The organism is Xanthobacter sp. SG618 (assembly GCF_012932745.1).
In the GTDB taxonomy this organism is placed as follows: domain Bacteria; phylum Pseudomonadota; class Alphaproteobacteria; order Rhizobiales; family Xanthobacteraceae; genus Xanthobacter; species Xanthobacter flavus.
In genome coordinates this window covers 1-57,671 of sequence record NZ_JABBHL010000003.1, presented here as the reverse complement: position 1 = coordinate 57,671, position 57,671 = coordinate 1, and the positions used below count along the sequence as shown (strand labels likewise).

Below are 57,671 nucleotides of genomic sequence, written 5' to 3'. Positions count from 1 at the left end.
AGTCGAGGCTCCAGCGGATACAGGCGTGGGCCACGGCTTACGCCTCGTATCGGGCGTCACCATTTTTTGCGGCAACGTCCTTCAGGATGGCGTTGTCCAGCATCCGCTCGGCGAGCAGCTTCTTCAGGCGGGCGTTCTCATCTTCGAGCGCCTTCAGCTGGCGGGCACCGGACATGTCCATGCCGCCATACTTTGCCTTGAACGTGTAAAAGGTCGCCGAGGAGATGCCATGCTTAGGTTCAGGAGCATACGTCAGCACCTGACGATGCCATCAATCATGCCAACAGATGTCCAAAGACGGCCACCGACCGGGTGGGGTGTCTAATTTGTTGATTTTGTTTGATTTATCGACGTCAGTCGACGTTAGCATATGATGAAATGGTGCCGGGTGAGGGCACTTAATTATTCCATCAAGATACTGAGAATATTGAGAGAGTTTTCCCGCATTGCCATTCGGTGCCAGCAGAAGTGCCAACAAGCCTGATCGCTGCCCCAAGGCGCTCTATCTGGGATTTGTCAGGACCAGGTGGGATTGGGCGGCACGCGTCCGCTCAGGCCGCCTCCCATACTCGGTTCAAGATCTGAGCGGCGAGCGCGGCCTTGTCCTGCGGTAGAAATCGGCCGTAGTGGCTCGCGACCATCTCCGGCGTGTCCTGAATGGCGTAGCTCGCCTGTTCGTAGGAGCCCGTCACCTTCAGGATGTGCGTCGCCAGCACGTCGCGCACATTGTGAGGCCCATGAGGCAGCAGCCCCTTGATGGCGCCCCGCTCGGTATAGGGGTTGAAGATACCGTAGCGCTGTATCGTCTGCCGCCATGCCTCATAAAACGTGTTCTGGCAATATGCCGGATCCGTCGTCTTCGCCTTCACCGACTTGACGAAGAAGGTACGGGGATCGGAGGCTCCTCGCAGGAGCACCTTCCGGTGTCGGTCGATATAGGCGTCGATGTAGTGGTAGAGGCTGCCGAGGTCGGGCAGCACCAAGCGGAAAGGCTTCGAGCCGAAATAGGACGAGGTGGCGTTCTTGAAGGCACACGCCGGAATGAACACCTCCCACCCCTGATCCCGCTCGCTCCAGCGTAGCTCTCCTCGCTTTGCATCCTCAAGCTGGCGCTCTGTCGCCGGCGTTTGGCCGCGTGGGCAGACGAGAAGCTGCCTGAGGTTCTTCTGCCGTAGGCCGAGGTGCAACCCGAGGCGGATCATCAGGAAGGACCGGACAGCCTCGGCCGCCGCCATGGGATAGCGCTTGGCGTCGGGCATGAGGCGGAGGATTTCCGCGGGGATCTTAAGATACTCCCGCACTGGGCTTTCGGCCTCGAGCACCGCCAGGATTGGTTCGAACGGGTCGCGATGAACGCGCACGACGCGGTTAATCTCCCGCACGCGAGCGTGCGCGTGCTTCTGGAGAGCATCGCAGGCGCCCTCCCAGTCTGCTCGCGCCGTCGCAATGTCCACTTTGGTGATGAGGTTGGGGATCGGGCGCAGACGGTCAGCAAGGGCCGGATGTTGCCGGATCCATCCTGTGTCCTTTCTCGTGAAGGATAGCCCGAGCGCCAGCATCTCCGACTCCCACCGAGTGAAGAAGCCGCGCCGGCGCTCGCGCCATTGCACGTACCAATCCCACACAATGGGGAAGACCAGCAGACCAAACGTCAAGTCCTCAAGCGGGACGCCGAACCCGCGGACCGCCCCGCTCGGTGCCGCGGCCAGCGCGCCGAACATCAGGCCGAAATGCTCGATCCGCTGGGATGCCGTTTCTTCGCCCCAGACGCCGCTACGTTGCAGGCCGAAGCTTGTGAGCGTTGATGTTTTGAACCGGACGAGCTGAGCCATCTCGGCAGCGAGCGCTGCGGGCGCGTCGGTGATGGTGCCGGAAAGGTCGGGATCAAGGTCTGCTCCAACCGCTTCCTCATCGACGGCGGCGCGGGCCCGGCGCAGTTTCTTCGACTGAAACTCCGGGAAGCGGATCGCGTAGGGGTGCTTCATGGCTGCCGCCTGGAACTGCCGATATTCGGTCGTTCCGGTGATGACCACCCGCTGGACCCATTCGAGAATCGCTTCCCGTTCATGAAGCGGTCGGCGATCGAAGTCATGGGGGAGGTGCCAAGCCAGGCGCCGACGCTCCGCGGCCGTGATGCCAGGAAGTTTCTTCGCGGATGGGCTGCGGTCAGACATTGGTAGCTTGGATCTGAAGTAGCCCAGCGGAAGACGATAGCGCCGATCTAGGAAATCCAATGCGGCGAGGCTATCAGCCGATCGAGGGCATTTTTCGCCGTGCACCCACGAGCGTATTGTCGTCCAGTTCGTGGGAAAACCACCAACAGTAATTGCTTTAGCGAGGTGTTTTGTCGAATCGTCATGCCGCTCCATGTGCAGCGTCAATGCGTCAGAGAACTCGCAGAGATCTAGCCAGTGTTTGGTCTTTGCCGGCGGGAACTCCACGACCGGCTTCGCAGGTCGCCCAGCTCCGCGTCGCGCACCACCACGTCCCAGCGATCTCAGAGCGGTTTCTTGCTCAGAGGCACTCCCAAGCAATCTCGCGCTAGGCTCTCTGGCGGCGGCCGTGGTCGACAGCGCGTCGGAGATGTTGATCCGCGTGCTGACTTTTTTGGACATTCGGCGGCTGCGTGAGATCTCACGGGAGAGTGCTTCCACCACGGGAGACAGCGTCTGAGCCGCTTGCTCCATGATCTGGGGGTCTATCTCACAAGCAGCAGCGATTGCGTTCCAGTCGATCGAGCGATGTTGCGCCGACGGCGATCTCCCTTCGGTCAAAAGCTCTAGCAGGTATCGTTGAAAGTTCGCCACCTCGCGAGGGGATAGTACCGTAGCAGCTCGTGTGCGGCAGAATAGTACCATCATCCGGGCGAACTTCGTCTTTGGTCTGCCGATCATTATTTATGATGCTCCGGCGCCGCGGGTAGCGGCGGCAAGGGCGCGCTGTTTCCATGATTCACCAGCCGGCGAAAAGCCCCTGGCAGCGGTATTATGTGGATGACTGAGAACATCGCCGGATTGCAGCTTCTTTCTCAATCAGCCACACGCCTGGCGGCGTACCCGGGCGACGAACTCAGCCCAATGCCGAGAGCACCACTCCCACCACCCCGCATGCGGCGAGCGTCGGGAGCATCCCGAGCCTCAGCCGGAACATGGCGAGCATGGCCATCGCGGAGAGCGCAGCCGCCCGCCAGTCGATGGAGGCGAGCACGGGCAGGTCCGGCCCGATGCCGTGCCAGTCCACGCTCACCACCTGCCGGAAGACGACATGGATGGCGAACCACAAGGCGAGGTTCAGGATCACGCCGACTACCGCCGCCGTGATCGCGGACAGGGCTGCCCCGAGCGCGCGGTTGCCGCGCAGCGCCTCCACGTAGGGCGCCCCGAGGAAGATCCAGAAAAAGCAGGGCGCGAAGGTCACCCAGAGCGTCAGCAGGGCGCCGAGGCACCCCTCCAGCATCGGATTGAGAACGCCGGGCGCACGATAGGCCGCGAGGAAGCCGACGAACTGCAGCACCATGACGAGGGGGCCGGGCGTGGTTTCGGCGAGGCCGAGGCCATCCAGCATCTCGCCGGGCACGAGCCAGCCGAAGCCGTCCACCGCGGCCTGCGCCACATAGGCGAGTACCGCATAGGCCCCGCCGAAAGTGACGACCGCCATCAGGCTGAAGAAGGAGCCGATCTGCGTCCACACGCTGTCGCTGCCGAAGGTCGCCCACAGCACAACGACCGGGCCGAGCCACAGGGGCAGCCAGACCGCGATGATGCCGCCCGCCCGCCGCAGCGATGGCTCGGCATGGGCCAGCTCTCCTCGCTCGAACATCTGGTCCACGACACCATCGGCGTCGGCCTTGCCGCCCGCGTGGCCCGCGCTCTGGAACAGATCCGGCGCGGCTCGGCTGCCCGCCCATCCGGCGAGGCCGGCGGAGAGGATGATGAGCGGGAACGGGACATGCAGGACATAGATGGCCAGGAAGGCGAGGCCGGCGATCGCCACCATGAGGCGGTTCTTCAGTGCGCGACGGCTGATCCGCAGCAGTGCCTCCACCACCACCGCCAGCACGGCCGCCTTCACGCCGAGGAAAGCGGCATCGATGAGCGGCACGTGGCGGTACAGCGCATAGAGGATGCTGAGCGCCAGCATCACGACGGCGCCGGGCAGCACGAACAGCAGGCCGGCCACCAGCCCGCCCGCGGTGCGGTGCATGAGCCAGCCGATATAGGTGGCGAGCTGCTGCGCCTCGGGGCCGGGCAGGAGCATGCAGTAGTTCAGGGCGTGCAGGAACCGCTGCTCGCCGATCCAGCGGCGCTCCTCCACCAGTTCCCGGTGCATGAGCGCGATCTGCCCGGCCGGGCCGCCGAAGCTCAGGCAACCGATCTTGGCCCAAACTTTCACCGCCTCGCGGAACGTCGGGCGCGCGGGTGCTGCGGCCGGGCCGCTCGTTTCCAAGGTGATGGCCATGGCGCGCCCCTCAGCCCTGCTTCTGCTGGCCGGCGGGCCAGTTGTGGGTTTCCTCCACGGCGTCCCGACACCAGCGATAGAAGGCGTCGTAGAGCAGCATGCCGGCGTCGAGCTGCTGCAGGTCGTCCCGATACATGCGGGAGAGGCCGAGGGAGGCCGCGAGGAAGCCTGCCGCCTGGGGCGACAGGTCGAGGCGTGCCGTATCCGCGGCGCGAACGATGACCGCGAGGTGGTCGAGGACGGGGGACCGCAGCCCGAACTCCGCGATCATGGTGTCGAAGGTGCAGCCGTCGCCGCGGTGGCTCCAGAACGCGCCGTCGATGTCGAAGGGCGCGGCGCCGAAGGTCGATGCCACGCTTTCGACCTCGGAGGCACCGACATAGAGGAAGGCCGCGTCGGGATCGATGAAGCGGCGGATCAGCCAGGGGCAGGCGATGCGGTCCACCTTCGGGCGGGCGCGCGTGACCCAAACCGTGCGCCCGGCCGCATCGCGCGGCGGCAGGGCGGCCTCGGAGAAGAGCACGCCGCCGCCGTCCCGCCACGCCGCGAAGCCGCCTTCCAGCGTTTCCGCCGCAACGCCCTGGATCCGAAGCCACGCGGCCACGCCCTGGCTGATCTTGTGGCCCCTCTGGCAGACCACGACGACGGTTCGTCCCGCCAAGGCGGGGCCCCAGTCCGCGACGTTCGCATGGGACCGCCGCCGGGCCGCCGGGAGCATTCGCCTGTCGGCGGCGAAATCGTCGTCGGTGCGCACGTCGATGATGACGGGCGCGGTCGGCAGGCCGACGAGGCGACCGAGCTGCGCCACGGTGATTTCAGTGTTTGAAGGCACGAGCGTCCATCCCTGGGCAGAGGGGAGAAAGGACGCGATTTCAGGCTGGCGCCTCACGGGGCAATCGCGGGAGCCCCTTGCGGACAGATTAGCCAGACCGCTGATCCACGCGCAACCCCGCAGAACGCTTATGCGCCGTGTCCGTGCCTGTGATGGATGTCCGGGTAGTGCGGGTGCCGGTGCATCATCGGCGCATGCCGGTGCCAATGGCTGTGCGGCTCACCGGACGGCGTGTCCGCATCGTGGGCGTGCTGGTGGTGCGCGTCGTGGCGGTGGCGGTGCTCGTGCTCCAGCGCCTCGTGGGCATGCTCGTGCTCATGCTGTTCGGAGAGGTGCAGCCAGAGGCCGAGCGCCATCAGGAGGCCCGCAATCACGAGCTGGAGCGTCACCGCCTCGCCGAGCAGCGCGATGGCGAGGACCGCGCCCGCGAACGGCGCGAGCGAGAAATAGGCGCCGGTGCGCGCGGCGCCCAGGTGGCGCAGTGCGAGCACGAACAGGGCGAGGCTGACGCCATAGCCGAAGAAGCCGACCACCGCGGCCGCCCCCAAGATCCCCAACGCGGGAAAGGCGGCTCCGTGGCCGAGGGCGATCACGAGATTGATGGTTCCGGCTATCAGTCCCTTGAGCATGGCGATCTGCACCGGATCGGCGGAGGAGAGCTTCCGGGTGAGGTTGTTGTCGATGCCCCAGCACAGGCACGCGCCCGCGATCAGCGCTGCTCCGAGGTCGAGCGTCGCCCGGCCCTGCCATGACAGCAGCGCGGCGCCGGCGAGAATGGCGAGCGCGCCCAGAAGGAGGCGTCTGTCCACATTCTCACGGAAAGCGATCCAGGCGATGGCCATGGTCGCCACGCCTTCCAGATTGAGCAGAAGGGATGCGCTGGCGGCATCGGTCCGGGCGAGGCCGAACATGAGCAGCAAGGGGCCGAGGATGCCGCCCGCGAGAATCACCAGCGCGAGCCATGGCACGTCGCTCCTTCGCAGCGGCGCTTCCACCGCTGGCAGCCGGAGCGCGGCCCGGGACAGGTGGACAGCGGCGAGGCCCACGCCTGCCCCGAGATAGAGAAGGCCGGCCATCATCCACGTGTCGACGGCGCCGAGAAGCAGCTTGGCGAGCGGCGTGCTCGCGCCGAACAGCAGGGCGGACAGCAGACCAAAGATGATCCCGATGTTCATGGTTATCTCCCCTTGGGAGCACGTCTATCCGCTGGCGGTGCGGGGGGTGAAACGGTTGGTTCCGATCCTCCCATTATGCGCACAGATAGATTCTCGGCGGCCTGGTCAACGCGAAGGAACGCCTCCCAGCAGCCGTCCGGGTTCAGCACCGCTATTCCGCCGCATGGGATTCGACATGCCGGCGCACCTCAGGCACCACGGCAGCGTCGCACCATTGGGTGATGCGGGCGGTTTCCACGCCACGATCGGCGTCATAATGGCTGCGCACCGCCATCAGCGCGATGGCGCGTGCCGCGTCGGCGGACCGCCGAACGAGGCGCTCAGCGTCCTCCTCCGGAAGCTGGGCGGCGGCCCCTGTCTTGACGTGATGAGCCAGTCCGTTGACCCCGCCGTCCTTGCCGACCGTCTGAGACAGGGCCGAAGGCGTGAACTGGCCGCAATAGACGGCGAGGTTTTGGAGGGTGAAGGCCTGGACCAGATCGCGCTCGCTGTGGCTCTCGCTCGCCTCCGCCGGCGCGAGCACAAGAAGGGCTGCGAGCGCCCCGAAGGAACGCAGAATCCACACTGAGGGTGGGACGGCCCTCATTTGGCCGTGCCCCACACCCGCATGCACTGGTCGTAGCGCATGGTGCAATGGGTGATCTCGTGCGGCCGGAATGCGCGGTTGCTGCTGATGCATTCGGACTTGGTCTTCGCGCAAAAGAGGTTGTGCGCGCCGGCGCTGCCGTGCTCGCAGCCGGCGTCCGAGGCGCTTGCCGGCCGCGCGGGTTGGATGCCGTCTGCGAGGGCCGGGCCCAGGGCAAGACTGCCGAGAGCGAGGCAGATGAGGCTTGTGTAGCGCAGGCCTTTCATGGCGTGCCTTTCGTGATGGGTGTGGCGTGGGTGCTGGGGGCGGCGGCCGGCCAGCGGGACCGTCCCTCCGTGGCCTGAGGGACGACAGGTCTGCTCCGCCCCTCGGGTGCGGGATGCGCAAGGCCGAGTTGCACATCACGGAAGTCGTGCTTCGCCCTTTCGCGATAGGTGCTCGGCCGCGGGTCCAGGCCGAGTGCCGGCGACCCGAGGCCGAGCAAGGCGGCGACGGCCGCAGCCGCGCGGCCGATCCTTCGATGCCGTGCCATCGGTGGGTCCTAAGGCGCCGTGAACTTCGCTTGGCCGGACTTCCCGGCCGGCGTCTTGATGAGCAGGGTCACGGCGGCGCCCCTGGGGACGGGCGCGGGCGCCTTCCCGGAGAGGGCCTCGCCAGCGGCAGCGAGCGGCAGCGTCTTGCGTTCGGTCCCGGCCGCAACCATGGCGGAGCCCGTGAAGCCGGCGGCGCTGAGGGGTTTGCCCGCCTCGTCGAGGAGATTGAAGATCACGGCCTCTCCGGCGACGACCAACTCCACATGAACGCCCGCCACGTCCTCCATGGGGCCGCCGTTCGGCCCCTTCTGGGCGCCGTGGGCGTGCTGGGCGAAGGCCGGGCCGGCGGCGACGAGGCTGAGGGCGACGATCAGGCTTTTGAGCATGGGGTTTCTCCTTGTGGTCAATGGGATGCGGCCGCCGCGGGTTCGGGCGGGGCGGCGCGTTTGGGCTCGCGCCGGAACAGCACGTAGAGCGCCGGCAGCACGAGCAGGGTGAGGATGGTGGAGGAGACGATGCCGCCGATGACCACGGTGGCGAGCGGCCTCTGCACCTCCGCGCCGGGGCCGGTGGCGATGGCCATGGGCACGAAGCCGAGGGACGCCACCAGCGCCGTCATCAGGACCGGGCGCAAGCGCGTCAGCGCCCCCTCCCGGACGGCGGTGACGATGTCGCGACCCTCCGCCCGCAACTTCTGGATGAAGGCGATGATGACGAGGCCGTTCAGCACCGCCACGCCGGACAGGGCGATGAAGCCGATGCCGGCGCTGATGGAGAGCGGCAGCCCGCGCAGGATCAGGGCCGCGATCCCGCCGGTGAGCGCCAGCGGCACCCCGGAGAATACCAGCGCCGCATCGGCCATGGACCCGAAGCTCATGAACAGCAGCAGGAAGATGAGCAGCAGCGCGATGGGCACCACGATGGCGAGGCGCTGCGTCGCCGACACGAGCTGCTCGAACTGTCCGCCCCAGCCGATCCAGTAGCCGGCGGGCATCCGGACCTTCTCGGCCACCTGCCGCTGGGCTTCGGAGACGAAGGAGCCGAGGTCCCGCTCGCGCACGTTGGCGCTCACCACGATGCGCCGCTTGCCGTCCTCCCGGCTGATCTGGTTGGGGCCGGGCGACACCGAGAGGCTGGCGATGGCCGAGAGCGGCACATAGCGAATCTGCCCCGTGGCTGCCGGCGTCCAGGCGGCGCGCACCGCCCGTTCCGGCGCGGCCGGCGGCAGGGGAATCGGCAGGTCGCGCAGCGCCTCCACGTCCGTGCGCAGGTTCTCCGGCAGACGGACGATGATGTCGAAGCGCCGGTCGCCCTCGAACAGGACACCGGCCTCGCGCCCGCCGACCGCGATCTCGATCAGCTCCTGCACCTCCGCCACGCTCACGCCGTAGCGCGCCATGGCCGGCCGGTTCAGCGCCACCGTGAGCATGGGCAGGCCCGAGACCTGCTCGCTCTTCACGTCGGCGGCGCCGGGGACGGTGCGCAGGACCGACTCCACCTGCCCCGCCACCTGGAGCAGCGTGTCGAGATCGTCGCCGAAGATCTTCACGCCCACGTCGGAACGGATGCCGGAGATCAGCTCGTTGAAACGCAGCTGGATAGGCTGCGACAGCTCGTAATTGCTGCCGGCGACCTGCTCCGCCGCCTTCTCGATGTCCTCCATCACGGCGCTCTTGGCCTTGCCGGGGTCCGGCCATTCGGTGCGCGGTTTCAGCATCACGTAGCCGTCGGAGATGGAGGGCGGCATGGGGTCCGTCGCGACCTCCGCCGTGCCGGTGCGGGCGAACACCTCCCGCACCTCCGGCACCCCGAGCAGGGCCTTCTCCAGCGCCTGCTGCATCTCCAGCGACTGGGTGAGACTGGTGCCCGGCACCCGGAGCGCCTGGATGGCGGCATCACCCTCGTCGAGGCTCGGGATGAACTCGCCGCCCATGCGGGAGGCGGCGACGCCCGACGCGATCACCAGCGCCGCCGCACCGACGGCCACGAGGGCGCGCAGGTTGATGGCGGCGTCCAGCAGCGGCGTGTACAGGCGCCGCGCCGCGCGCATGATGAAGTTCTCGTGCTCCGAGACCTTGCCCGTGACGAGCAGCGCCACCGCCGCCGGCACGAAGGTCATGGAGAACAGCGCCGCCGCCCCCAGCGCCATCAGCACCGTGAAGGCCATGGGCGTGAACATCTTGCCCTCGACCCCGGTGAGGGTGAGCACGGGCAGATAGACGACGGCGATGATGAGCGTGCCGAACAGGCTCGGCCGGATCACCTCCTTCGCGCCGGCGAGGATGGTCTCGAAGCGCTCCGCGCGCGTCAGCAGGCGGCCGCGCCGGTGCTGCTCCTCGGCGAGGAGGCGCAGGCAGTTCTCGACGATGATGACCGCGCCGTCGATGATGATGCCGAAGTCGATGGCGCCGAGGCTCATGAGATTGGCGCTGACCTTGTTCTCCACCATGCCCGTGATGGTGAGCATCATGGAGAGCGGGATGACGCAGGCCGTCACCAGCGCCGCGCGGAAATTCCCGAGCAGCACGAACAGCACCACGACAACGAAGAGCGCGCCTTCGACGAGGTTCTTCTCCACCGTGGCGATGGTGGCTTCCACAAGGTGCGCCCGATCATAGACGGCTCGCGCGACGACGCCCTCCGGCAGGGAACGGGAGATCTGCTCCAGCCGCGCCGCCACGCGCTGAGCGACGGTGCGGCTGTTCTCTCCGATCAGCAGCATGGTGGTGCCGAGCACCACCTCCTCCCCGTTCAAGGTCGCGGCGCCGGTGCGCAGCTCCCGGCCTTCGCGCACCTCGGAGACGTCGCCGATGCGGATGGGCGTGCCGCCCTTCGAGCCGATGACGATGTCGCGGATGTCCTCGGCGCCGGCCACCTGACCGGGCGTGCGCACCAGATACTGCTCGCCGTTGCGCTCGATATAGCCCGCCCCGACATTGGCATTGTTGGCGGCGAGCGCGGTCATCACGTCCCGGAACGAGATGGAATAGGCCATCAGACGCGCGGGATCCGGCAGCACGTGGAACTGCCGCTCGTAGCCGCCGATGGTGTTGACCTCCACCACCCCCGGCACGGTGCGCAGCTGGGGCTTGATGATCCAGTCCTGGATCGTGCGCAGCTCGGTCGGGGTGAAGGGCGTGCCGTCCGGCTTCTTCGCCCCCGGCTTCGCCTCCACCGTGTACATGTAGATTTCGCCGAGGCCGGTGGAGATCGGGCCCGGAGCAGTCTCGACGCCCTGCGGGAGCTGGTCCTTCGCCTGCTGGATGCGCTCGTTGACGAGCTGGCGCGCGAAGTAGATGTCCGTCCCGTCGCGGAACACCACGGTGACCTGCGAGAGCCCGTAGCGCGAGAGCGAGCGCGTGTACTGGAGCCCCGGCAGGCCGCCCATGGCGGTCTCGATCGGGAAGGTGATGCGCTGCTCCACCTCCAGCGGCGAGAAGCCCGGCGCCTGGGTGTTGATCTGCACCTGGACGTTGGTGATGTCCGGCACCGCATCGATGGGCAGGCGGGTGAAGTTCCACGCGCCGAACGCGCCAACCATCAGGCAGGCGAGAACCACCAGCCAGCGTTGGCGGATGGAGAAGGCGAGGATGGCGTCGATCATCGCGCGCCCTCCCGCCGGACGAACGGATCAGTGCTCATGGCTGGCGCTCCCCTTGGCGAGTTCCGCCTTGACCACGAAGCTGTTCTTCGCCGCGTAGACGTCGCCCGGCATGAGGCCGAACACGACCTCCGCAAGGTCGCCATCGCGCGCCCCCGTCTCCACGTCGCGCGGCTCGAAGGCGTCGCCGTTGCGCACGAAGACCACCGTGCGCCCCTCGATGGATTGCAGGGCCGAGAGGCGCACCGCGAGGTCCACGGGCTGCTCGGCGAGGGTGATGGTGCCGCTGGCGAAGAGCCCCGGGCGCAGCCGCAGGCCGTCGTTGGGAATGACCACCCGTGCCAGAGCCGACTGGGTGTCCGCCAAGCCGATGGGCGAGACGTAGGAGACCTTGCCGACGATGGGCGGCGCCCCGTCGTCGGGGTCGATGGCCACCGCGTCGCCCACCCGAACGCGGGCGAAGTCGCGCCGGTAGACGGAGAGATCCACCCACAGCGTCGAGAGATCGGCGACGACGAAGGACGGCTTCTGCTCGGAGGCGTATTCGCCGAGCGCCACCTGACGGTCGACCACGGTGCCGGCGATGGGCGCTTTCAGGTCGTAGCTGGTGAGGCTCTGGTTGCTCTCGATCACCGCGAGCACGTCGCCCTTCTGCACGGTGTCGCCGATGCGCTTGCGGATCTCGCGGACGATGCCGGGAAATCGCGGCGTCACCTGCACGACAGCTTCCTGGTTCGTCTGCACCAGCCCGTTGAGCCGGAGCGTCTGCCGCAGGGTGCCGGGAGCCGCCGTCTCCAAGCCGATGCCGGCGGCAGCGAGCTTGGCGTCGTCCAGCTCCACCGCACCTTCGCCATGGCTGTCGCCGTGGCCGCCTTCCGCCTTTTCGGCGTGGCTGTCTTCCGCCGCATGGCTGCCGCCCACCGGCGCGGCGCGGTCCGAGAATGTGTAGGCGGCACCCGCTCCGGCCATCAGGCCGACGAGCAGCATCGCGAGGTCCCGTCGGGCCGAGCGGCTCATTTGGATTTTCCCTTGGCGAAGGCGACGGGGCGGCCGGTGAGGCCTTCGATGGTCGCAAGCGCGGTGTGATAGGTGACGAGCGCGTCGAGTTCGCGCAGGGATGCGTCGGTGAGGGCGGATTGCGCGTCGAGCAGTTCCAGCAGCGTGTAGCGGCCCTGGGCGTAGCCGGTCTCCACCCCTTCATGGGCGCTGCGCGCGCCGGGAATGGTGCTGCCGCGCAGCAGCGCCACCTCGTCGAAGGCGGCCTTCAATTGGTCGTGGGCGCGCCCGAGCTGGGACACCAGCGCGCTGCGGGCGATCTGTTCCTCCGCCTCGGCCCTGAGGAGCGATTCCCGCGCCTCGCTGATGCCGCCCTCGTTGCGGTCGAACAGCGGGATGGGCACCGACAGGGTGAAGATCATCCCGCTGTCGGCGGTCTCGTTATAGTGCCGGTAGCCGACGCCGAGTGTGACGTCCGGCACCGCCTTCGCCTGGGCGGAGCGCAGCTCGGCGCGGCGCTGGGCCTGAAGGGCTGTGAAGCGGGTGAGCTGCGGGTTGCCCTGTGCGGACTTCAGTAGCTGCGGCAACGGCGGCGGCGGCGCCACCCGCACCAAGTTGCCCGTGGCGCGGGAGAAGTTCGCGGCGCCGAGGCCCATGAGGAGCGCCAGCTCCCGCCGGGCCGTGCCGAGGGCCGCCTTTGCGCGGTCCAGCTCCACCCGCGCGAAATCGGCTGCCACCCGGGCGCGGGAGATTTCGGACGGCGAGGATGCGCCCGCTTCCACCCGTTGCTGGAGAAGGGGCGAAAGCCGGCCGATGGCTTCGGCCTGGGCCTGGAGGATGTTGACCCGCTGCTGCGCGCCGAGGACGCCTGCGAAGGCCGCCGTCGTCTCCGCCAGCACTTGCAGGCGGATGGCCTCGCGCTCCCAGCGGGCGATGCCGACGCCGGCGCCGGAGGCCGCCATGCGGGCCTCCCGCTTGCCGCCCAGCTCGACCAGCTGGCTGATCTGAAGCGTCTGCTCGGCAAGGTCCAGCCCCTGGTAGGGCCCTGAGCCGAACGCGTTGTCCACCTCCAGCGAGAGGTTTGGATTCGGCAGCGCCGCGGCTTGCCGGTCGCGGCCGGCAGCCATGCCGATGTCACGCTCGGCGGCGGTGAGCCGTGGATTGGCTGCGAGCGCGCTCGCGAGGGCACTGGTAAGGGTCAGCGGGCGTTGGGTCTCCGCGCGGCCGGGCAGAGCGGAAAGCAGCGCGAATGCTGCCCCGAGCGCGAGCGCGAGAGCCTGCCCGTTTGCACGGGGCGGCATGATCTGATCCGGAGTCTGATTGCGATGGGCCGATGCAGGGCATCGGCGCGCGAACAGAGGGGATCAGGCGCGCGGGGGGCGGGGGTCGGCGGGAATAGCGCGGCCGGAGCCGAAAGCCGGGCTGGCGGCGCCCGTCACAGCCACCACCTCGGTCAGCCGGGTGGCATCGGCGGCGGGGAGGAGCACGGCAGCGCAGCCATGGCAATCATGGTCTGCGGCGGGAACGACGTGCTTCGGCTGGGCGGGGTCGCCGCTCTTGGCGCTGTCGACGGCCGCATCCCGTTGTCCCGCCGGCGGAATGGCAGCATCCGCAACGGCCACGGCCGCCGCGAACGCGGGGCTGTCCAGATCGTCGGAATGATGGGTGAGAAGCCCGGCGGCGACGGGGGCCGCAACCATGGACAGCACGACGCAGGCCGCGATCAACCGGCGCAGCGCCAGCGACCACAAACGTGCAAACTGCCATGCCGAGGTTCGGAGCATGGCGAGGAGAGAGCCCAACCCCACCTGGAATGTCAAGCACGGCGACAACGTCAAGCCGCCTCGCGGCCAGTCGATGTCGGGCGCGGCGTCGATGGGCTTCTTCCCCCCTCGGATGGAGAATGATGCGCTGCGGGTTCGGCGTGTGCTCCGGGGCGCCCTCTCACGATGGGCCAGCCGGCAACGCAATCCCGTCCCGAGCGTTTTTCCCGTTGTTGATGGGAGCAAACCATGCGTCTCGAAGGTTCGTGCCACTGCCGCGCCGTCCGGTTCACCGTGGAGGCTCACTGTCCGGTCCCCTTCATGCACTGCCACTGCTCCATCTGCAGAAAGACAGCCGGGAGCGGCGGCTTCGCGATCAATCTCGGGGCGAAGGCGCAGAGCCTGAAGGTTCGTGGGCGCAAGCATGTGAAGGCGTTCAATGCGCTCCTTCGGGAGCCCGGCCGCCGGGCAACGCGATCACCGGCCGAACGAAACTTCTGCGGGGAATGCGGAAGCGCATTGTGGCTTTGGGATCCACGATGGCCGGAGCTTGTCCACCCGCACGCGTCGGCCATCGATACGCCGCTGCCGAAGCCGCCCGAGGTGGTGGAAGCAGGCCTGGACTATGCACCACACTGGGTGGATGTGCCGAGCGGCCCCGATCACGTCCGAAGCGGCACCTGGCCGGGCGAATCCCTCGAAGAGTGGCACAGGCGGCAAAATCATTCTCAGCGAATGAAGTTGGACGGTGGGTGTTCGACAGGCCGTTCAGGCGTGATCCTCTCGTGTGGCCTTCCTCAGCCTCACGCCCGGCCCCTCGCCGTTCTCGGCAACGAAGATCACGCCGGCGGCTTCCAGGGCGGCGCGGATGGCAGCGATGTTCGCCTCGGTGATGGTCGGCAATCCGTCGACGCTTTCGGCGCGCCGGACCGTGGCGACCCCTAGCTTTGACCTTTCCGCGAGCGTTTCAGCACTCCACCGAATGAGGCCACGCGCGGCTCGGATTTGAGCGCCTGTGATCACTTTCCGATCTCCTGATTGACATTCGCTCAATCCATCCACATGATCGGTTTCATATCAGTTAATGCGTTTCCGATCAATCAGGAGCGTTTCAATGCCGAACCCCACCGTTCCGGCAGCCGCCCCCGGCTTGCCTGCCGCCGAGAAGCCCGTCGATCCGGTCATTGCGCTGATCGCCCAATGGCGCGAGGCCCGCGCCGAGTTCGCCTCGCGTCCGCCGACCGATACCGAAAGCTGGCATGACGCCCACGGGTGGATGGTCGACGACGATCTGAACCAAGCTCCCTCGGCACAAAGTCTCGAGGGCGCAATCGCGGCGCTGGAGTTGGCCCTGATCGAATCCGACTTCGCGCCCGCGCTGGTCCGATCGGCACTCGGCTTCCTGAAGACGTTCACCGCTCCGGTCGAGCGGCCGGCGACACGAGCGGAAATGGAGGCCTACCGCGAGTGGCTCGCCATGGAGGGGCGCCTCCTCGGGATGGAACTCTATCCGGAGATGGGAGACGATGCCGATCGCGTTATCCCCTGCAACACCGGCGCCGGCGAGCTCCATCTGCCGCCCTGTGGCTCCTGGAGGAAAATAGCGAAGCCGTCGTCGCGAGCAGTGCGAATACTCACGGCTGTCGGCGCAAACTTCGAGAAGATCGCCCGCTGCGGAGAAAAAGGCGGCGGTATATTGGGACCGGACGAGGCGACCGGATCGGAAGACGAGGCCCACCATGGCTGATCCGATCTTCGCCGCCATCGCAGAACACCAGCAGCGCCGTGCCGAGCACGAGGCTGCATTCGACGTGGCGGGCGAGGCCGAAATGGCCGATCGCGCTGATGGGCCTCTCGCTGCCCAAGCCGGGGCCCTGCGCGACGCTGCCTCCGAACGGGAGGTCGAGGCCTTGCAGCACGTGCTGCACACCGTGCCCCTCACGACCGCCGGCATGTTGGCGTGGCTGGACCATATCAGCGGGCCGGCCGGTTTCGACGGCATCGCCCCACGCGATGAGGACGTGGCGGCGATCTTCGGCACGATGCGCGCCTTTGTCGTCGGGTCGGAGGGCGGCGCATGCGCGTGATCGCTGCGGCCCTGCGCGAGCTGATAGCCGCCGGTCTCGCCGGTGACGAACTCGTGGCTGCCGTCGCCCGCATCGAGGCCGCCCTGCCGGCTGGCGCATCCGCCGGTGGGTTTGAGAACGCCGTGGAGCGCAAGCGAGCTGCGGACCGCGAGCGCATGCGCTTCCGGCGGCAGGAATGCAGCCCCGATGATTGGCTGACCCTGCGAGCCGATGTGTTCGCTCGAGATGGCTATGCCTGCGTCTATTGTGGCTCTGGAGACGAGCCCCTCCATTGCGACCACGTCATGCCACTTTCGCGAGGAGGACGATCGGTGATGGAGAACCTCACCACGGCCTGCGCATCCTGCAACATCTCAAAAGGGGATCGAACCCCACAGGAGTGGGCCGGACCATGCCAGTGACCGCGGACACCCTTCGCCGCCTCTGCGCCCTCGGGCTCAGCGTGGATCAGATCGCAGGCGTCGTGGAGATCATGGACGCCGAGGACGAGGGCCGGCGCGCAGCCCGCCGCGAAGGCAATCGCCTTCGGCAGGCAGCTCGTCGCCAGCGTGACGCTGGTCACGACGGGTCACGCGTGACGGTGTGTGACGCAAAACCTGTCACGCGTGACCCCTCTCCCGAGGAAAAAAGAAAGGCCTCCCCCTGCACCCCCTCTAAAGAAAAAACCCAACCCTCTCCCAATTTCACCCCGTCGGTTCCTAAAGGAACCTCCTCCCCCTCCGCGACGGATTGCGATGCGGCGGATCGTCAGGAGGAACTTGCCGAGGCGCTGGCGGCGTTCAACCGGATGGCGGCCGAGGTCGGCCTGCCCGAAGCGCAGGGAATGAGCCGGAAGCGCCGGCTGGCCCTGAAGGCCCGATTGCGGGACTGCGGAGGGATCGCCGGCTGGCGGATCGCCATGGATCGGGTTCGGGCTTCACCGTTCCTCCGCGGCGACAACGACCGCGGATGGCGGGCGAGCCTGGATTTCCTGCTGAAGCCCGAGAGCTTCGCGAAGCTCATGGAGGGGGCGTACGACCCGGCGCCTGGAGCGAGGCGTCAACGAGCGGAGCCGCGGTCCTCGATGGCCACAGCGATGGCGGAGGTCCTCCTCGAACACCCGGATTCCGAGTTCGGAAAGCGCGCCAGGGCGGCCGGCTTCCGGAGAGGCGATTTCCGCGGCGGCGGCGACGCGATCATCGCCGGCATGGCGCGGGTGGCGGAGCAGAGGTTCGGGCAGTGGCCGGGATCATCGGATGGACGGGTGATCGATGGAGCCGCAGATGAGCTCTTCGGCGACTATTCTGACGTCTGATATTGGGTGCTCGATTTCAGATGCAGCAGGCTGATACCTACTGGGCATGAAGTGGCTAGGAGTCTTGGAAAGCCAACGAAGAAGTACTCGCCAAAACAAACAGCGTGGGCCAAGGATGAGGTGGTCAGGCTAATTGTGCTCGCCGTGGCACCAAACCGAGAGGAGGCGCCATGATACCCCAAGCCTGTACCCGATTTCCTTGTCCGTCCCCAGGCTGCGAACACTGCGACCCGCTCATCATGAGCCTGCCCGTTCCGGATACCGCGCCGCCGCCCTACCGGCCTAACTGGGAATGCCCGCGCTGCCACAAGATCAACGCTCGGGGCGTGGAGGTCTGCGACTGCTCTCAGGATAAGAGGGAAGGCGAGGCGAGCGGTAATACTGGCCTCTTTCGTCGAAGCCCTTGAGGCCGCGCGGCATTCCGCGATGGTCTCCGATTGCAATGACGGCGAGGTGATCAACGACGAAAACGATGGCCTTGCCTCAGGTCTGCCCGGGGTATGAGCTGAGCCGCCGCTGGCGCTGGCGCCAGCGCCGCGGCCACCGGAGCACGGCGCTGAGGACGGGCCATGATCTACGCTCGCCGCCTGGATGACATTCCTCTGTTCGCCGACGAAGCCGATATCGCTCGCGCCGTTCTCGGTCCGGGCCGCGTTGCTGAGTGGAGGGCGATGGCGGTTGTTCTGGAGCGTGAAGGTCTCCCCCGCGTGGATCCGATGATGGGCCGAAGGTGCTGGCCTGCGGTGAGAGAGTGGTTCACGAAAAGGCCTGCACCTGCACGCGCCACCCCACTGCCACCTCCACCTACGAAGGTCGGTGCTACGAAAGGGCAGCCTCCAGGCGACGCCCCTGGCCTCAAGTGGCGCAGCCGGAAGAAAGGCCGAGCCGCCTACTGGGTTGCACGCCACGACATTGTGAAAAAGGGCTATCGGCCGGAGACGGTCCGCATCCACTTCAACCCGCAAGAGCCTGACCACTTGCAGGAGATCGCGGCCCGCTGCCGCGTCCTTCAGCAGGAAATGCTCACTTGGGCCGGCGAGGGACGGGCTGCGGCCGAGACCCGCCCCCATGACGGGAGTATGGCCTCGCTGATCCGGCTTTACCAGACGGACGAGGCGAGCCCATACCGCGACATCAAGTGGAACACCCGTCGGACCTACGACCAGATCGTCCGCTACATCGAGACGAGCTACGGGCTCGTCGCGCTGCACGAGATCGGCATCCGCGATATCCGGCGCTGGTACGATCAGGCCAAAGCCCCGAAAGATCCTCGATCGCCCGAGACGACGCGCAAAGCTCACGGCGTGGTGACGATGCTCCGGCGCCTGTTCGGCTATGGCGTCATGGCCGAGGTTCCAGAATGCGAACGGCTGGCCCGGATCATGGCTGAAGCCCGCTTCAAGCAGCCGGCACGTCGGCGCGAACGCCTCGATGCGTCGCATGTGACTGCCTTCATCGCCTCAGCCATCGAATCGGGCCGCCTATCGCTCGCTCTCGGAACGGCAATCCAGTTCGAGACGACGCTGCGCCAGCGCGACGTGATCGGCGAATGGTTGATCGACGATGGCACGGCTGCCAACGGAGTAGTGCACAAGGGACGCCGGTGGTCTGACGGTCTGACTTTCGAGAACATCTCGGGCACCGTGATCCGCAAGCGAACAAGCAAGACCGGCAAGGTGGTCGAACATGACCTGTCAGACCTCCCGGACACGCTCGCAGAACTAGATCTCATACCGGTGGATCGAAGGACCGGCCCAATAGTCCTGAATGAGGAGACCGGGCTCCCTTACACGAAGTTGAACTATATCAAATGGTTCAGGATCATTGCCCGCAAAGTCGGCCTTCCCGACGAGGTGTGGAATATGGATGCACGGGCCGGTGCCGTGACGGAAGCTCTCGATGCTGGCGCCCAGCCGAACGACGTGATGAACGCCGCTGGCCACACACAGCTTTCGACCACACAGGGCTACGACAGGACCAGCCTCCAGAAGGCTTCGCGGGTCGCCAAACTCCGGGTCGCGAGCAGGAGGAAGTCGAATAGTAGCGGGCAACCCGACCCCGCCTAGTCTCGTCATAGGCTTGCAAGGCGTGGATGCCATGGTGCCCCTCCAAATTGGAGGAAGAAGCTATGGCACCGCGCGCTGAGATGCCCCTGTTCCCCTGCGAAGCCGATATTGCCAGGGCGGTCCTCGGGCCAGGGCGTGTTTCCGAATGGAAGTGCCTGGCCCCGTCACTGGAGCGGCAGGGCCTGCCGCGCATCGACCCGGTGTTCGGGGGAAGGTACTGGCCCGCGGTGAAGTTGTGGTTTGATCGCAGGGCCGGGATCACGAACGTGACCGTGCCGGCGCGCCCTCGTGATGGAGACGTTCGGAGTCGCGAAAACTGGCCGTCCTGAGCGACGCGGTGCTGTAGAAGCAGGGCGGAGCGTTCGCCCTCACCCCGCACTGAACAGATCGTCGCCGCGCTCGGCCACCATGAGCGGGTTGAGATGCTGCACGATACCGGGCTTCGGCTTGCCGCCCTGGAAGGAGAACGGCAGTTCGGGCGCGTTGGGATCGGCACGGTTGGCCTTCTTGATGGGCTTAGGTGCAGAGAAAGCGGCATAGGGCAGGCGCTCGACCGGAGGCAGTTGCGGGCGCCGCCCAGCGAACCACTCGCGCATGCTGACGATCTGGAGCCTCGGCACCCGGCCATGCACCACTGGCGCAAAGCCGGCGACCACAGCTTCCTTCTCCATCGCAGCGGTAGGATCGTCGAGGCAGATGAACAGGCCCATCTCGGCCTTCTCGCGTTCGAGCACGCCTCGAAACTCGCGCACCATTGCGGGACCGACGTTCTTGCCGGCCTTCACGGACGTGAGCATCCGTCCGTAGGGACGCCCTGGCCCATTGGGAAAGAACAGCTCGCCGTCGATCCCGCGATCCGCCCCCTTCTTGACTTCCTTCAGGATGTGCACGCCAACGAGGTAATTGGCCCACCACTGGAATTGGAAGGGATCGGAGGCCGCAAGCCGGGCCGCAGTCTCGAAATCTGCTGGGATCCCGCTTGCCTTTGGTACACGGTCCGGTCCGAAGGCTTCACTTAGGCGCTTTTCGATAACGTGGATCGCATGGATGGATACGTCGATGCCCATCCATCGGCGCCCAAGTTTTTCCGCTGCATGCACACTTGTTCCACAGCCACAAAATGGGTCTAAGATTATATCCCCAGCGTTCGATGATGTCGCGATTATTCGCTCCAAAAGAGCTATCGGCTTCTGGGTTGGATACCCAATGCGCTCCTTGGCCTGCGAGTTTAAGGCCGGAATGTCAGTCCATAGGTTCTGAAGGCGAACTCCTTTACTTTCGTCGAGATATTGCTTAACCCGAAGTTGCCCCCCGGGTCGCGCCGGATAATGCAACCTTCCTTCTGAATCATAGGCTTGCATGCGTTCTAGTTTTACAGCCCAGCCATTCGGGTGCGGCTCGTACTTCTGCCCATTACTTGCACAATAGTTGTATTTTAAATTTGGGCGGAGCGCGGGGTTCCTCAGGCTAACTGACTGCCATCGACGACCATCAGGATCCATGTTTGTGAATTTCCCAGCGACGTAATCGTCCGAAAATTCATGATATTGTTGGTTCCATGTATAATTGCGCCCGCGCGTCACGAAGAAAATAGAATCTGTCAGCGCTCCATAGTTGGCCGAAACGTTGCCATGACTGGAACTGCGCTTCCAGGTGATTTCCGATTTAAAGCAGTCTGGACCAAAAATACCATCAATAATTATTTTGAGATAATGCCCTGCTGTCTGATCGCAATGCAGATAAAGAGATCCTGTATTCTTAAGAGCGCGCCTTAACTCAGAGATGCGAGCCGCCATCATCACGAGATATGCCATCATATCGCTCTCTCCTAGCGCGTTTCGGAATGCGCCAAGGAAGGAGGCGGTGCTCCCGCCACGGAGCATTAGATCGTGAAATGCAGCTTCCGCTTCCTTCCCCCACGACCAAAAGTCCAAAAAAGCAGCGACCTGAGCTGAGGCGACATCTTCCCGCGGGCTCTTGAACAGAACATTGTAACGGGCTTGAGAGTTGAACGGTGGATCGAGGTAGACAAGGTCGACGCTCTCGTCGGGCACATGCTCGCGCAGCACCGTCAGGTTGTCACCGAAGAAGAGCTTATTGGACACGACCCACCCCCATGGCTTCCAAGCATCCTGCGGTTGTGGTGTCGCTTCGTCACCGCAATTCTTAACGTTTGGTTAATTCCCTGGATGGGGTTCTGCCCACACGATCTTTGCCGCTTCCGAGGCCGTCGGCGCCGCTTGATGCTCGCGCTGGATGATCACGACGATGCCAGGCCGCACGTCGGAAGCAGGCACGGCATCCGCCTGTTGCGCCAGATCTTCGAGCACTCGGATCGCCTGGACCGCTGCACCCTTGGCCTCGTTCTGATCCCTCAGCTCCGTCAAGCGATGGACGTTGCGTGGACGCTGCGATGCTTTGAACGCGGCCATCTCCATGTTCAGGGCAGCCCGGAACTTCGGGTCCTGTGCGCACATGCGGGCGTTGCGCTCGGTCATCCCCGCCTCAATGGCGGCCTCTGTGAGCTTGAGGCCTCGCCACACCATGCCGTCGATCAGGGCACGACGCTTCGGCGTCATCGGGTCCGGCGTGGTCAGCTCGGGAAGATCGTGGTCGTCGGTCTCGTCGGTCATCGTGTCCTCCTCAGCGCATCCGGATTTCGGCCAGGGGAGCCGGCGGGCGCGTTGCCGGCGGGGGCGGCATAGCGGGCACAGGCAGGACCTTCTTCCGCCGCTTCCGCTTCAGCGCCGGCCCGCCGGGCTGGATGGCAGCCTTCAGCAGCGGCGACGCCCGGAAGCGCAGGCTGTATCGCGTCCCGTCTCCAGGCACCTGCCGCAGCAGGGTGTCGGAGAAGCGCACCTGCGCCATCCGCCGCGGCGGCAAAGGCCTGTGGCCGGGCACGTTGCCCTGAAGGCCGATGGTCGTCCCCCCGAACCGGGAATAGAAGGTGCCGAAGCCGGGAATATGCACGTCGCGGCCGGCCGCCAGTTCGCGGGCGATCACCCGCATAATGATGGCGCTCATGTCGCTGGCGAGGAGCCATGCACCCCGCCGGTCCCGGTCGCCCTTGCGGCATCCCAGCGCTCGGCGCGAGAGCAGCTTCCAGCGCCGGCGGACTTCGGCTCGGATGCGGTTACGCATGCCGTTCTCGGCGTCGATCACTCCGCGGCCTCCCTGATTTCGAGGACAGCTTCGGCCGCGGCAGCCTCAGCCGCCGCTTTGGCTTCCCGCCTCCGGTTGCGGCCGGGCAGGCGCGGGAAATCCTGATCCGTCCAGCGGCGCATTTCTCCGCCGGCCAGTGGCAGAACGAGTTGATCGGGATCGGGAATGGGCGTCGGCGCCGGCCGGCGCGCCTCCAGCACGGCGAGTTCCAGACCGAGAGCTTGAAGGAGGAGCGCCATGGAGACTGGGCCGAGCCGACGGCCGCTATCGCGGTCCCATGCCTCCAGTTTGCCCGTGTACCCGTCTTGCAATCCGGAACGCTCGTCCACTTCCAACTGCGTGAAACCGAGCGCCAGCCGTCGCGCTTTCAGCACATCCATGAGCTGGCGGTAGTCGCGGCAGATGGCGAGCGGCTCTAGGATCATCCCTTTCGCACCGCCTTCTCCGCGATGGCGGAAACAGCGCGCGGCGCGGCACAGTCCGGGCACGACAAGACGCTGCCCAGATCCTCCGGCGCGCGTTCAAGATGCTCGGCGGCGAGGTCCGCGAACGCCATGTGCGCGACGCCGCGGCAGCTCGGGCACCAGGCCGAGAGCCGGTTGAAGCCGAAGCCGGCCAGATAGAAGAGCGAGATGCCAGCTGCGCTGGTCGGTGCTCCTGCTGGCGCGGACGCGGGGCGAGGCGCGCGAGGCTTCCGATCGATCGCCGGCAGAGGCCGCGCGAAGCTGGTCTCGGGATCCCAGCGCTTACGGGGGGCGCCCCAGTTCATCCGGGTCATTGCACGCCTCGCGGCAGCGCATCGCCCGGGCCCCACCAATAGGACTGCCCGAAGTCGCGCTGCGCCGCCTTTTCGGCGCGGCGGAACGAGGCACGATAGTCTGGATCCACGAGCGTCTGGAGTTGGTCGAACAGCAGGCGATCGACGGCGAGGCGCGTGTACCAGAGGCTCGGGTCATAGCGCCGGGCGGTGCGCACGAGCTCGGCGCCGAATGTGGTGTCATCGCCTTCCATGAGGCGGCGCAGCTGCTGCGAAGACAGGGGGGCGACGTCCTCCGCCGCACCGATGGCCGGGCCGGCGAGGTCCGAGACGGGCGATCGGCCGGTGCGCGAGGTCGACGCATTGATCAGGTCGCCATAAACGCCGAGCGAGCCGGATTGCAGTCCGGAGCGCACCCAGAATCCGGGATTGTCCATCGCTTCGGGTGTCTTGCCGTAGAGCACCGCGCGGGCCTGGATCGCCGCGGCGCCGGCAAGCAGGTTGAAGAGCACGAAGGCGGTGCCGTTCCAGATGCGCTTCTCGATCGGCCCTTGCGTCGCGAGGCGCATCATGTGCGTGGCGACCATGGTCATGCTGAACGACTTGAACAGCGTGGCGCTGCGGACCATCTCGCCCCAGAACGTGCCGGCCGTCGTGCCGCCGGTCATCACGGCACGGATGCGGGCATCGGGTTCGAGGATCGCAAACGCCCGCTCTTCGATGATCGCGCCCACGAGCTTCTCGCGAAGCGTCCGGTCGGCGATCGCTTCGGAGTCGAGAAAACGCGCGCCCTCCACTTCCAACGGCGCGCCGGAGCGGATGCTGTCCCAGTCCGTCGCGCTGATCTGGTGGCGGTCGAGGAAATTGGCGAGCGGCTCGTTCATCCCGCGCAGGGCGTCCAGCGAATGCCCGGCGTGATCCGCCAGATTGCCCATGAACTCCATGGTGAAGACGCGCTTCATCATGTCGGTCCACGCCGCCAGCCCCTGTGCCCGGATGACGGTGTTGGCCATCGCGCGCAGGATCTGCGGGCCGGACGCTTCCCCGGCGAAGCGGACGAAGCCATGGGCGCTGTCCATCGCAGCATGGGCGGTGAGCTGGAGGCGCGCCGCGAGGGTCCGGCTCTCCTCGCCGCCGCGGCCGATCTCGCGAATGACGCCGGACAGAATGCGACCAGGGTCCATGCCGTTGTAGCTCGCGGCGAGCGCAGTGGTGACACTGTCGCCCGGGATCGCCGAGACGATGGCGCCGCCGAGCTTGGAGGACACGTTCAAGGAGCGCAGCCCGCCGAAGAAGCCCGCCATCAGGGGGCCGTCGACGGCGTTGGCGCGGCCGGTGAGCACATCATAGGTGCGCTCGGCGATAGACCGGCTCTCCAGCATCCGCAGCGGGTTGAGACGCTGCAGCCGCGACAGGCCGGCCTCTTCCTCCTTGGCCAGGGTCAGTGCGGCCCGGACGATAGCGCCATGGTTCGGCCCGACCACTTCGGCGAGGGCGATCTCATTGGCCATCTTGTGGAGGTGGCCCATCAGCAGGCCAAAGACGTTCTCGCCGGCGCCGTACTTCTCCGAGAGGCGCAGCCAGGCCTCTGCGCCATCTGCGCCGCCGCTGAACTGGAAGGTGCGCTGTTCGGGCGAGAATGCGGTTGCGGAGCTGTCGCCGACTGTGATGTCCCGATAGGCGCGATCCAGAACGAAGTCCCGTCGGTCCATCTTCGCCGGCGCGCCGGTGTCGCGGTCCCACAGGGTCAACGCGCCGCGGTCGACCTCGGCGGCGAAGTCGGCCTTGAACTCCTCCCGCGTGAAGGAGCGGACGCGCAGGGTGTCCCAGAACTGCGGCACCCGCCAATCCTCGCTGGCGGGGAGGTTACGCCCAGCCGCCGTGACCCGATCCACAGCCTCCTTCTCGGCCGCCTTCCAGCCCGCAGCCGCGGCCTTCGCCGTAGCATCCCCCGTCTCGACCCCGAACACCTCCCGCACCAGGTTGCGCACGCCGGCGATCTGCTGCCGGGACTGGCCGAAGATCCCCGGGGAATAGGCTTCCAGAGCCTGATCGACCTTGCGCGAGAGCTGGGCCCAGATGACCTCGCCCTTCGTGGCGACGTTCTCTCCGCCAGCTTCCCAGATGTCCCGGGTGAGCATCGACATGACGCCGGCGACGCGGCCTTTCGGATGGCTGAGGACGCGCTGTTCCGCCTTCGCCCAGGCGATGGCTTGCTTCGCGGTGTCGTTCTTCAGGCGCTTGGCCGAGGACTCCAGTGCGCGCGCCGCGGCAAGGCCGGCCGCAGCCTCGGCGCTGGCGGGCCCCATGCTGCGGGAGAACTCGCCGCGGGAGCGCTCGTAGAGGCCGAGGGCCTCGTCGGCGATCTGCCGTGTGATCTGTCCGGTCTTCACCAGCTTGTCGATGCAGTCCACGACGCTCACGGCAGCACCTCCGGAATAGGCATGGCGCAGGCGCGGATTTCCGCGGCCGCCGCGATACGGGCATCGGCCTCGTCCAGGAGATCGTCCACCGACCGCATATCGGCGACGCGCTGGCCGGCCTCATCGAGACGCTCACCGACGGGGATTTGAAGGTCTCGGGTGGCGCGCAGCTTGTCGAGGTCGTGCAGCACCGCCGCCTCGGTCTCCTCAGCCGAGCGGGCGGCGACGATCTTTTTCTCCGTCAGGTCGTCGGCCAGTGCGGCCACCTGCTCCGGGCGCACCACAGACGGCGTGGAGGCCGGTCGAAGGGGCTCGCGGGCTGCCGCAGAGCCGGGTAATGCCTCAGCAATGGTGCGCGGCCGAAGCATCACCTCGTCCAGAATGGCAAGAGCTTCGTCCTCGTTGCCCGCGCGGGCCACGGCGGCGGCGACCGTCGCGGCCTCATCGCGCGGCATGTCGTACCCGACCTCGCGGGCGAGCCCCTGGATGCGCTTGCGCGTCTGCTCGGTCCAATGCCCGGCACGCGCCCGCTGCTCGGCGACAGGATCGGCCCGGCCGGCGGCAGGCGTAGATGGCGGTTCGGCGCGGCGCCGGGCCAGGGCACGGTCGACCAGGTCTTCGGTGACCGAGCGGAGCACCTGATCGGCTTCATCATCGCCAGCATCAAGGATGCGACCGGCGATCTGGGCGGCCTCGTCTTGCGAGAGGCGAACGCCATAGCCGTCTTGCGCGAGCCGGGCGATGGTCCGGCGCATCTCGGTGGCGATGGCCTCGCGCCGGCCGGCGGCGCGCTGCTCTCCCGCCGTGATCCGGCGCGGAAGGTCGGCGTCCGCCTTGTCGAGCTTGGCACGGGCCCGCGCGTCGGTCTCCTCGGCCCGGGCGAGCGCCTTCTCCTTTCGCGCGAGCGCGGTGCGCAGGCCTTTCGCCTCGGCGGCGAGGCTCGCGATCGCCCGGGCATCTCCCGGTGCCGTGGCGGCGAGCGTCTCGGTGATGCTGGCGCGCTCCGCCTCCAGCTCCGCACGGCGAGCGGTAGGCAGGCCTTCGCCGGCAAGATCCTGCTCAATGGCCGACAGCCGGGCCGCCGTGTCCGGGTCCGTCGGCGTTCGCACCCCGGCGAGGCGCTGCTCGGCCGCCGCAAGGTCCGAGCGCAGGCCCTCCACCTCGGTGCGCAGGGCATCGCGATCGGGAGCCCGCGCCTCGATTGCCGTGCGGCGGGAGGCCAGGCTGTCGGCTTCCGCGCGCAGGGACGCGAAGGCTGCGGCGGCTTCCTGATCGAGCGACCGGGCCGAGCCGCGGATATCCGCGAGCTGAAGTTCTGAGAGCCGCTCCATGGAGGCCGGAAGGCGCGCGGCTTCACGCTCCAGGGCGAAGGCGGTCTCTTCCGCCGCGATGGCCTTCGAGCGCGCCTCAAGCACGGGGGCGAGGCGCTCGCCATAGGCGCGCAGCAGATCAGGCGTGACGTTCTCGGAGACATCGACCGGCCGGCCGGAGACGAGGTCGTCGATGGCCTTCTGGAGCGCCGTGCGATGGGCGATCTCGCCTTCGACCGTGGGCACGAGGTTGGTGTCGGCAATCTGACCTTCACTCGCCACCACGTTGCCGGCGTCCCGCACGGAGCGCGGCCAGGAGCCGGTGCGATACCGCGTCCAGAGCGCCGAAAGCCCCTTCGCGCCGCCGCCGAGCACGCCACCTGCGACGCCCGCCATCAGCACGTTCTGTGCCGCCTCGCCGCCTGCGCCATAGCCGGGCTCGACGCGTTCCTTGAAGGGGGCCGCGAGCGCCTCGATGCCGATCTGGGTGCCGGCGGTGATGCCCGCGGTGGCGAGCGCGGTGCCGAGGATGCCGAGGGAGGTCGGCGCCGCCAGCGGCACGGTGACGATATTGACGGGATCGGTCGCACCGGACGCAAGGGAGCCGAGCGCCAGGCCGGCGGTCCCGCCCCAGGTGTGCTCGCGCGCAGCGGCCCGCTGGTACACCTGCCGCGCCCGGCGGGCCTTCTCCTCGCCGAGGCGGTCGAGGTCCTCCGCGGTCAGCGGCTTCAGATTGAGATCAGGAAAACGCGGTGCGAGCGCCGTCAGCTGGCCGTTTAGCTCGGCGAGCGCCGCATCGCCGCCGCCCAGCGCCGGGTTGGTGAGCACCGTGCCGGTCTTCTCGCGGATGCCATCGAGATAATCCTGGACGCCCTCCATGCGCGAGGTGCTGGAGGAGACCGACTGGCCGAAGAGGAGCCCTTCCCGCCAGGAGGCGTCGAAAGCCTCGCCGAACTCCAGCGGCAGATCCTCGGCCAGGTGCTGCTGCGCATAGTCCAGGGATTCATTCTGCCCCTTGGTGAAGATCCCGAAGCTCATCGGGCGTCTCCTGGCAGGCCCGCAGGATCACGTCCGAAGTTCGAGGCCGTCCAGGGGATCGTCGCTGACGCCGCGGGAACGCCCCAGGCGCGGGGCGGCGCCGGCTGCTTGTCATCGAGGCGGAGGATGAAAGGACGGCCGCCATCGCCGACGGCATATTGGGGAGCGTCGGCGTTGCGATTGAGCCGGACGAGATAGCGCCCGGGGGCGAAGGATTCGAGGGTGGCGCTGTCGCGAAGAAACTGCGCGGAGACGGGCTTGCCGGACGTCGTGCTGACGCCGGCGAGGTCCGCATCGGTCAGGCCGAGCAGGATGCCGTCGAACGTCGACTGATCCATGCCACGCTTCGGCGCCAGGATGGTTGCGCCGTTCTGGCGGACCGTTCCGCCGGTCACCTCCTGGACGGAGCGATCCAGGCGTTCGCGCTTCAGCACGCCGGACGTGTCACCGGCGGCAGCGGAGAGATCGGCATACCGGGCACGCACGGCGCCGCGCATCGTGGCATAGGCCTCGCGCTCGTCGACGCGGTGCCCGATGGAGAAGGCTGAGGCCGGAAGCGCGGCGTCGAGGGCTTCCGTGAAGGCCTGCGCTTCGGAATCCTTGTGCGGCACGAAGCGCGGCTCGGCAGTGAGTGCATCCCGGCCCCGCACGATGCTCGCCGCGATATCGGGCGCATCTTTCGCCAAGCCGCCGGCAAAGGCCAGCACCGAGCCCTTCGGCCCGGTCTCGTGCAGCTTCCCGAACGTGGATTCCCGCACACCGGGCGGCAACGTCGCGAGGGCGCCGAGGATGCGCACCTTCCCGCTGGTGTCGGCTGCATCGAGGGCGCTGGTGAGGGATCGCAGATCCTCTCCCTCGAACGCGGGGATCGGCCTCTTCAGCTGGTTGGTGACCACCATCGCAGCCTTGGCATGCGCCTGGAGCGCGGCCTGCACCTGATCATCGGACCCCTGCCACGGCACCGGCTGCGGGGGCTTGATCCAGCCGGCACGCACGCCGCGCAGGAGTGGCGTCTCCTGCTCCATGCGCTGAAGTGTGGCGAACCGCTCCTCGTCGTCGAGCAAAGCAGCTCGGGCCGCATGGTTGCCACCGGCCGCAGCCTCCTCCAGGCTGTTCCGCAGAACCTGCCGCGCATCCGGCGACAGGTCGAGCAAGGCGCCCGAGCGTTCCGCATCGCCAAGAAACTCGACGGCCTGCCGCTTCCGCTTCTCGTCGAGGAACGGGAACACCCGGCCTGAGAGGAAGGCGACATCGTCCTCGCCGATGTGCCACTTGCCGATGGACTTCTTCGCGTCGGCCAGCATGCCGTCGAACGTGGTACCTGCCCAATGGCGTAGGCCTGCGATCTGAGATGGCGGTAGGCCCGCCAAACCGCCCCCATACTGTTGCGCCTGCTGCTGATGCAGCGCCTGCGCATAGGCCGTCGCGTTCTCGGGAGTGTCGAACTTGCCGAGGTGTTTGCCGGACTGCCGATACAGCGCTATCGCATCCTCGTCGGACAGGGTTTTCCCATCCGGCGAGATGGTGGGAATGAGCACCTCGCGCCCGTCCTCTCCGATGGAGATCGAGCGAACGGTGCTGATGGAGCCGTCGGCGTTCTTCACCACCGGACGATTTCCGAGGTCGACGTTGCCCGCCTCCAACAGGCCGGCCGGCGGGCGGGAGGGGACCGGGTCAGCCGCCCCGGCGCCGCGCTCCGCCATCTTCTGGCTGGTCCACCGGATGAAATCGCCGTTGGTCTTGATCCCGGCAAGCCAGGGGTTCGCGTCGATCACCTTCTGGCCGACGGTCGCGCGGAAGTCGCCCTCCGGGTTCTGGAGGATCTTCGGCCCGGCGCCTTCGCCCTGATAGTACACCGCGTAGAACTCGCCGGGCGTGGGCTCGCGTCCGACAGCCGCCTTCGCCGTTGCATAGACGGACTGCATCTTGCGGATGCCGGCGGGGATCTGCGCGTCCGGATCGGGCGTGTCGCCAATGCCGGCGGAGTCACGCTCTGCCTTCAGCAGCTGGAAGATGCCGAACGCAGACGAGAGCGCCTTTCCGTCCTTCCCGATCGGCCGGCGCGTGGGATCAAATCCGCTCTCCTGCGCGATGATGGGCATGACGATGTTGAGCGGCAGCCCCGCCGCCTGGGCGGCCATCGCCACCTTCTGGCCGATGGGCGAGTTCGCGCCCGGCACCGCGGAGCTCCGCGACCAGTCCGCTGTCGGGAGCGCAAACTGGCCGCGCTTTCCGCGGCCATATTCCATCGCATAGGTGACCCGCGCCGCACCGATCGTGTCGCCGAGGCTGAGCATCTTCTGGCGGAGCAGGTCGCCATCCGCCTCCAGGTCCACACCATCGCGGAGCGCCGTGATGGTGGGTTCCGCCAGGGCACGGATCTCGCGGATGTCTTCGGTCGCCTCGGCCTTGCGCGCCGAAATATGCGCCTTGACCATGTTGAAGCGGGATTGGCGCTCCGCTTCGTCCATCTGCAGGTGAGGGTCGAAGATCGCCGTCTCGGCCTGCTTCAGGGCCTCGTGGGGGCCGATGCGGTCATAGGTGGCATCAACGCTCGACAGGACGGCAGCCGCGCGGCCGCGATCTTCGAGACGGCGCAGGCGATCGTCGACGACGGCTGGATTGTAGCCCCAGCGCGGATTCTTGCCCAACTCGCCGAGGATGGAGCGAGCGTTCTGCACCTGGGCCAGATACTCGCCGCTGTCCACGCCGCCCTTGCGGGCGAGGGCGACGATATTGTCGGCCACGGTGTTGTACTGGGTCTCCAGCGCAGTCTTGGCATTGGCCTGCGCGACAGCGAAATCCCGCTCCGACAGGTCGAGATAGTGGCCGAGCCGCAGCTTATCGAGGGCGGCGGACACCGCGGGCCGGAGGGCCGGTTCAGCCCGGTTCACAAGATCCTTGTTGTAGAGCTTCGCCATATCGTCGAACCGCTTCGGGTCCGCCTCATATTGCTGCCGAAGCTCCAGCATCTTCTCGGCCGCGTTCGTCTGCAGCTGGGCGAAGTAATGTGCGCGGGCGCCACGCTGGTAGGCCTGCCCCAGGACGCCGAGCGTCGCCATCTCGGTGATTTCGGGGGTGCCGTCGGGGCCTATGGTGACGGCCTCGGCACCGCGGGCTTCCGCCTGCTCGATGGCGATGGGCTTCACCACCTCCGCGGCATTGTCCATGGCGCGGGCGAACATGGCATAGGGCGCGGCGATGTCCGCAGCCGTGATGCCGGAGCGGGGGGCCTCGGTGAGCGCCAGGCGGTGGGGGACTTCGGGAAGATCAACCATTGCCGCCTCCTCAGGAACTGGTCGAGCCGGGAGACTTCATGCTGCCGAAGCCGATCTTCGCCATGCCGGTAACGGCATCGAGCCCGCCCCCAACCAGCGCCATGTTGGCTGCCGAGCGCCGGAACGCGGCTTCGTCGCGCTTCGCGTTGGCCTGGATGTTCAGGTTCTCGACGCGCGTCCGCCGTTCGCGGTCCGAAACGCGGCGCTGCTCGTCCATGATCGCCTGCGTCGTGGGGCTATCGAGCCCCACATTGGCGGAGGCGCGAATGGTGCCGATGCGCGCGAGGGTGCGGTTCAGCTCCTCGCGCAGGGCGGTGTCGGTCTGCGCCGCCTGCGTCTTTGCCACCATGGCGTCGCGCTCGGCCACGGCCGCCTGGTAATTCTGGGCCTGCGATTCCCCGTAGGCCTTGAAGCCGGCGGAGGCTCCGGTGAGCGCCATCATCGTGGCAGATGCCGGATCCATCAGATGCTCTCCTGCGGCGCACTGAGGCGACCGATGTTGGCGAGGACGCGATTGAGCTCTTCAACGAGCGTTTCCTCGCGAGGCGGCGCCACCTCGGCATCGGCGAAGCGGGGGATATTGCTCGGCCGCGCGAGATGCGACGGGAACGGTGCGATGGTCGCCGCGGCCCGTTCGTCCGGTGCCCGCATGTGGTGGGTGGGCGTGTGGCTCGACATGAAGCTCTCCCGGCTCCGGCCTGGCAGGCCCGGAGCGCGAACGAAGGGGGTCGCAGAGCGACCGCCGGAGCCGAGAGAATTCGAGATCGGTGGCCGCGCTCACCCGCTGCCAGCAGGTGTTCAGGAGAGGCTAGGCGCCCCGGAATTTGCGGCAACGCACCGGGGCTCGCGGCGCCTGAACGCGACGTGCGGAGCTGGCGTGTGGCGCGAATTCGGGGGACCAGACGGCTATGCCGACGGACGTGGTGGTATTAGTTTCCACCACGCGGGGGCCAATTAAGCCGTCAAGACAAGGGGATCGAAATGCTGTCTCGCAGGAATCTGTTCGGCCTGACCGCAGGTCTGGCGGCCGCCAGCGTGGCAAATCCCTTCACGCACGCGGTGCGCGCCGCTGAAACGGAGGTGCCCTCCACGGAAGCTGCACGGCTGGCGGCCTCCATTTCGGATCGGCTGTTCGACGGCGACGGTCTGGCGCGGACTGTCCCCGATACCCCAACGGTTTCTGACTTTGCCCGCAGTCTCGACCGGACCCTCGTGCTCGGCGGAGGCGGCGAATATTACGTCGCCTGGTATTGCGGATTTTTTCACGGACTGATGGAGCACGGCGTGGATCTCACCGTCGCCGAGATGGTGGTGGGGACGTCCGCTGGCTCCTATGCCGGCTCCTCGCTGCTGTCGGGCCGCTTCGGCCAGCTGCGAACGGAGTTCGAGTTCTTCGGCCATTTCCCGTCCTTGTTCGCCAAGATGGCGCCGGTCAGCGCCCCGAACGCGAGCCAGAAGCGGGCGCAGGAGATCAATTTCTCGGTGAAGGACGGCAGCCCGGATTCGATCCGTGCCATCGGGCACGCAGCGCTCGCCGCCGACAATCATCTCAATGGCGACGGTGTCGAGCGCCTGGCTTGGCTGCTTACGGGCGACAGCCGGAAGGGCTGGCCCGCAGCAAAGATGTTCACCACCGCCAACGACTGCTACACGGGCGAGCGCATCGTGGTGCACCAGGATGTCGCCAAGAGGAACGGCATCCCCCTCGCCCATGCGGCCGCCGCAAGCTCGTCACTGCCGGGCGTCATCGGGCCGACGCAGCTCGGCCAGCGCTTCTGCATGGACGGGGGAATCTCGAAGACCTGGGCGCACACCGATCTCGTCGCCGGCTCGAAGCGCGCCATCGTCATCACCTTGACCAACGGCTACGAAGGCTCCCTTCTCAGCGGCATTCCGCACGACATTCACAAGGAGGTCGCAGCGCTGGAGGCGGTCGGCACCAAGGCGATGCTCATCATCGCCGGCACCCCGCCAGGCGTAAACCTCCTCGATCCGAAGCAGATCGCCCCAGCCTTGCGCGCGGGATACGAGCGCGCCGCGACCGAAGCGCCGAAGATCAAGACCTTTTGGGCCTGACCGCGAAGAGCTGGCGTTCTCGCGCACCGGGGGGCCGGACTTCGACGGTCGGACCATGCGGTGGTGCTGGCGGCCTATGGCAATCTGCCGCCGTCGAAGGAACGAAAAAGCCCGCCGGTTAGGGCGGGCTCCGTTCTTGGGAATTGGCGACTATGTGGGCATGGTCAGGCAGCCCGCGGGCCGCTCAGGAGCCGAGGCAAGTATGCAAGCGCCGCGGCGTCCCGGCTCCGAAAATAGTCCTGCGCATGCTTTGGAAGCCAATCTTCCCGGAAGTGTCGGCGGAAGTGGTGCAGAAGCTCGTCGGGGTACGCCTTCGCCCGAATGCGCCGCCCATCTTCATAGGCGTGCCAGTAAGTAGGCAGCGCATCGGTATCGAGGCCATGCTCGTCACGCAGCCACTTGCAGAACATGCGACCCATGGAGATATCTGGCAGCATGCTTTCGGGCAAAGTGTACCCCATCGACTCCATCGGGCCGATCAGGAGCGTCGTCATCTCCATGAGGATGGAGAAATGGCCAACCGGCACCGCACTTTGGTTCGCGATATACCGTCGCAGATGATACGGCAGCTCGGGGCGCGCGGCAGGTGCCCTACCGGACATCCAATCAAACACCCAACCGCTAACCTCAACGGCGAACTCAGGTGAGAGCCATTGGGCAAGGTGGATCGCGACCCGTGGGTGGACCCATGTGCCCTGCAAGTGTGGCTGCCCCCCCACAAGTGATTGAATTAATTCCGCCCTCGGTATTCCGAGGGCGGCAGAAAGCGCCTCCGCGAACTCTTTTGCCGCGGGCAACTCCCAATACCGCGACCATGGCCTCCCCGCGGCTCGACACATCGCGGTGGCATTGATGTATCCATCGCCCGGACGCTGATGGATTAGGGCACCCTGGCTTTTGTGGGTGATAAGGTTGTTGAAGTCGTACTGCATAAAGACATCCTTATATGTCCCTGCAGAACCCCCTTGACAGCGCCTCGATTTAGACCCTACGGTCCCCCTCGTCACATCGATGCGCCGCAGAAAGCTTGCAAGGGCGGCTGCGGTTACGAGAGGCTCCCGTTCCTAGGCGGGGGCCTTTCTCGTTTGTGCTCAAGGCACAACCACCAGAAGAGACGATTCAACCACACCGGTCAAGGCGTAGGTTGTACGCGTCCCCGCTTTCCCTTGCGGGTCTGAAATGGACGGCGGACACGGCTCACCGCATCAGTATTTCCCGACCACACAGCGGCAGGAATTCCAGCAGGCGCGCAACCGCGATCGCATTTTGGAGGCCTTCGCGGATTTTGGCTGTCTGCACCCTCAACTGGATCGGCAGATCACGGGAGCCAACGCCTGTGCCGCCCTTGTTCCGGCCGCCTCTGAGACGGAACAAGGCAGCACCGATGTTCCGGACATTTCTCCGGCCTGAAAAATTTCCGACCCGGGAGCTTTTGGGGCTCCGTTGCGAGGGCGAGGTAGGAGCCCGCACGGCGCGCCCGGTTTTTGCCCCCCCACCCCCTCCCGCGCGTCCTCTTGCGCAAAGCCCCCCGGGGTGGCCGGCTCGTCGACCGCCGCGCGGGCGGGCCGGACCCAGGGTGCCGGTCGGCTGGCCTGCCATCGCCGGAGAAACACGCGAGAAAACGCGCGAGACCATGCAAATAAAGGACTTGCGAGCCTTTGCGGCGCGTGTATCGTAATCATCAACGAAGGATGATGTTCGCGATACAGGGGCCGAAACGATGGCTGATGGACGGTTCATCACCTATTTGCGAGTGAGTACCGGCCGGCAAGGCAGGTCGGGGCTTGGCCTTGAGGCCCAGCGCCAGGCCGTCGCCGACTTCCTCAACGGGGGCCGCTGGAAGCTGCTCGCCGAGGTGGTGGAGGTCGAGAGCGGGAAACGCGACGATCGGCCGGAACTGGCGCGGGCGCTGGCGCTGTGCAAGGCGAAGAAGGCGACGCTAGTGGTCGCGAAGCTCGATCGTCTCGCGCGCGATGCTCACTTCCTGCTCGGCCTGCAAAAGGCCGGCGTGGAGTTCGTCGCAACGGACATGCCCTCCGCGAACCGTTTAACCGTCGGCATCATGTCGATGGTGGCCGAGGAGGAGCGCCGCATGATCGGTGCCCGGACGAAGGCAGCGCTGGCCGCTGCAAAGGCCCGCGGCGTCAAGCTCGGCGGGGATCGCGGCTATGTGGGCCGGCCGGAGGATCTGGCGAAGGCCCGCGAGGTGCGCCAGCAGAACGCCGACGAGCGAGCACGAGCCCTAGCCCCGATCCTCGCCCGCATCGATCCCGACGGCAGCCGGTCCCTTCGCGCGGTGGCCGCAGCGCTGGAAGCTGAGGGCGTTCCGAGCGTTAACGGCGCCGAAGGCTGGACCGCTGCCGGTGTCGCCCGGCTCCGGAAGCGCTTGGCCGCCGGCTGAGCCCGGCGGTGCGCTGACCGGCCACCCGCACCTCTCCCTGATCATCCGCCGCACTGCTCTGCGTCCCGGGCACTTCCCGCCGGCGCACGGAGGATGGCGCTCGCGACACGCGCCGGGTCGGCGAACGGGCGGCGGGTGCGCGGTCGGAGGAGGTTGCCGGATGCCTTGCGCGGCGAACCTACCTGATCCACACACCCATCATTCCCCCCACTTCACAAGCGATCAACCGTAATCCACACCTTGTCTCTGGACATTCTGGTAGCTGCTGCCGTGCTCGATCCGCTTCCCAGTTCTCAGGGATGATGGCAGCGCATCGATGGATGAGCATCCCGCCTGAGGGCGTAGCGCCCCTCTCCAGAGGGGCAGCGCAGCGCCCTCTAAGGGCGCAGGGGGGTATGGGGGGTTGGAAGACAGGGGCGTTGGAAGGTTTCGAGCCCCGTTGGAAGGGAGAGGCCGGGCGTTGGAAGCCGGTTTCGCCGCCTGTTGGAAGGTGAAAGGGGAGCGTTGGAAGGCGTTGGAAGGCGTTGGAAGGGAAATGTGCCGCGTTGGAAGGCGTTGGAAGGTCTTCCATCAGGCTCCGGCGAGGACGATTCGATGGCGAGCGCGCGCGGGAGATCCGCCCACGTGCACCGCGATTTTCCCCTTCTCGAACAGCCGGTCCATGGCCTGCTTCAGGGTGGCGCTCTTCAATCCCTCTGCTCGGTGGTCTTTCGCGAAGACGGCCGGGGCGAACGTTCTGCTGGGATTGGGGCTCACGTCGCGCTTCTCAGCGATGTACGTCCTCAGCATCCGCAGGAACACCTCCTCGGCATGGTCCGCCGCAGCCTGGGCGCCATATGCTGCCGTGCCCTGTACCGGGATCGGCACGAAGACACCGCGCTGCCAGCGAACCCGCAGCTCGAGTCCCTTCTGAGCATAGTTTGCCTTCATGGTAGCTAGCCGGCGCACGTCCGGGTCGGCCTCACCGCCATCCTCGCCCTTCACCCGATCGAAATACAGACGGCTGCGAACCGAGTTCCCCCACCCGAGAGAACCGGAATCGCCGGTGCCACGCGCGAGGCCGCTGGCGGAAGGATGATCGAGCAACAGCGTGGTGTATTGCAGCCGGATCGAGGGTGATCGCAGGAGACCGATGAACTGCCGGGCGTGCGCACGCCTGATTTCATCACCACCGAAGAGGTCCGCCTTGGTGTCGAGCGCGAGAAGCGAGGGTCGAACCGCTTCCACTCGCTTCATCAAAGCGTGAAAACGCGGCGTCGGCTCCAGATTGCCGGACTTATTGGGCACCGCCAGCAAAGCATCCTCGCATTCGGCCAACGGAATAATCTGGAGCCCAGCTCCGACTAAGTGGCTGAAGTTCAAACTGAGATCGTCGACGATTGCCGCGAACCGGCGATGGAGCTCGTCGAGATCATCTTCGGCAGCAACGTAAATGACCGGCCCTTTCTCTACCGGCATGCCAAGCCATGGGCGCCCCAAGACGGTGCACACTGCAAGCTGCATCGCCAAGGTGGATTTCCCGGTACCGCCATCGCCGGAGAGGATGGTCACGGTCTTCCGCGGGATGTAGTTCTCGACATGCCACTCGCGCGCCGGCACCTCGACCCCGTCGAACACCGCGGCGTCGAGCATAGGCGCCAGCCGCGCGATATCATCCGCCGTCAGCTCCCCGCTACTGTCGGGATGTCGTGCATCAATGGGCGCGGCGCCGGAACGAGGATCTGCTTCCGGCTTGGAGCGGTCCTGGGCACTGCTGCGCAGCCGTTCGCGCCGCTCCAGATCGTCGGCCTCGTCGAGCGACACGTCGTGGGTCACGCGGCCCCCCGGTGAATGGAGGAAGCCGGGACGCGGATCCGGTTCGTCGGAAACGCCCGGCCCATGAGGCGGTGGAGTTCCCGAGCGTGGTCCAGATCCTCGGCCAGCAGATTGCCCCGAGCCGCCGCCAGTCGCGCGCCGGCGCCACGCTCGTCGAGCACCACGACGCCGGAGCAGCCAGAGCGGAGCCAGGAAAGCGGGTGCCGGTGGACCAGCAGCGGCCTGCCGCCGAAGAACGACGCCGGATTGTCCACCTGATCGGCGCCCAGCAAGTGGGCGCGGCCGGCCGCCATCGCGAACTCGGACGGTCGAAAGACAGGCCACGCGACGTGGTCAACGAGCCAGCGTTCGCCGTGCTCGATCTCCAGCGCTTCGACAACCGCCGCCAGTTCACCGGCCGGATCGAAGTGGAAACGCCGGGGCGGCGGAGAGAACGCGCAGCGGGCCAGCGTCAATGAACCGGCAAATGTCTCGACGAGCCGCAGGTCGAGCGCCTCTTGGGCGATGAAGTCGCGAAGCTGCTCGAAATTGTCAGCCGCGGCCCCGCCGACACCACAGCCGGCGAGGATGAGGTCTCCAAGGTCGCGAGCGATCGCGCGTTCGGGATGGGCGGCCGTCATGCCCGGCCTCCCTCGGTCCGCCAGGCCGCGCAGAGCCGGTTGAACTCGCGGAGGAAGAGCAGGCCGACGTAGTCCTGGAACTGTCCAGCGAAGGCCGCCCCATCCGCCTCGGCACGCTGGAAAAGGTCCCCGGCGCAGCCGCGAACCGCAAGCAAGGCGCGATCGCACACCTCTTGGTCGGTCATTCCCGACAGCTCGTCGTGACTGCGCAGGCAGTGCCCAAGCAGCGATACTGCGGCCTCGCGGGCGATCTTGTTGGCCAGGTCGGCGTGGTCGGCGAATTCGGGCGCGGCCGTCATGGCGCGCCTCCCGTCCGGTCGACGAATGGAATGTCTGCCGCCAGATGGCGGAGCACTTCGTCCTCGGCGGCCTTCCGCGTCGAACAGATCGCCGCAAGCAGAACCGTGCCATTCGCCGAGGCAATTTCGACGACGAACACCGGCCGGCCGGCCCTATCGCTGGGCGAACACCGCTGGATGCCGTGGCTTAGGATCACCGCCTGATGTGCAGGGCGGGTGCCGGTGCGTTGAGGAAGATGGGGGAGGTTGTTGTTCTCTCGGGAGCCGCTCACCAAAGCTGCCTGACCGAGAGCCCCGCGCCGATCCCACCCCGGCGCGGGGTTTTTCGTTGCGGCCATCGATCAGGCCGCCCGCTCGGCGCCGAAGCGAGGCAATTTGGCGAGAAGCTTGCGCACTGATTCCTTCGTGATGCGCGTGCTTCGACCAAATTTAATCCCCTCCAGCTGGCGCTCAGAGAGGTATTTATAGACGGTTGGCGTGCTGCACTTGAAGTAAGCGCGAACCTCTTCGACGGTCAGCAGGCCATCTGCGTCCTCAGGCGCGCCATTAGCAGGCGGGTTGTCTTTCACCTTTGCCATCTTTCCCTCACAGCGACTGGCGTTGCGTCGTTGCAGCCAGTTGATGTGAATGGAGGATGGCGAGTGGGAAGCGTCCTGTAATCCGATTATCCAATAATTCGATTTAACGAATTACCGGATTTCCCGAACCCACTCATACAGCTTCGTTCGCCCCGGGCATTTAAGTCGCTGATGCGTACAATAATTTCTAAGATGCTCAACAATTTTCGAATTACTCAATTTTTCTTCGTTCTGATAATCGCTGCGCATCTTATGTTTTCTGCCGATGTCCTGGAGGTGTTCCTTGAGGTCGTCTTTATATTTCTTCGGCCGCCCGCGATTTGGCGATTTCTGTGTCCTGTTTGGGACTGAGACAAAGGTGTCTTGCTCAGGAGGCGATTGGTAATGTTGGACGAGGTGTATCGTAATGTTTTCCCTGACGCCTAGGGAGTTTTCCAAGAGATTGAGCCGATCTTGGCATGTCCATTCGTTCGCCGGGATCTCGGACGAAACCCCTTCGATTTCACCCCGTGCTGAAATCCTGCCCCAGCTGAGCTCATTCAATAGATGTTTTTCAGCCCGGCCCCAAAGGGATGCACAGCGGGCTTTCTGGTCCGCCGCCTCCGCGGCGCCGAGGACGTAGATAAGCCATGCTGGTGGCTGGCCAGTGGGCGCTCCGTCACGCGTGCACAGAGCGGCAAGGTGCCGTTGGCGCCCCTTCACCATGTTAATCATGGTCACCCGCACCGCGTCCCTAAAGGACAGCCACGCTTTGCGCTTTAACCGGGCGGCAGCGACGAGGTTGCGCCTTGCCTGCGCCCGCGCGTCATTTCTCACCCGCTCTGAGAGCGCAAGGACATCTGAACGAAGGAAATGGAGATTTGCCCATACGGGGTGCCGGTTCAATCCCAAGACGATTTCATCGCCGGCGAAGAGTAGCTGCAGGCCCCTCAATGCCTCTGGGTCGAGTTGCCGCGCCCTCAGGCGCTCCTGACCCCACGAGCTGCCAAACACAGGAACACCGCGCTGCGGGCACTCCTGAACGCCAGGATGATACAAGCGCGCAGCTTGCCAAAGCGTGTTCACCGCGCAATCGAAGGCGGCGCCCAATTCGTCCAGTTCAGAACGGGTACATTTCGCCGACCGATCTGCACGGGCTTGGTCACCCGTTGCGATCATGACGAGCGCCTGCTCGGCGCGCCAACATTTCTGCTCGCCAACGCGGCGAGCGGCCCTAATTGCAAGCTCGACGGTGCCCATTGGGGCCTCCAGCTACTGTGCCTAGGTTTGGTCCGTTCGCGCCTCCAACATTCAATGGTCGTCAACCACAATAAACACCCTCCAGCGCCGTTAAAAGAACGGTTGGCATGAGACCGCGCTGAAGCTTTTGCTGATGCCCGCTTTCCACCGGCTGAGCGCCTTGCAATCGCCGGTCCCAGTTCCTGGTAGCGGTGCGGATTTTCCCGATCACGCTGCTGCTAATGCGTCTAGGTGGTCCGCCCACCACTGCATCATCCGCACGCGCTCGTCCCAGTGCTCACCGCGGGCATATGCTTTTCGGACCGTATTGCCGTCGAGATGCGCAAGCTGCCGCTCGATCGCGTCGGCGTGCCAAAGGCCGCTCTCGTTCAGTAGCGTGGAAGCGGTAGCCCGAAAGCCGTGAGGGGTGACTTCGTCGTTCGCATAGCCCAGCCGTCGAAGGGCGGCGTTCATCGTGTTTTCGCTGATCGGGCGGAGCACGGTGCGGATCGAGGGGAAGGCCAGCCTTCCCCGTCCGGTGATCTGGTGCAGCCGCTTGAGGATCGATACTGCCTGTCGGGGCAGGGGGCTCCGGTGCGGACGTCGCATCTTCATGCGCGCCGCCGGAATGGTCCATTCTGCCTTTTCGAGGTCGAACTCGCTCCATTCCGCCATCCTGAGCTCGCCAGGCCTCGGAAAGAGGATCGGCATGAGCTGCAGCGCAGCTCTTGTCGTGGGTTGCCCATCGAAGCCGGCAATGGCCCGAAGCAGCGCTCCAAAGGCTTTCGGGTCGGTCACTGCGGGACGATGCACGACCGTCGGGGTGACGAGAGACCCCTTCAAGGCGAGGGTTGGATCTCGATCCGTGCGAGCTGTCGCAGCCGCATATCGGAAAACACGCCCAATGGTTGATCGGAGCCGGCCGGCACTTTCATGTCGGCCTCGTGTCTCCATCTTTTTCAACACGGAGAGCACCTCCGCCGCGGTGATCTCCGAGATTGGGCGATTTCCAAGTTCCTCCCTGGCGAACCCCAACAGCCAGGCGACCTTGTCCAGCGTTGTGGCGGACCGATTTTCCCGAGCCAGCTTTTCCAGAAGCTCGTCGGCGATGAGATTGAACGTGTTCGCTGCCGCCGTCTGACGCGCAGCTTTCTCCGCCTTTGCCTTCGCGGCTGGATCGACGCCTGCCGCCAAAGCCGACTTTGCCGCGTCCCGTGCTTTTCGGGCGTCGGCGAGCCCAACTGCCGGGTAGGCGCCCAGCGCGAGCTGCTTCTGTTTGCCTTCGAAACGGTAAGCCAAGCGCCAAAGACGGCCGCCCGTGGGCGTGACCAGCAGGTGGAGGCCGCCTCCGTCAGACAACTTCACGGGACGGGGCTGGGGCTTGGCGGAACGAACGGCGACATCAGAAAGCGCCATATTGTTGGCATCCGGATTTGTTGGCACCTGACGATGCCAACAATCATGCCAACAAATCCGCTGAATGCCAACAGCTGATGGCTTATGCCCACTAACGCCGACCTGGCGAAAAACCCTGTATCTGGGCCATTTTCTTTATGTCGGTGAATGTCAGCTAAGGGGGAAATGGTGCCGGGTGAGGGGATCGAACCCCCGACCTTCGGTTTACAAAACCGCTGCACTACCGCTGTGCTAACCCGGCTCCGGCCCCATGCTCTAGCAGCGCCTCGATGGCTGAACAAGCCGGGGGCAGGGGGAAATGAAAACGGCCCCGCCTTGGGCGGAGCCGTTCGCTTGGGGGAGACGCGCGGCGGGGCCGCGCGCAACCTCAGTGCCAGTGATCGATGTTGCGATCCTTGGTCTCGGGCACGAACAGAAGGCCGATGACGAAGGTCATCAGCGCGATCACGATCGGGTACCAGAGGCCGTAATAGATGTCGCCGGTGGCTGCCACCATGGCGAAGGCGGTCGCCGGCAGAAGGCCGCCGAACCAGCCGTTGCCGATGTGGTAGGGCAGCGACATGGAGGTGTAGCGGATGCGGGCCGGGAACAGCTCGACCAGAGCTGCCGCGATCGGGCCGTACACCATGGTCACGAACAGCACGAGGATGAAGAGCAGCCCGATCACCGCCGCCACCTGCGGGCGGAAGATGTCGAACGGATGCGCCATCTTCACCACGTCCTTGTTGGTCGCCGCCGCCGGGTAACCCGCCGTCTGGAGCGCCGCGAGGGCCGTCTTGTTGAAGTCAGGCGTATAGGGGATCACGGTGTCGTTGATCTTCAGCTGCACCGGGGAGCCAGCGGGGCCGGCCTCGGTCGAGTACTTCACCGAGGACTTCGCGAGGAAGTCGCGGGCGAGGTCGCAGGGCTGGGTGTAGATGCGGGTACCCACCGGGTTGAACAGGCTTCCGCAGTTTGCCGGATCGGACACCACCGTGACCCGGATGTTCTGGATCGCCTTCTCCAGCGCCGGGTTGGCGTAGGTGGTGATCATGTTGAACAGCGGGAAGTAGCTCGCGGCGGCGATCAGGCAGCCGGCGAGGATGATGGGCTTGCGGCCGATCTTGTCGGACAGCCAGCCGAAGAACACGAAGAACATCGTGCCGAACACCAGCGACCACGCGATGAGCAGGTTGGAGGTGTAGCCATCGACCTTGAGGATCGATTGCAGGAAGAACAGGGCATAGAACTGGCCCGTGTACCAGACCACGCCCTGGCCGGCGACGAGGCCGAACAGCGCGATCAGGACCACCTTGAGGTTGCCCCACTTGCCGAAGGCCTCCGAGAGCGGCGCCTTCGAGGTGGTGCCCTCTTCCTTCATCTTCTGGAAGGTCGGCGATTCGGAGAGCTGGAGACGAATCCAGACCGAGATGCCGAGCAGCGCGATGGAGACGAGGAACGGCACGCGCCAGCCCCAGGCCGCGAAGTTCTGCTCGCCCACGATGGTGCGGGTGAACAGGATCACGATCAGCGACAGGAACAGGCCGAGGGTCGCCGTGGTCTGGATCCACGAGGTGTAGAAGCCGCGGCGGCCATGCGGGGCGTGCTCCGCCACATAGGTCGCGGCGCCGCCATACTCACCGCCGAGCGCGAGGCCCTGCAGCAGGCGCAGGCCGATCAGGATGATCGGAGCGGCGATGCCGATGGAGGCCGCGTTGGGCAGGATGCCGACGATGAAGGTCGACAGGCCCATGATGAGAATGGTGACGAGGAAGGTGTACTTGCGGCCGACGAGATCGCCGATGCGCCCGAACACGATGGCGCCGAAGGGACGCACCAGGAAGCCGGCGGCGAAGGCCAGAAGCGCGAAGATATCGCGGGTGGCCGGCGGATAGGCCGAGAAGAACTGCGCGCCGATGATGGCCGCCAGCGAGCCGTACAGATAGAAATCGTACCACTCGAACACGGTACCCAGGGACGAGGCGAAGATGACCTTCTTCTCCTCCCGGCTCATGGGGCGAGGCTTGGCTGCCGCCCCCGCTGTGGTCACGCTCATGGAACCTATCCCTCCCATCGCTTCGGGTTCCGCCGCCGGCGGATGTCGGACCCAACAGGTCCTGCGAGAGAGGGTCTTTTCGGCGCACGCCCGCATCGCCGTGCGCACGCGGGAGTGCGACGGATCTCAGGGCGTTCCTCCGGTAGACCCTCTGGGTTCCGCGTCATTGTTGGCGCGCGGATATCCCGCAGGGCTGGGCGCGCACGGCGCGCCAAGCGGTATCATGGCGAAGGTGTGGCAGCCTTACGATTGGTCATTGGTCTTAGGTGCAAGGCGAAAAATGCATGCGCCGCAGCATGGCGGCAGGCCTTTTGGCCGGCTTCCCTACGTCAGCTCTTCTTCAGCGCGCGGCGGGCGATGCCGAGAGCGAGGGCGGCGGCATTGGAGACGTTGAGGCTCTTGATGGCGCCGGGCAGGTCGATGCGGGCCAGCACGTCGCACGTCTCGCGGGTGAGCTGGCGCAGGCCCTTGCCCTCGGCGCCCAGCACCAAAGCGAGGGGGGCACTCAGCCGGGTGTCCTCGATGTCCGCCGGCCCCTCGCTGTCGAGGCCGACGACCAGCATGCCGTTGTCCTTCAGCTCGGTCAGCGCCCGGGCGAGATTCTGCACGAGGCAGAAGGGCACATGCTCCAGCCCGCCAGAGGCGCTCTTGGCCAGCACGCCGGTGGCCGCCGGGCTGTGGCGGGCGGTGGTGACGATGGCGCTGACCCCGAAGGCCGCCGCCGAGCGCACGATGGCACCGACATTGTGCGGGTCGGTGATTTGGTCGAGCACGAGGACAAGCTCGCTCTGCGCGAGATCCTTGAGCGGGGGCGACCGCAGGTGGTCGACTTCCGCAAGGAGGCCCTGATGCACCGCGTCCGGCCCCAGCAGCTTGTCGATGTCGCCGGGGCGCACCACCTCGGGCGTGACCGGCGGGACGAGTCCCTCCTCGGCCAGGCGGTTGATCGCGTTCTCCGTCGCCATGAGCTTGCGGAAGCGCCGCTTCGGGTTGCCGATCGCCTCGGCGACCGTGTGCCAGCCATAGAGCAGCGCGACATCGTCCGCGCCGGCCCACGGCGGCGGCTTGCCGCCACCCTTGCCCTTGCGCTGGGGAAACGGCGCGCCGGACGGGCGCGGGCCGCCACGGCCGGCGAAGGGCGGGCGGGCGCCGGGGCGGCGCGGTTCGCGGGGCGGACGATCAGACATGCCGTGGCTTTGTCAGACACCGCCGCCGCGCGCAAGGGGCGTCGGAGCGCAGATGGGCGTTTCGGTGCCGGTTGCGGCGGCGCGCCGGGCCCGGCCGTCCACAGGGGCGGGGATCGAGGCGCCGGGCCGGGCGATTTCCGGTTGACTTCGGGACGGTGTTTTCACATAAACCCGGCCTCGGATGGCGATTTGAGTTCACGCTCTGCGTCACCTTCGGCCGCTGGCGCTTTCCTGCATCACCAGTCCGGCTCGAAGCCGTCCTGCTCCGGCAGGCAGGTCCGCGATGACGGGCGTCGTTATGGAGGGGTGCCCGAGTGGTTAAAGGGGACGGACTGTAAATCCGTTGGCTCTGCCTACGTTGGTTCAAATCCAACCCCCTCCACCACCCGTCGTCGCAATGCGCTCTTAGGAGCGGGGCCGGTGTTCGCCGGCCGCGGAAGCAGGAGGAAGCCGGCCCGTCCGGTCGCCCGCCACCTCTTCCGCGCTTTGAACCGGCATGCTAAGCCAGCCGGCATGCGGGTGTAGCTCAATGGTAGAGCAGCAGCCTTCCAAGCTGAATACGAGGGTTCGATTCCCTTCACCCGCTCCAGCTTCGTCTTCTGAAATTTAGTTCGCGCCGCTCCAGCCGGCTCATGAGCGCCGATCGCCTCGGGCTCTGAGCGTTGGGTGCCGAGCGGACGTCCGCGCGATTCGTCGGGGCGCGACCATGCCCGCGACACCGATGGCTCTGACCATTGCCCGCTCCTGACGGAAAGCGGCCGTCAGGGGCGTTTGGAGCCCCTGACGGCCTGTGGAACCTCGCTCGCTGCACGGCGGCCCGGGGCCGACATCGCACACCCCACCGAGGTCGAGGTCCCAATCCTTCAAGCGGTCGTCACGCGACCGTTCACTGCACCGCGTTGATGGCGAGGCCTTCCACGTAGGTGAACTTCGCGTTGACGCCCTGCTGCAGGGTCTGGAGGTCGCTGAGGACCTTGCCGTTGGCGGCCTTCAGGGTGCGCAGGTAGCCATCCGGGCCCGGGAAGCTCACGGTGCCGGCGGCGGGATCGGTGCCGACGACGGGGGCGACGATGGTCACCTCGCGCAGGCCGAAGCCCTCGGGCAGGCCGGGCAGGCCGTCATTGACCACGACCTCGTTCAGAACTTCCGCGGGCTCGTTCTTGGCGGGCTTGGCGATGGCGGTGACCACGCCGGGCAGCTTGCGGATCAGCAGGCTCTGCCCGTTGCGGAAGGCGGTGAGGTCGCCGACCAGCGGCGGGGCGATGACGGCCCAGCGCTTTCCGGCCGGGGTCTCCAGCACGACCCGGCGGGTCGCCGGATCGGCAGAGACGAAGCGGACTTTGTAGCTGAGGACGGTGGCGGTGCCGACGCCCGGCAGGGTCACAACCTCGACCGACTCGGGCTTCGGCACTTCGGGGGCCTGGGCCGCGGCCGGCAGGGCGGCGGCGAGGCTGCCGGCGACGATGGCCAGCTTCAGGGCATTAAACGTCATGTGGTGTTCCTTCCTGGTGGATGTTCGGATGGGGCATTTGCATCGATGCGCCCGCCACCGCAGGCCGCGGGCATGGCGGCCTGGGTTCCTGGCGCAGCGATTTCGCTTGATCTCCGCCGCGTCGTGCGGCGGCGATGTCAGGACGCCGTGACGGCGGGAATTTTCCAGCTTCCGTCGAGAATCGACGGCTTCTTCGGATTCGGCCAGTACATGCGTAGCATGAGAATGAACTGGCCGGACGGCGCCGGAAGCCAGTTGGCTTCCTTGTCCGCCCCGGGGGACTCGTGCTGGATGTAGAGATCGACCGAACCGTCGGCGTTCGTCTTGAGGTTTTGCCGAGCGCTGATCGAATAGCGGTTGAGCGGATTGGCAACGAAGAAATAATTCTCGTCATACATGGTCAAAGACCAGAAACCCTTCACCGGAGGCAGCTGCCCCTTGGGGAAGTGCATGACATACTTCTTCGAGCCGTCATACTTGCGCGCCAGCAGGCCGCGGCCAGACTTCAGCGAGGTCGGGTAGACCGCATCCTCGGGCCGGTTGGCGCCGAGGCCGATGGCCGCGATGAGGGCGCGCTGGATATAGTCCGTGCCGTACACGCCGGTCGCCGTGGTGAAGCGCCAGCCGTTCACGTTCTTGATCTCGGGGCCGGTCACGAAGTGCAGCATGATGCGGTCGAAGCTGAGCTTCGGCACGCGGTTGAGCACGGCGGGGTCCGCGGCCTTGGTATCGAAGTCCTTGCCGGGCACCACGCCGATCCGCGCCAGCTTGGGCAGCATGGGCGCGTCGGCCGCGGCGGGCGGGTTGGTCTTGAGGAGGTCCGCCAGCAGCTTGAAATAGTCGACGCCGCTGAGGCCGTTCACCTGGTCACGCACCGCCGTTTTCATGTCGATGGCGGCGTCCACATTTCCCGCCGGCGGCACATAGTCCTTCCCGAAGGCGCTGAGGGGATAGGTCTTGCAGGCATCCTGCAGCGCATGCACCGCAGCATAATCCTCCGGCGTTCCGGTGCAGTAGATGCGGCCGAGCAGCCAGACGATGGAGGTCGGGGACTTGTACTGCACGACGCCGGCCGGCAGCGTGCCCTTCCAGCCCGGCCCGGTGATGGCATAAGTCTGCGCGCCGGTGCCGGTGGTGCGCGTTCCGGGTACCTGGAACACGTCTGTCCAGCCGTCGAGCATGGGGAACAGGAAGTAGCGCCCCTTCATGTCGGGAATGCTGACGATCCACGGCTCCTTGCCCACGTCCAGCCAGGCCGTGGTGTAGAGCGTGTCGGCGTTGGGCGCGGTGACGTCGCGAAAGCTCGCATCGGGATAGGAGCGCAGGCGCACGAACTGGCCCATGGGCGCGCGGGTCCCCTCCGCTGCGGCGACATTCGTCATCACGCGGCGGGTCATTTCCATGGTTACGAGCGCATAGCCGTAGATATAGGCTTCCGATGCGGCGCGCAGATCTTCCGCGTCTGCCGCCAGCTCGTGGATGAAGCCTTCCGCCTGAGCCGAGCCCAGCGCTGTGCTCGCACCCAGGAGACCGAGGCCGGCCGTCACTGTGCGCCTGGAAAGGTTCATGTGCGTTTCCCCCAATCAACAAAGGCAACGTCGTTGCATCTGGTCGCCTTGCGGCGCGGCGGGACGTTATATCAAGCCCAAGCGCCGCGTTTTGCTTTGCGCGCCATTGCAGAAGGGGCGGGGACGCATGTCGATACCTGCCGATATGGCGGGTGGTACGCAAGTGTTCGCGCCTAGGCGGAGAGCGCCAGCTTGAAAGGCGGCCTTTTTCAACACTTGCGCCGATTTTCATGGCCATTATAGGCCGACAGGCGGCGGAACATCTTTTCCCCGCCGAAAATTGGCTTCAACTTCTGCTGAGTAGAACGCGGCTCGCCAACTCAGCGTGGTGGGCGTTTCGCGACGCGCTGTTGTCACTTGCCCACACTGGCGGACTGGCCGGCGGCCCGCATCACCGTGTCCGTATCGGTCAGCCAGACCAGATCCTCAGCCTTCAGGGCCTCCAGCACCCGCCGCATGGCCGCAGCGCCCGCCGGCGTGCCGACGACGAAGGGGTGGATGCCGATGGCGACCACGGTCGCTTGCCGGGACGGATCGGCCTTCGCCTCCCGGGCCAGTTCGCGGACATAGTCGATCCAAAGCCGGGCGAGGTCGTCGGCTTCCTTGAAGCGGGAGAGATACTGGCCCATGTCCACCACGCTCGGCGGATAGGGCACGAGCACCAGAGGCGATGGCTTGGTGTCGAGCCGCGACAGCACGTCGGAATCCATGCCGTCGAGGGTGTAGCGGATGCCTTCGGCGGCGGTCGCCTCGAACGTCTGCGCATCGGGATAGACGCTGGGGCTCGACCAGCCGGTGGAACGCACGCCGGTGTCCGCCTCGATCATGTCCAGCGTCCTGCGGATATAGGCGCGCTGCGCCGCGGGCCCCTCCGACAAGGGCAGGAGGTCGGTGGAATTGTTCAGCCCGTGGGCGATGATGGGCGCGGAGGGAACGAGCGCCCGCAACGTCGCCCACACCTGCGGCTGCGCCTGCGGGAACTGGGCGTTCAGCGCGAGGCTGAGAGGAATGCCCATGTCCTTGAACAGCCGGCCGGTGCGGGGCAGGCCGAAATTGATGGCGTATTGCCGGAACCCCTCGTCCACGAGGTCGGGCGTCCGGCCCGTCATGTCGGGGCGGAAGTTCGGGCCCTGTCCGTGGCCCCACGTCTCCACGTAGAGGACGAACAGCACCGCGACCTTCTTTCCATCCGGCCATGCGGCGACGGGAATGTCCTGTCGCGGCAGGCCGGTGATCCAGTCGGTCCCCGCACTGTCGGCCGCTTGGGCGCGCACGGGGGTCAACGCCGCGACAGCGGCAAGGAGAAGGGCGAAGATCGCTGCGCGCATGTCCCACCTGCCTGTCTGCAAGCCCCCGGGCACGCATGTCCCGCGCCCGGGGCGCCGTTCAATGGATGTCGTCGAGGGAGGCGGCGCCCGATCCGCCGGAGATCAGCGCCGGCCACTGCTTCGAGCCGAACGGAACCTGCGGTGGCAGGAACGCCTCCTGCCCGCGCGCCTTCATCTCCGCGATGATAGCCTTGCGGGCATCGCCTCCCATCAGTTCGTAGTCCATCAGCCGGTCGTTGTTGAAGAACAGCCCGCCCACCGAGCGGTCGGAGATGATGCGCACCACCGCCGTGAGCATGTCCTCCGGCGTGGTGGTGAAGGAGACGGTCTCGATCAGGAACAGGCGGTCGTTAATGGCCTTCTCGCCGAAATACTGGGCCAGAACGCTGAACAGCACGTTGTTCTGGCGCGCCACATAAATGGTGTTGCTGGCCCCGAAGGCCTGATCGAAGCTGCCGCTGAGATCTTTCTTCCAGCCGTCCAGCACGCCCATCCAGTGCTTCACTTGTGTCTGGGCGGCCCAGGCGATGGCATTGCGCAGAACCGGCGCCTGCGTCTTCGCATAGGCCTGCACCGCATCGAGGGTGACGGCGCCCTTGGCGAGGCTGTCCTCCATGAAGGCGATGTTGTTCTCCAGGATCGCGCGGGAATTGGCCCGCCACGCATCAGGCATCTCCGCCGCGCCGATGGTCTCCAGCGCGCTTTTCATTTCCGTGAGATAGGCCCGCATGGGCGCGACCCAGGAGGTGTCGGCCGGCGTATCCACATAGGGCAGCACGACCTCGGAAATGGCCATGGCGCTGTGGCCCAGCGACTTCATCAACTGATAGGCCTTCGGCACCGACGGCGCCTCGAGCGGGGGCTGGCCCGGCCGGTAGAGGATCATGCGGCCACCCGCGCCGGAGAACAGCGCGAGGATGACCGGATGGTTGGCGAGGATGTTGCGGCGGAAGGCGACACCGGCGCTGTCATACAGCGAGAACATGGTGGTGTTGAGCTGGAGGACATTGCGATTGGCGAGGTCCTGCGCGGAGGGCGGTTGCGGCGGCCCGGAGATGGGCTTGAGATAGTCCGGTCGCTCGGCCGCCATGGCGCCGGCCAGCGGCAGTGCGGCGAGTGCCGCCGCCACGGCCCATCCGACGGAACGGTATTTCATTGTTTCTTCCTCCATATTTCATTTCGGGCAGGCGGCGCCGCTCTCGACCCACGCCTTGACCAAGGCTTTCGCTTCCTGTTGCGAGCCCGGCGCGGGCACGCGTGCGCCGCCCGGATGCCAGGCCCAGCCGACCAGCGTGTCGTCGCCGATATGGGCGACGAGATCGGCGAGAGACCGTCCGCCGTTGCGGCTCGGGTCCTTGATCTGGATGCATATTTCGGCGGGGCTCTTGCCCTCCCACGCCATCTCGGCGGGCGCGAGATGCCATTGGGGATGGCTGGGCACGCCGGCCGGCTCGTAATTCGTGCCGTGATGGCAGGTGCCGCACCGCAGGCTGGCGGTGCCGAACCCGTCGGCGCCCCGCGTCACCGGCGGCTGGTGGAGACGTGCGGAATCCCCCTGCCGGGGCCGATCCGTGGCGGGGTGGCAATTGGTGCAGCGCGGGTGGGTGAGTACCTTGCTCAGCTCACCGAAATAGGCGGCCGAGCGCTGGGCCGGATCGGCGATGGCGACGAAGGCTTCCGGTGGCGCGAGGGTATCGGCGGGCGCCGAAAGCGCGATCCCGGCTGCCGCCAGCAGGCCGGCGAGGGCCGTAGCGGGCAGGATCGTTGCGAGGCGCCTGTCGAACAGCATCGAAGCCCCTCAGGTCAGGAAGCGTTTGGGGTCGGCGAGCACCACGTCGCGCACCGCCTGGTGGTATTTGACGTAGCCGGAGCAGCGGCACAGATGGCCGTCGAGGGCTTCGGCGATGGTGCGCTCCAGATCGGCCCGGGGAATGGGCGCCCGTTCCAGCCGCTCCAGCAACACCTGCCCCTCATTGAGGAAGCCGGGGGTGCAATAGCCGCACTGGAAGGCGAAATGGGCGACGAAGCTCTTCTGCAGGGGCGTCAGCTCGCCGTTCTTCGCGTGGCCTTCCACGGTTCGGATGGCGAGCGTGTCGAAGTCTGTGGCGGGCGCGATGCAGGTGGGCGTGGTCGAGCTGGTGCCGTCCGTATGATCCACGATGACCGCGCAACTGAGGCACTGGGCGGCGCCGCAGCCGAACTTGGTGCCGGTCATGCCCAGCACTTCCCGCAGGAAGTCGTTCATGCTCAGGCCCTCACGGACCTCGATGGGACCGTGGCTGCGACCGTTGATGGTGAGTGAGACCGGGGGCAAGCGGCTTCTCCCTTCACAACACCCGCCGGACATCGTCCGGCGTGACGGGCAAGGCACGGAAACGATGCCCGGTGGCATCGTGGATGGCGTTGAGGATGGCCGGCACCACCGGGATCATGACCACCTCGGCCATGCCCTTCGGGGGCTCGTTCGGCGCGACCCGCGGCAGCACTTCGACCTCCAGCGCGTGGATGGGCAGGTCGGAGCCACGGGCGACCACATAGTCGCCGAGGTTCCAGCGGCCGTTGCCGGGCCCGTCCTCGAACGGCGGCAGGGTTTCGAGCAAAGCGTAGCCGAGGCCCATGGCGAAGCCGCCTTGCGCCTGGCCGACCACCACCTCGGGCGTGAGCACCTCGCCGCATTCCAGCACGCTGTAGGCCTGGGAGACCCGCACCGCGCCGCTCGCCTTCTGGATCTCGACCTTGACCAGCGTGCCGCAGCTCGATGTGAAGGAGGTGCCGATCCGGTTGTAGCTCGCCGGCGGGAAGGCGATGAAGCTGCGGTCCAGCACCTTGAACGCGCCGCCGCCGCGCCGTACCGCCAGCGCGTCGAGGTCCACCACCCATTCGAACCCGTCCAGGGGAAAGGCCGCCTGCGCCCATGCCCAGCGGGAGAATGCGTGGGCCATGGCGCCGGTGAGGCCGCCCATCTCGTGGGCGCGGGCGGCCACCTTCTCCTGCTTCAGCGGCGGCAGGCCGGAGAGGATGAGCGCGCCGTCGAACCAGAACGCCTCCTGCCACAGGAAGCGGCGCGGATCGTCCTGCGCGATGCCCCACAGGCTGAGTGCCGCCGGCCATAGCCCGAAGCGGAAAATGAGCCGCGCCGCCTCGGCCGCCGCCTGGGTTCCCACATGGGCGCCGATGGAGGCGCTGGTGGCGGAGCTGATCGCCGGCACCCAGCGCGGGTTGCGGGCGGCTTCGTCCTGCTCCGTCTGCGTGAGGGTGTAGGGATCGCCGGACGTCACCAGGCCGAGTTCATCGAACGCATCGATGCGGGCGACGGAGACCTCGTCCGCCCGCCGCCCGAGCAGGCCCGCAACGCGGTTCGCCACCGCCGTGCCGATGCCGTTGCCCATCTCCACCGCGTCGCAGAAGATGCGAATGCGCCCCTGAGGATCGACCTCCACCCGACCGAGGGAGCAGTCGGCGCCCGTCCCGTAATCCTTGGCGCAGACGGCGACACCGGTGCCGACCAGCGTCCCGGCCGGGGCCGCCTTGCGGGCGGCAGCGCGGCCCCGCCACAGGGCGTGGGCTTCGAGCTTGTCGAGGATTTCCGGCGTGCGGATCGAGACGGTCCACGGATTGCCGGTCATGGTGAGGCCGCCGGCCTTCAGCAGGTTGCGCCGCCGAAGCGTGATCGGGTCGATCGACAGGGCCTGCGCCGCTTCGTCCACCAGCGTCTCAAGGGCCGTGGTGGTCTGGAGCACGCCGTAGCCGCGCATGGATCCGGCCGTCACGCCGCGTGTGTGTTCGGCGAGGGTGGTCACGTCCACCTTCGGGACGTCGTAGATGCCGATTGCGGAGGTGGCCGACACTGCGGCCACGCTCGCCGAATAGTTGGCGAGGCCGCCGCCATCGAGGACGTGGTCGGCCGCAAACGCCCGCATCCGCCCGGTGGCGCGCTCGAACGCCACCTGCGTGTGCATGTCGAAGGCATGGCGCTTGATGCCGCCCTGAAACTGCTGGAGCCGGTCGTGGGCAAGGCGAATGGGGCGGCCCGGCAGGAACATGGCGGCCAGCGCCACGTAGAACGGGAATGGGGTATGGTCGCGCCCGCCGAACCCGCCGCCCACATGGGCGAAATGGCTCTCGATCCGCTCGGGGCGGAACCCCGTCGCCGCGTCTCCCAGCAGGTGGGCCAGCTCCTCGCTCGCCTCGAGCGGCGACTGGACGCCGAGCACCGTGCGCAGCGCCTTGGCCCGCGGGTCGTACCAGGCGAGGCCCCCCTCCGGTTCCAGGAACATGGGGTCTACGGACTGGGTGCGGAATTGGCGGTCGAGGACGAGCATGTCCGGCGCGCTGGCGGCGATGAAGGCGCGGATGGCCTCGCCGTGGAGCGCGCCCTTCTTGTATTGGCCGCCTTCCGCGGTGGGCAGCGGCTGCCAGACGGGCCGGCCGCCGGGCTCGAAGACGCCGGGGCTGATCCAGCCCTCGATCAGCGGCGAATAGACATCCGGTGCGCCGGGCGTTTCCCCGGCGACGCGGGTGAAGCGCAAGGCGGCGTAGTTCGGTTGCGCCACGGGCTCGGTTTCGGCGCCAAACCGGGCGGGATTTTTCTCGCGCAGGATCGCCCGCGCCCGGTCATAGGCGTCGAACGTCTCGAACAGCAGAAGCGCCAACGGCTGGCCCAGATAGAGCGGCGTCTTGCCCGGCGGGCAGAGCAGGTCGCCGGCATAGAAGGGCGGTACGCGGACCCCCGCGCGCTCCAGATCCTGCGCTGTTACCACCTGCGCCGGACGGGCGGCAGCTTCCAGCGCGGAGAGATCGAGCCCGGTGAAGACGTGGGTGGCGTCGGCGGCGCGCACGAGCAGGGCGTGAGCGGTGGTCTCAGGCCACCCCTCCATGTCCGCCGCGCGGAAATCCGATGCGTAGAGCTTGGCGCCCGTCACCTTGGCGAGGGCATCGATGCGCCCGGCCGTGGCGCCGGGGAGGCGGGACGCCGCCGTGCCGGGGAGTGTCTGGGTCGCCTCGAAGCGGGCGGCCCGCACTGGCCCGATGCGGCTCATGGCCAGCATGATGCCGCTGGCTGCAACCCAGGTCACGAAATCACGCCGCGATGGACGCATGCTTTTTTCTTCCCCGGACCAAGTAAAAACCACGGTATCAGCAATTTATGGAAGCCGATACGCCATATAATTTCCGGTACAATGGAACTTAAATCAGACGTTCAATTTTTAATTTGGATGCGCAAGCGCCCGTGCTCCCGGCGAGGGCGCATCCGGGCGCGTGAAGCTGTCCGCACTTCACACATGCTTCCGCCGACGCTGCAGCTTGCCCTGCATACCAAAGGCGCCGGACCTCTTCCTATTCCCTCATTTGAGGGATGGGGCCGAGACTGCGGTCGTCAGCCCGCCTCCTGGACGGTCGGCCGTCGGTCACCGCCGTCGCCCATCTGGAACCGCCGCAGCAGGGTGGCGTGGGAGCGGACGCCGAAGTGGCGATAGACCGCCCGCTGGTATTGCGCGACCGTGTATTCGGACAAGTTGAGGCTGACGGCGATTTCCTTGCGCGTGCGCCCGTCGAGCAGAAGGTTCAGCACCAGCCGCAGCCGGGGGGACAGGCGAGGCACGCTGGCGCCGCGATCGCTCGGCCATCCCTGCTCGTGCAGCCAGGGCAGCTCGCTGAGAAGGATATGGGCGATCCGCGCTTCCCGCTGCGAGAACGGGGCCGCGTCCCGGCGGCGGAAGAGCGCGATGGTGCTCACCGCGCGCTCGTCGATGGGCCGCAGCGAGAAGATGAAGGGGCCGATATCCGCGTCAGCGAGATGGCCGCCGACCCCCGAAGCGATGAAGGTGGCTTCATCCACGATCTGCTGTCGCGTCCGCGTGACGTGGGCATTGTGGGCGCGCATCTCGCCGAGCAGCTTCGCCGAGGTCCAGGCCATATCGGGATGGGCGGCGGCGAGCAGGAGGCGCCCATAGCGCGCCTCGTCGAGGCCGCCATGCGCCAGTCCCAGATAGACCGGCTGCTCGCCCGGCTCCGCCAGGCAGCCGAGGCTCCAGGTCCAGCAATCGGCGCCGATCAGCATCGAGATGCCGTCGATGAGCTGCCGCTTCACGCAGGAGAAATCCGCGCGCGAGACGATGACGTCGCCGAGCAGCCTCACGATGTCGCGCACGTCGGAGGCGGACAGGAGGTCATCCGGAGTGCAGGAGAGAGGGGACATGTCAGGGCTCATGTCGCACCCGTGCTGGCGGTGAGGCCTTTGCAATTCCTTCAAGTTCGCAAAGACAGTTGCACTGTGACGGTTCGCGCACGCGGCGGCAAGGCGCCAGCTCGCGGCGATCAGCTGCTGTCGCCGGACCGCCGCGTTGCGCATTCGCCGGCCTCGACTATTGTCCCGGCACAGCTTTGGGGAGACGCAGGTGGGTGCAGTTCGACGTGGGGCCGTCGGTTTCGCGGCCGGGGTGATTCTCACTGCCGCCATGGCTGTACCGCCGCTCGCCGCCGCGCCTGTTGAAACGCTTGCGCCCGGCACGCTCTCGGTCTGCATGTTCGCCACCTTCCCGCCCTTCGTCGGCAAGTCCGACGACGGCGTCTGGGAGGGATGGGACGTGGAGTATCTCAAGACCTTCGCCGCGGCGCAGGGGCTGCGGTTCCAGCCGGTAGAGGTGGCGGATTTCGACGGACTGTGGACGCGTCCCGGTGCCGACGCCTGCGACATCGCGGCCTCGGGCATCGCCGACCTCGCGGCGCGCCGGCAGGCGACGGGCGCGGCGGGGGTGTGGTCCGATCACTATTATTTCGTGCTGCGCGCCTTCGGCGTGCGCAAGGCCGACGCTGGGAAGCTGACACGCGCGACCGATCTTGCCGGGCGGACCATCATGGTGATCGCGGGCTCGACGGCGGATGTGGATGCTCGCAGCCGCATCGCGCACGATCAAATCGCGAACGTGACCATCATCGGCACCTCGGACGATGTGGAAAATGCCCGGCGGGTCCGCGACGCCGCGGAGGGCGAGGGGCCGTTCGCCTTCGGCTCGGGGCTCGGCACCGTTCAGTATCTTTCGAAGAAGATGGGCCTCGTCCCGGTGTGGTCGCACTGCATGATGACGCCGGACGGAAAGGTGCGGAACGAGCCGTTCTCCTTCATCGTCCGCACGAAATCGACGGGCGTTGCGGAGGCGCTGAACGCCTTTATCGCCGCGACGCCCTATGGCGCGGGCCGTGGCACGGAGGCCTGTCCCGGCAATGGCGAATAGGCGGGGGAGGGGGCCGCCTCGGCGCCCTGCCGGAGCGGTCTTCGCGCGTAGGCGCGGGGGCGGGCGGATCGCGCGCGATTGTCCCGCCTCTTGCATCCGCTTCTGAAACCCCCTATCCCACGGCGGATTTTTTGGCGGCCCGCGCGGGGCGCTGACCGAGAGTGAGAGAGACGAAATGGCCAAAGAGAAGTTCAACCGCTCGAAGCCGCACTGCAACATCGGCACGATCGGTCACGTTGATCACGGCAAGACGTCGCTGACGGCTGCGATCACGAAGATTCTTGCGGAGTCCGGCGGCGCGACGTTCACGGCGTACGACCAGATCGACAAGGCGCCGGAAGAGAAGGCGCGCGGCATCACGATCTCCACGGCGCACGTGGAGTACGAGACGAACAACCGCCACTACGCGCACGTCGACTGCCCCGGGCACGCCGACTATGTGAAGAACATGATCACCGGCGCGGCGCAGATGGACGGCGCGATCCTGGTGGTGTCCGCCGCCGACGGCCCGATGCCGCAGACCCGCGAGCACATCCTGCTCGCCCGTCAGGTCGGCGTGCCGGCGCTGGTGGTGTTCCTGAACAAGTGCGACATGGTCGACGATCCGGAGCTCCTCGAGCTCGTCGAGATGGAGGTGCGCGAGCTCCTCTCGAAGTACGACTTCCCCGGCGACGACATCCCGATCATCCGCGGCTCGGCGCTGGTTGCGCTCGAGAACGGCGATCCGGCGCTCGGCCGTGACGCGGTGCTGAAGCTGATGGAGGCGGTCGACGCCTACATCCCGCAGCCCGAGCGTCCCATCGACCTGCCGTTCCTGATGCCCATCGAGGACGTGTTCTCGATCTCCGGCCGCGGCACCGTGGTGACCGGCCGTGTCGAGCGCGGCATCATCAAGGTCGGCGAGGAAGTCGAGATCGTCGGCATCCGCCCGACCGTCAAGACGACCGTGACCGGCGTCGAGATGTTCCGCAAGCTGCTCGACCAGGGCCAGGCTGGCGACAATGTCGGCATCCTGCTGCGCGGCACCAAGCGTGAGGACGTGGA

The 57,671-nt window shown here is 66.7% G+C and carries 49 protein-coding genes, 3 tRNA genes and 2 pseudogenes; 13 read left to right on the top strand and 41 right to left on the bottom strand.

Annotation, left to right across the window (positions count from 1 at the left end; genetic code table 11):
- Positions 1-64: 64 nt before the first annotated feature.
- The 12 genes and pseudogenes from FHT36_RS09655 to FHT36_RS09600 all read right to left on the bottom strand — a co-directional run.
- Positions 65-235, bottom strand: a pseudogene (locus tag FHT36_RS09655) (transposase); the annotation flags it as partial.
- Between the two features lie 316 nt (positions 236-551).
- Positions 552-2,615 (bottom strand): hypothetical protein, encoded by a 2,064-nt coding sequence (locus tag FHT36_RS09650; protein WP_407077064.1) that lies wholly within the window; start codon positions 2,613-2,615, stop codon positions 552-554.
- 454 nt (positions 2,616-3,069) lie between these two features.
- Positions 3,070-4,458 (bottom strand): chromate efflux transporter, encoded by a 1,389-nt coding sequence (chrA, locus tag FHT36_RS09645; RefSeq protein WP_169122306.1) that lies wholly within the window; start codon positions 4,456-4,458, stop codon positions 3,070-3,072.
- Between the two features lie 10 nt (positions 4,459-4,468).
- On the bottom strand, positions 4,469-5,290 hold the full coding sequence (locus tag FHT36_RS09640; protein WP_169122305.1) for a sulfurtransferase/chromate resistance protein: 822 nt from the start codon (positions 5,288-5,290) through the stop codon (positions 4,469-4,471).
- A 128-nt stretch (positions 5,291-5,418) separates the two neighbouring features.
- On the bottom strand, positions 5,419-6,465 hold the full coding sequence (locus tag FHT36_RS09635) for a DMT family transporter (protein ID WP_169122304.1): 1,047 nt from the start codon (positions 6,463-6,465) through the stop codon (positions 5,419-5,421).
- 151 nt (positions 6,466-6,616) lie between these two features.
- Positions 6,617-7,030, bottom strand: a complete 414-nt coding sequence (locus tag FHT36_RS09630; protein ID WP_169122303.1) for a hypothetical protein — start codon at positions 7,028-7,030, stop codon at positions 6,617-6,619.
- A gap of 17 nt (positions 7,031-7,047) precedes the next feature.
- Complete coding sequence (locus FHT36_RS09625) at positions 7,048-7,317, bottom strand: hypothetical protein (protein ID WP_169122302.1); 270 nt, start codon at positions 7,315-7,317, stop codon at positions 7,048-7,050.
- Positions 7,318-7,592: 275 nt separating this feature from the next.
- Positions 7,593-7,970, bottom strand: coding sequence for a hypothetical protein (locus FHT36_RS09620; protein ID WP_169122301.1), 378 nt, complete (start codon positions 7,968-7,970; stop codon positions 7,593-7,595).
- A 17-nt stretch (positions 7,971-7,987) separates the two neighbouring features.
- Positions 7,988-11,188, bottom strand: coding sequence for an efflux RND transporter permease subunit (locus tag FHT36_RS09615; RefSeq protein ID WP_169122300.1), 3,201 nt, complete (start codon positions 11,186-11,188; stop codon positions 7,988-7,990).
- A 27-nt stretch (positions 11,189-11,215) separates the two neighbouring features.
- Positions 11,216-12,202: a divalent metal ion exporter adaptor subunit IhpB gene (ihpB, locus tag FHT36_RS09610; RefSeq protein ID WP_169122299.1), complete on the bottom strand. Its 987-nt coding sequence runs from the start codon at positions 12,200-12,202 to the stop codon at positions 11,216-11,218.
- Positions 12,199-13,482, bottom strand: a complete 1,284-nt coding sequence (locus FHT36_RS09605; protein ID WP_168456732.1) for a TolC family protein — start codon at positions 13,480-13,482, stop codon at positions 12,199-12,201. The genes ihpB and FHT36_RS09605 overlap by 4 nt, the downstream gene beginning before the upstream one ends.
- Before the next feature lie 63 nt (positions 13,483-13,545).
- The gene (locus FHT36_RS09600) at positions 13,546-14,019 is read right to left on the bottom strand and encodes a hypothetical protein (RefSeq protein WP_169122298.1); all 474 of its coding nucleotides are present in this window, start codon (positions 14,017-14,019) and stop codon (positions 13,546-13,548) included.
- Positions 14,020-14,193: 174 nt separating this feature from the next.
- On the opposite strand from FHT36_RS09600, the pseudogene FHT36_RS24405 reads away from it, so the two are divergent.
- From FHT36_RS24405 to FHT36_RS09565, 6 genes and pseudogenes are all read left to right on the top strand, one after another.
- Positions 14,194-14,557, top strand: a pseudogene (locus FHT36_RS24405) (GFA family protein); the annotation flags it as partial.
- A gap of 501 nt (positions 14,558-15,058) precedes the next feature.
- Positions 15,059-15,691 carry a hypothetical protein gene (locus FHT36_RS09590; RefSeq protein ID WP_169122297.1) on the top strand — a complete coding sequence of 211 codons (633 nt, stop codon included), beginning with the start codon at positions 15,059-15,061 and terminating at the stop codon, positions 15,689-15,691.
- A complete protein-coding gene (locus FHT36_RS09585) occupies positions 15,684-16,031 on the top strand; it encodes a hypothetical protein (RefSeq protein WP_169122296.1) in 348 nt (115 codons plus the stop codon). The genes FHT36_RS09590 and FHT36_RS09585 overlap by 8 nt, the downstream gene beginning before the upstream one ends.
- Positions 16,022-16,432, top strand: a complete 411-nt coding sequence (locus FHT36_RS09580) for an HNH endonuclease (RefSeq protein ID WP_169122295.1) — start codon at positions 16,022-16,024, stop codon at positions 16,430-16,432. Before FHT36_RS09585 ends, FHT36_RS09580 begins: the two co-directional genes overlap by 10 nt.
- A gap of 41 nt (positions 16,433-16,473) precedes the next feature.
- Complete coding sequence (locus FHT36_RS09575; RefSeq protein ID WP_169122294.1) at positions 16,474-17,325, top strand: hypothetical protein; 852 nt, start codon at positions 16,474-16,476, stop codon at positions 17,323-17,325.
- Positions 17,326-17,894: 569 nt separating this feature from the next.
- Positions 17,895-19,391: an integrase gene (locus tag FHT36_RS09565; RefSeq protein ID WP_246702146.1), complete on the top strand. Its 1,497-nt coding sequence runs from the start codon at positions 17,895-17,897 to the stop codon at positions 19,389-19,391.
- 368 nt (positions 19,392-19,759) lie between these two features.
- Here FHT36_RS09565 and FHT36_RS09560 read toward each other — a convergent pair whose 3' ends face one another.
- The 10 genes from FHT36_RS09560 to FHT36_RS09515 all read right to left on the bottom strand — a co-directional run bounded on the left by FHT36_RS09560 (position 19,760) and on the right by FHT36_RS09515 (position 32,037).
- A complete protein-coding gene (locus FHT36_RS09560; protein WP_169122293.1) occupies positions 19,760-21,496 on the bottom strand; it encodes a DNA methyltransferase in 1,737 nt (578 codons plus the stop codon).
- Between the two features lie 72 nt (positions 21,497-21,568).
- Complete coding sequence (locus FHT36_RS09555) at positions 21,569-22,024, bottom strand: hypothetical protein (protein ID WP_169122292.1); 456 nt, start codon at positions 22,022-22,024, stop codon at positions 21,569-21,571.
- Between the two features lie 10 nt (positions 22,025-22,034).
- Positions 22,035-22,553: a hypothetical protein gene (locus tag FHT36_RS09550; protein WP_169122291.1), complete on the bottom strand. Its 519-nt coding sequence runs from the start codon at positions 22,551-22,553 to the stop codon at positions 22,035-22,037.
- Positions 22,550-22,978, bottom strand: coding sequence for a hypothetical protein (locus FHT36_RS09545; protein ID WP_169122290.1), 429 nt, complete (start codon positions 22,976-22,978; stop codon positions 22,550-22,552). The genes FHT36_RS09550 and FHT36_RS09545 overlap by 4 nt, the downstream gene beginning before the upstream one ends.
- Positions 22,975-23,331 (bottom strand): hypothetical protein, encoded by a 357-nt coding sequence (locus FHT36_RS09540; RefSeq protein WP_169122289.1) that lies wholly within the window; start codon positions 23,329-23,331, stop codon positions 22,975-22,977. Before FHT36_RS09540 ends, FHT36_RS09545 begins: the two co-directional genes overlap by 4 nt.
- Positions 23,328-25,733, bottom strand: a complete 2,406-nt coding sequence (locus FHT36_RS09535) for a hypothetical protein (protein WP_169122288.1) — start codon at positions 25,731-25,733, stop codon at positions 23,328-23,330. The genes FHT36_RS09540 and FHT36_RS09535 overlap by 4 nt, the downstream gene beginning before the upstream one ends.
- Entirely contained in the window at positions 25,730-28,081 is a 2,352-nt protein-coding gene (locus FHT36_RS09530; protein WP_169122287.1) for a hypothetical protein, read from the bottom strand. The genes FHT36_RS09535 and FHT36_RS09530 overlap by 4 nt, the downstream gene beginning before the upstream one ends.
- A complete protein-coding gene (locus tag FHT36_RS09525) occupies positions 28,078-31,230 on the bottom strand; it encodes a transglycosylase SLT domain-containing protein (protein WP_169122286.1) in 3,153 nt (1,050 codons plus the stop codon). The genes FHT36_RS09530 and FHT36_RS09525 overlap by 4 nt, the downstream gene beginning before the upstream one ends.
- Positions 31,231-31,369: 139 nt before the next feature.
- Positions 31,370-31,822, bottom strand: coding sequence for a hypothetical protein (locus FHT36_RS09520; protein ID WP_246702144.1), 453 nt, complete (start codon positions 31,820-31,822; stop codon positions 31,370-31,372).
- Entirely contained in the window at positions 31,822-32,037 is a 216-nt protein-coding gene (locus tag FHT36_RS09515) for a hypothetical protein (RefSeq protein WP_169122285.1), read from the bottom strand. Before FHT36_RS09515 ends, FHT36_RS09520 begins: the two co-directional genes overlap by 1 nt.
- A 303-nt stretch (positions 32,038-32,340) precedes the next feature.
- Here FHT36_RS09515 and FHT36_RS09510 point away from each other — a divergent pair, with 303 nt between their 5' ends.
- A complete protein-coding gene (locus FHT36_RS09510) occupies positions 32,341-33,435 on the top strand; it encodes a patatin-like phospholipase family protein (protein ID WP_169122284.1) in 1,095 nt (364 codons plus the stop codon).
- Between the two features lie 164 nt (positions 33,436-33,599).
- Here FHT36_RS09510 and FHT36_RS09505 read toward each other — a convergent pair whose 3' ends face one another.
- Complete coding sequence (locus FHT36_RS09505) at positions 33,600-34,367, bottom strand: KilA-N domain-containing protein (RefSeq protein ID WP_169122283.1); 768 nt, start codon at positions 34,365-34,367, stop codon at positions 33,600-33,602.
- A 247-nt stretch (positions 34,368-34,614) separates the two neighbouring features.
- Here FHT36_RS09505 and FHT36_RS09500 point away from each other — a divergent pair, with 247 nt between their 5' ends.
- Complete coding sequence (locus FHT36_RS09500; protein ID WP_169122282.1) at positions 34,615-34,845, top strand: hypothetical protein; 231 nt, start codon at positions 34,615-34,617, stop codon at positions 34,843-34,845.
- A gap of 310 nt (positions 34,846-35,155) precedes the next feature.
- Entirely contained in the window at positions 35,156-35,836 is a 681-nt protein-coding gene (locus tag FHT36_RS09495; protein ID WP_169122281.1) for a recombinase family protein, read from the top strand.
- A gap of 570 nt (positions 35,837-36,406) precedes the next feature.
- Here the strand turns inward: FHT36_RS09495 and FHT36_RS09490 are convergent.
- From FHT36_RS09490 to rlmB, 10 genes are all read right to left on the bottom strand, one after another.
- The gene (locus tag FHT36_RS09490; protein ID WP_169122280.1) at positions 36,407-37,651 is read right to left on the bottom strand and encodes an AAA family ATPase; all 1,245 of its coding nucleotides are present in this window, start codon (positions 37,649-37,651) and stop codon (positions 36,407-36,409) included.
- Entirely contained in the window at positions 37,648-38,271 is a 624-nt protein-coding gene (locus FHT36_RS09485) for a hypothetical protein (RefSeq protein WP_169122279.1), read from the bottom strand. Before FHT36_RS09485 ends, FHT36_RS09490 begins: the two co-directional genes overlap by 4 nt.
- Positions 38,268-38,570 carry a hypothetical protein gene (locus FHT36_RS09480; protein ID WP_169122278.1) on the bottom strand — a complete coding sequence of 101 codons (303 nt, stop codon included), beginning with the start codon at positions 38,568-38,570 and terminating at the stop codon, positions 38,268-38,270. Before FHT36_RS09480 ends, FHT36_RS09485 begins: the two co-directional genes overlap by 4 nt.
- Positions 38,567-38,908, bottom strand: a complete 342-nt coding sequence (locus FHT36_RS09475) for a hypothetical protein (protein WP_169122277.1) — start codon at positions 38,906-38,908, stop codon at positions 38,567-38,569. Before FHT36_RS09475 ends, FHT36_RS09480 begins: the two co-directional genes overlap by 4 nt.
- Positions 38,909-38,911: 3 nt before the next feature.
- Positions 38,912-39,148 carry a helix-turn-helix domain-containing protein gene (locus tag FHT36_RS09470; protein ID WP_169122276.1) on the bottom strand — a complete coding sequence of 79 codons (237 nt, stop codon included), beginning with the start codon at positions 39,146-39,148 and terminating at the stop codon, positions 38,912-38,914.
- 111 nt (positions 39,149-39,259) lie between these two features.
- Positions 39,260-40,387 carry a hypothetical protein gene (locus FHT36_RS09465; protein WP_169122275.1) on the bottom strand — a complete coding sequence of 376 codons (1,128 nt, stop codon included), beginning with the start codon at positions 40,385-40,387 and terminating at the stop codon, positions 39,260-39,262.
- 207 nt (positions 40,388-40,594) lie between these two features.
- Positions 40,595-41,782 (bottom strand): integrase arm-type DNA-binding domain-containing protein, encoded by a 1,188-nt coding sequence (locus FHT36_RS09460; RefSeq protein WP_169122274.1) that lies wholly within the window; start codon positions 41,780-41,782, stop codon positions 40,595-40,597.
- Positions 41,783-41,948: 166 nt separating this feature from the next.
- A tRNA-Thr gene (locus FHT36_RS09455) sits at positions 41,949-42,023 on the bottom strand.
- A gap of 126 nt (positions 42,024-42,149) precedes the next feature.
- Positions 42,150-43,817, bottom strand: a complete 1,668-nt coding sequence (locus FHT36_RS09450; protein WP_169122273.1) for an MFS transporter — start codon at positions 43,815-43,817, stop codon at positions 42,150-42,152.
- Positions 43,818-44,146: 329 nt separating this feature from the next.
- Positions 44,147-45,004, bottom strand: a complete 858-nt coding sequence (gene rlmB, locus FHT36_RS09445; protein WP_169122272.1) for a 23S rRNA (guanosine(2251)-2'-O)-methyltransferase RlmB — start codon at positions 45,002-45,004, stop codon at positions 44,147-44,149.
- Between the two features lie 300 nt (positions 45,005-45,304).
- Here rlmB and FHT36_RS09440 point away from each other — a divergent pair.
- Both FHT36_RS09440 and FHT36_RS09435 read left to right on the top strand, forming a co-directional pair.
- Positions 45,305-45,389 (top strand) — tRNA-Tyr (locus FHT36_RS09440).
- A gap of 130 nt (positions 45,390-45,519) precedes the next feature.
- Positions 45,520-45,593 (top strand) — tRNA-Gly (locus tag FHT36_RS09435).
- 297 nt (positions 45,594-45,890) lie between these two features.
- Here the strand turns inward: FHT36_RS09435 and FHT36_RS09430 are convergent.
- From FHT36_RS09430 to FHT36_RS09395, 8 genes are all read right to left on the bottom strand, one after another.
- Complete coding sequence (locus tag FHT36_RS09430) at positions 45,891-46,496, bottom strand: hypothetical protein (RefSeq protein ID WP_169122271.1); 606 nt, start codon at positions 46,494-46,496, stop codon at positions 45,891-45,893.
- Between the two features lie 137 nt (positions 46,497-46,633).
- Positions 46,634-48,064, bottom strand: a complete 1,431-nt coding sequence (locus FHT36_RS09425) for a DUF1254 domain-containing protein (RefSeq protein WP_169122270.1) — start codon at positions 48,062-48,064, stop codon at positions 46,634-46,636.
- A 353-nt stretch (positions 48,065-48,417) separates the two neighbouring features.
- Positions 48,418-49,392, bottom strand: a complete 975-nt coding sequence (locus FHT36_RS09420; RefSeq protein WP_169122269.1) for a polysaccharide deacetylase — start codon at positions 49,390-49,392, stop codon at positions 48,418-48,420.
- Between the two features lie 58 nt (positions 49,393-49,450).
- Positions 49,451-50,548, bottom strand: coding sequence for a hypothetical protein (locus FHT36_RS09415; protein ID WP_210257681.1), 1,098 nt, complete (start codon positions 50,546-50,548; stop codon positions 49,451-49,453).
- An 18-nt stretch (positions 50,549-50,566) separates the two neighbouring features.
- Positions 50,567-51,181: an Isoquinoline 1-oxidoreductase subunit gene (locus FHT36_RS09410; protein WP_169122267.1), complete on the bottom strand. Its 615-nt coding sequence runs from the start codon at positions 51,179-51,181 to the stop codon at positions 50,567-50,569.
- 9 nt (positions 51,182-51,190) lie between these two features.
- Positions 51,191-51,706: a (2Fe-2S)-binding protein gene (locus FHT36_RS09405; protein WP_169122266.1), complete on the bottom strand. Its 516-nt coding sequence runs from the start codon at positions 51,704-51,706 to the stop codon at positions 51,191-51,193.
- A gap of 13 nt (positions 51,707-51,719) precedes the next feature.
- Positions 51,720-54,491 (bottom strand): xanthine dehydrogenase family protein molybdopterin-binding subunit, encoded by a 2,772-nt coding sequence (locus FHT36_RS09400; protein ID WP_169122265.1) that lies wholly within the window; start codon positions 54,489-54,491, stop codon positions 51,720-51,722.
- A 278-nt stretch (positions 54,492-54,769) separates the two neighbouring features.
- On the bottom strand, positions 54,770-55,591 hold the full coding sequence (locus FHT36_RS09395) for a LuxR C-terminal-related transcriptional regulator (RefSeq protein ID WP_169122264.1): 822 nt from the start codon (positions 55,589-55,591) through the stop codon (positions 54,770-54,772).
- A 259-nt stretch (positions 55,592-55,850) separates the two neighbouring features.
- On the opposite strand from FHT36_RS09395, the gene FHT36_RS09390 reads away from it, so the two are divergent.
- The gene (locus FHT36_RS09390) at positions 55,851-56,627 is read left to right on the top strand and encodes an ABC transporter substrate-binding protein (RefSeq protein ID WP_169122263.1); all 777 of its coding nucleotides are present in this window, start codon (positions 55,851-55,853) and stop codon (positions 56,625-56,627) included.
- Between the two features lie 175 nt (positions 56,628-56,802).
- Positions 56,803-57,671: elongation factor Tu (gene tuf / locus FHT36_RS09385; RefSeq protein WP_169122262.1), on the top strand; the 869-nt coding region annotated here is incomplete at its 3' end.

Coding starts and splice junctions, on each gene's coding strand:
- FHT36_RS09410 (WP_169122267.1), bottom strand. CDS start 51,181: ATGCTGTTCGACAGGCGCCTCGCAACGATCCTGCCCGCTACGGCCCTC.
- FHT36_RS09500 (WP_169122282.1), top strand. CDS start 34,615: ATGGACGGCGGACACGGCTCACCGCATCAGTATTTCCCGACCACACAG.
- FHT36_RS09395 (WP_169122264.1), bottom strand. CDS start 55,591: ATGTCCCCTCTCTCCTGCACTCCGGATGACCTCCTGTCCGCCTCCGAC.
- FHT36_RS09450 (WP_169122273.1), bottom strand. CDS start 43,817: ATGAGCGTGACCACAGCGGGGGCGGCAGCCAAGCCTCGCCCCATGAGC.
- FHT36_RS09495 (WP_169122281.1), top strand. CDS start 35,156: ATGGCTGATGGACGGTTCATCACCTATTTGCGAGTGAGTACCGGCCGG.
- rlmB (WP_169122272.1), bottom strand. CDS start 45,004: ATGTCTGATCGTCCGCCCCGCGAACCGCGCCGCCCCGGCGCCCGCCCG.
- FHT36_RS09545 (WP_169122290.1), bottom strand. CDS start 22,978: ATGATCCTAGAGCCGCTCGCCATCTGCCGCGACTACCGCCAGCTCATG.
- FHT36_RS09480 (WP_169122278.1), bottom strand. CDS start 38,570: ATGACGGCCGCGCCCGAATTCGCCGACCACGCCGACCTGGCCAACAAG.
- FHT36_RS09505 (WP_169122283.1), bottom strand. CDS start 34,367: ATGCAGTACGACTTCAACAACCTTATCACCCACAAAAGCCAGGGTGCC.
- FHT36_RS09515 (WP_169122285.1), bottom strand. CDS start 32,037: ATGTCGAGCCACACGCCCACCCACCACATGCGGGCACCGGACGAACGG.
- chrA (WP_169122306.1), bottom strand. CDS start 4,458: ATGGCCATCACCTTGGAAACGAGCGGCCCGGCCGCAGCACCCGCGCGC.
- FHT36_RS09470 (WP_169122276.1), bottom strand. CDS start 39,148: ATGGCAAAGGTGAAAGACAACCCGCCTGCTAATGGCGCGCCTGAGGAC.
- FHT36_RS09605 (WP_168456732.1), bottom strand. CDS start 13,482: ATGCCGCCCCGTGCAAACGGGCAGGCTCTCGCGCTCGCGCTCGGGGCA.
- FHT36_RS09540 (WP_169122289.1), bottom strand. CDS start 23,331: ATGACCCGGATGAACTGGGGCGCCCCCCGTAAGCGCTGGGATCCCGAG.
- FHT36_RS09565 (WP_246702146.1), top strand. CDS start 17,895: ATGATCTACGCTCGCCGCCTGGATGACATTCCTCTGTTCGCCGACGAA.
- FHT36_RS09650 (WP_407077064.1), bottom strand. CDS start 2,615: ATGTCCAAAAAAGTCAGCACGCGGATCAACATCTCCGACGCGCTGTCG.
- FHT36_RS09460 (WP_169122274.1), bottom strand. CDS start 41,782: ATGGCGCTTTCTGATGTCGCCGTTCGTTCCGCCAAGCCCCAGCCCCGT.
- FHT36_RS09465 (WP_169122275.1), bottom strand. CDS start 40,387: ATGGGCACCGTCGAGCTTGCAATTAGGGCCGCTCGCCGCGTTGGCGAG.
- FHT36_RS09420 (WP_169122269.1), bottom strand. CDS start 49,392: ATGCGCGCAGCGATCTTCGCCCTTCTCCTTGCCGCTGTCGCGGCGTTG.
- FHT36_RS09475 (WP_169122277.1), bottom strand. CDS start 38,908: ATGGCCGCAACGAAAAACCCCGCGCCGGGGTGGGATCGGCGCGGGGCT.
- FHT36_RS09520 (WP_246702144.1), bottom strand. CDS start 31,822: ATGGATCCGGCATCTGCCACGATGATGGCGCTCACCGGAGCCTCCGCC.
- FHT36_RS09390 (WP_169122263.1), top strand. CDS start 55,851: ATGGCTGTACCGCCGCTCGCCGCCGCGCCTGTTGAAACGCTTGCGCCC.
- FHT36_RS09555 (WP_169122292.1), bottom strand. CDS start 22,024: ATGACCGACGAGACCGACGACCACGATCTTCCCGAGCTGACCACGCCG.
- FHT36_RS09415 (WP_210257681.1), bottom strand. CDS start 50,548: ATGAAATACCGTTCCGTCGGATGGGCCGTGGCGGCGGCACTCGCCGCA.
- FHT36_RS09615 (WP_169122300.1), bottom strand. CDS start 11,188: ATGATCGACGCCATCCTCGCCTTCTCCATCCGCCAACGCTGGCTGGTG.
- ihpB (WP_169122299.1), bottom strand. CDS start 12,202: ATGAGCCGCTCGGCCCGACGGGACCTCGCGATGCTGCTCGTCGGCCTG.
- FHT36_RS09625 (WP_169122302.1), bottom strand. CDS start 7,317: ATGAAAGGCCTGCGCTACACAAGCCTCATCTGCCTCGCTCTCGGCAGT.
- FHT36_RS09635 (WP_169122304.1), bottom strand. CDS start 6,465: ATGAACATCGGGATCATCTTTGGTCTGCTGTCCGCCCTGCTGTTCGGC.
- FHT36_RS09620 (WP_169122301.1), bottom strand. CDS start 7,970: ATGCTCAAAAGCCTGATCGTCGCCCTCAGCCTCGTCGCCGCCGGCCCG.
- FHT36_RS09590 (WP_169122297.1), top strand. CDS start 15,059: ATGCCGAACCCCACCGTTCCGGCAGCCGCCCCCGGCTTGCCTGCCGCC.
- FHT36_RS09425 (WP_169122270.1), bottom strand. CDS start 48,064: ATGAACCTTTCCAGGCGCACAGTGACGGCCGGCCTCGGTCTCCTGGGT.
- FHT36_RS09585 (WP_169122296.1), top strand. CDS start 15,684: ATGGCTGATCCGATCTTCGCCGCCATCGCAGAACACCAGCAGCGCCGT.
- FHT36_RS09485 (WP_169122279.1), bottom strand. CDS start 38,271: ATGACGGCCGCCCATCCCGAACGCGCGATCGCTCGCGACCTTGGAGAC.
- FHT36_RS09510 (WP_169122284.1), top strand. CDS start 32,341: ATGCTGTCTCGCAGGAATCTGTTCGGCCTGACCGCAGGTCTGGCGGCC.
- FHT36_RS09530 (WP_169122287.1), bottom strand. CDS start 28,081: ATGAGCTTCGGGATCTTCACCAAGGGGCAGAATGAATCCCTGGACTAT.
- FHT36_RS09430 (WP_169122271.1), bottom strand. CDS start 46,496: ATGACGTTTAATGCCCTGAAGCTGGCCATCGTCGCCGGCAGCCTCGCC.
- FHT36_RS09400 (WP_169122265.1), bottom strand. CDS start 54,491: ATGCGTCCATCGCGGCGTGATTTCGTGACCTGGGTTGCAGCCAGCGGC.
- FHT36_RS09580 (WP_169122295.1), top strand. CDS start 16,022: ATGCGCGTGATCGCTGCGGCCCTGCGCGAGCTGATAGCCGCCGGTCTC.